This window comes from Micromonospora sp. NPDC003241 (genome assembly GCF_053589795.1).
Window position 1 is genome coordinate 1 of record NZ_JBSFSO010000037.1, and the last position, 57076, is coordinate 57076.

The 57076-nt window shown below is 69.4% G+C and carries 51 protein-coding genes, 1 tRNA gene and 3 pseudogenes (1 of these 55 cut by a window edge); 32 read left to right on the forward strand and 23 right to left on the reverse strand.

Going from position 1 to position 57076, the window contains the following annotated elements; translation table 11 throughout:
* Positions 1-93 (reverse strand): annotated as a pseudogene (locus ACWDVW_RS24295) (trehalase-like domain-containing protein); the annotation flags it as partial.
* A 264-nt stretch (positions 94-357) separates the two neighbouring features.
* Here ACWDVW_RS24295 and ACWDVW_RS24300 point away from each other — a divergent pair.
* Entirely contained in the window at positions 358-696 is a 339-nt protein-coding gene (locus tag ACWDVW_RS24300) for a CHAT domain-containing protein (RefSeq protein ID WP_449953053.1), read from the forward strand.
* A 534-nt stretch (positions 697-1230) separates the two neighbouring features.
* Here ACWDVW_RS24300 and ACWDVW_RS24305 read toward each other — a convergent pair.
* Both ACWDVW_RS24305 and ACWDVW_RS24310 read right to left on the reverse strand, forming a co-directional pair.
* A complete protein-coding gene (locus ACWDVW_RS24305) occupies positions 1231-3045 on the reverse strand; it encodes a VanW family protein (RefSeq protein ID WP_449952902.1) in 1815 nt (604 codons plus the stop codon).
* A gap of 98 nt (positions 3046-3143) precedes the next feature.
* Entirely contained in the window at positions 3144-4439 is a 1296-nt protein-coding gene (locus ACWDVW_RS24310; protein ID WP_449952905.1) for a polysaccharide biosynthesis protein, read from the reverse strand.
* Positions 4440-4597: 158 nt separating this feature from the next.
* Here ACWDVW_RS24310 and ACWDVW_RS24315 point away from each other — a divergent pair, with 158 nt between their 5' ends.
* Positions 4598-5353 (forward strand): FkbM family methyltransferase, encoded by a 756-nt coding sequence (locus tag ACWDVW_RS24315; RefSeq protein ID WP_449952908.1) that lies wholly within the window; start codon positions 4598-4600, stop codon positions 5351-5353.
* 27 nt (positions 5354-5380) lie between these two features.
* On the opposite strand, the gene ACWDVW_RS24320 is transcribed toward ACWDVW_RS24315, so the two are convergent.
* Positions 5381-7297 (reverse strand): hypothetical protein, encoded by a 1917-nt coding sequence (locus ACWDVW_RS24320; protein WP_449952911.1) that lies wholly within the window; start codon positions 7295-7297, stop codon positions 5381-5383.
* Positions 7298-7435: 138 nt separating this feature from the next.
* On the opposite strand from ACWDVW_RS24320, the gene ACWDVW_RS24325 reads away from it, so the two are divergent.
* Both ACWDVW_RS24325 and ACWDVW_RS24330 read left to right on the forward strand, forming a co-directional pair.
* Entirely contained in the window at positions 7436-9154 is a 1719-nt protein-coding gene (locus ACWDVW_RS24325) for a hypothetical protein (RefSeq protein WP_449952914.1), read from the forward strand.
* On the forward strand, positions 9151-9312 hold the full coding sequence (locus ACWDVW_RS24330) for a hypothetical protein (RefSeq protein ID WP_161594961.1): 162 nt from the start codon (positions 9151-9153) through the stop codon (positions 9310-9312). Before ACWDVW_RS24325 ends, ACWDVW_RS24330 begins: the two co-directional genes overlap by 4 nt.
* 60 nt (positions 9313-9372) lie before the next feature.
* Here the strand turns inward: ACWDVW_RS24330 and ACWDVW_RS24335 are convergent, their stop codons facing one another.
* A complete protein-coding gene (locus ACWDVW_RS24335; protein ID WP_449952917.1) occupies positions 9373-10533 on the reverse strand; it encodes a glycosyltransferase family 4 protein in 1161 nt (386 codons plus the stop codon).
* 246 nt (positions 10534-10779) lie between these two features.
* Here ACWDVW_RS24335 and ACWDVW_RS24340 point away from each other — a divergent pair, with 246 nt between their 5' ends.
* The 4 genes from ACWDVW_RS24340 (at position 10780) to ACWDVW_RS24355 (ending at position 18696) form a co-directional block, all read left to right on the forward strand.
* Positions 10780-12447 carry a substrate-binding and VWA domain-containing protein gene (locus ACWDVW_RS24340; protein ID WP_449952920.1) on the forward strand — a complete coding sequence of 556 codons (1668 nt, stop codon included), beginning with the start codon at positions 10780-10782 and terminating at the stop codon, positions 12445-12447.
* A gap of 5 nt (positions 12448-12452) precedes the next feature.
* On the forward strand, positions 12453-16673 hold the full coding sequence (locus tag ACWDVW_RS24345; RefSeq protein WP_449953055.1) for an alpha-(1->3)-arabinofuranosyltransferase domain-containing protein: 4221 nt from the start codon (positions 12453-12455) through the stop codon (positions 16671-16673).
* Positions 16670-17491 carry a class I SAM-dependent methyltransferase gene (locus tag ACWDVW_RS24350; RefSeq protein WP_449952923.1) on the forward strand — a complete coding sequence of 274 codons (822 nt, stop codon included), beginning with the start codon at positions 16670-16672 and terminating at the stop codon, positions 17489-17491. The genes ACWDVW_RS24345 and ACWDVW_RS24350 overlap by 4 nt, the downstream gene beginning before the upstream one ends.
* 65 nt (positions 17492-17556) lie before the next feature.
* Entirely contained in the window at positions 17557-18696 is a 1140-nt protein-coding gene (locus ACWDVW_RS24355; RefSeq protein ID WP_449952926.1) for a DUF3068 domain-containing protein, read from the forward strand.
* Positions 18697-18754: 58 nt separating this feature from the next.
* On the opposite strand, the gene ACWDVW_RS24360 is transcribed toward ACWDVW_RS24355, so the two are convergent.
* From ACWDVW_RS24360 to ACWDVW_RS24375, 4 genes are all read right to left on the reverse strand, one after another.
* Positions 18755-20425, reverse strand: a complete 1671-nt coding sequence (locus ACWDVW_RS24360; protein ID WP_449952928.1) for a DUF885 domain-containing protein — start codon at positions 20423-20425, stop codon at positions 18755-18757.
* A 63-nt stretch (positions 20426-20488) separates the two neighbouring features.
* Positions 20489-21553 carry a PHP domain-containing protein gene (locus ACWDVW_RS24365; RefSeq protein WP_449952931.1) on the reverse strand — a complete coding sequence of 355 codons (1065 nt, stop codon included), beginning with the start codon at positions 21551-21553 and terminating at the stop codon, positions 20489-20491.
* A 150-nt stretch (positions 21554-21703) separates the two neighbouring features.
* Positions 21704-24619 (reverse strand): glycosyl hydrolase, encoded by a 2916-nt coding sequence (locus ACWDVW_RS24370; protein ID WP_449952934.1) that lies wholly within the window; start codon positions 24617-24619, stop codon positions 21704-21706.
* 169 nt (positions 24620-24788) lie between these two features.
* The gene (locus ACWDVW_RS24375; protein ID WP_449952937.1) at positions 24789-25547 is read right to left on the reverse strand and encodes a M23 family metallopeptidase; all 759 of its coding nucleotides are present in this window, start codon (positions 25545-25547) and stop codon (positions 24789-24791) included.
* Positions 25548-25614: 67 nt separating this feature from the next.
* Between ACWDVW_RS24375 and ACWDVW_RS24380 the strand changes: the two genes are divergently transcribed.
* The 3 genes from ACWDVW_RS24380 (at position 25615) to ACWDVW_RS24390 (ending at position 27672) form a co-directional block, all read left to right on the forward strand.
* Positions 25615-25956, forward strand: coding sequence for a hypothetical protein (locus tag ACWDVW_RS24380; RefSeq protein WP_449952940.1), 342 nt, complete (start codon positions 25615-25617; stop codon positions 25954-25956).
* Between the two features lie 431 nt (positions 25957-26387).
* On the forward strand, positions 26388-26918 hold the full coding sequence (locus tag ACWDVW_RS24385) for a tRNA adenosine deaminase-associated protein (protein ID WP_449952943.1): 531 nt from the start codon (positions 26388-26390) through the stop codon (positions 26916-26918).
* A gap of 181 nt (positions 26919-27099) precedes the next feature.
* Positions 27100-27672: a nucleoside deaminase gene (locus ACWDVW_RS24390; protein WP_449953058.1), complete on the forward strand. Its 573-nt coding sequence runs from the start codon at positions 27100-27102 to the stop codon at positions 27670-27672.
* 127 nt (positions 27673-27799) lie between these two features.
* On the opposite strand, the gene ACWDVW_RS24395 is transcribed toward ACWDVW_RS24390, so the two are convergent.
* The 3 genes from ACWDVW_RS24395 to deoD all read right to left on the reverse strand — a co-directional run bounded on the left by ACWDVW_RS24395 (position 27800) and on the right by deoD (position 29820).
* Entirely contained in the window at positions 27800-28261 is a 462-nt protein-coding gene (locus ACWDVW_RS24395; protein WP_449952946.1) for an acyl-CoA thioesterase, read from the reverse strand.
* Positions 28261-28896: a TetR/AcrR family transcriptional regulator gene (locus ACWDVW_RS24400; protein ID WP_449952949.1), complete on the reverse strand. Its 636-nt coding sequence runs from the start codon at positions 28894-28896 to the stop codon at positions 28261-28263. Before ACWDVW_RS24400 ends, ACWDVW_RS24395 begins: the two co-directional genes overlap by 1 nt.
* 216 nt (positions 28897-29112) lie before the next feature.
* Positions 29113-29820: a purine-nucleoside phosphorylase gene (deoD, locus tag ACWDVW_RS24405; protein WP_449952952.1), complete on the reverse strand. Its 708-nt coding sequence runs from the start codon at positions 29818-29820 to the stop codon at positions 29113-29115.
* Positions 29821-29895: 75 nt separating this feature from the next.
* Here deoD and ACWDVW_RS24410 point away from each other — a divergent pair.
* Positions 29896-29982 (forward strand) — tRNA-Ser (locus tag ACWDVW_RS24410).
* 62 nt (positions 29983-30044) lie between these two features.
* On the opposite strand, the gene ACWDVW_RS24415 is transcribed toward ACWDVW_RS24410, so the two are convergent.
* From ACWDVW_RS24415 to ACWDVW_RS24445, 7 genes are all read right to left on the reverse strand, one after another.
* A complete protein-coding gene (locus ACWDVW_RS24415) occupies positions 30045-32174 on the reverse strand; it encodes a hypothetical protein (RefSeq protein WP_449952955.1) in 2130 nt (709 codons plus the stop codon).
* Positions 32175-32800: 626 nt separating this feature from the next.
* The gene (locus tag ACWDVW_RS24420) at positions 32801-33295 is read right to left on the reverse strand and encodes a hypothetical protein (RefSeq protein WP_350698790.1); all 495 of its coding nucleotides are present in this window, start codon (positions 33293-33295) and stop codon (positions 32801-32803) included.
* Positions 33296-33369: 74 nt separating this feature from the next.
* Positions 33370-33927, reverse strand: a complete 558-nt coding sequence (locus ACWDVW_RS24425; protein WP_449952958.1) for a hypothetical protein — start codon at positions 33925-33927, stop codon at positions 33370-33372.
* Positions 33928-34117: 190 nt separating this feature from the next.
* Positions 34118-35005, reverse strand: coding sequence for a hypothetical protein (locus ACWDVW_RS24430; protein ID WP_449952960.1), 888 nt, complete (start codon positions 35003-35005; stop codon positions 34118-34120).
* A gap of 230 nt (positions 35006-35235) precedes the next feature.
* Positions 35236-35577 (reverse strand): PadR family transcriptional regulator, encoded by a 342-nt coding sequence (locus ACWDVW_RS24435; RefSeq protein WP_449952963.1) that lies wholly within the window; start codon positions 35575-35577, stop codon positions 35236-35238.
* A 33-nt stretch (positions 35578-35610) separates the two neighbouring features.
* Positions 35611-35958, reverse strand: a complete 348-nt coding sequence (locus tag ACWDVW_RS24440) for a hypothetical protein (RefSeq protein WP_449952966.1) — start codon at positions 35956-35958, stop codon at positions 35611-35613.
* 289 nt (positions 35959-36247) lie between these two features.
* Positions 36248-36406, reverse strand: coding sequence for a hypothetical protein (locus ACWDVW_RS24445; protein WP_449952968.1), 159 nt, complete (start codon positions 36404-36406; stop codon positions 36248-36250).
* Between the two features lie 135 nt (positions 36407-36541).
* Between ACWDVW_RS24445 and ACWDVW_RS24450 the strand changes: the two genes are divergently transcribed.
* From ACWDVW_RS24450 to ACWDVW_RS24460, 3 genes are all read left to right on the forward strand, one after another.
* The gene (locus ACWDVW_RS24450; RefSeq protein ID WP_449952971.1) at positions 36542-37297 is read left to right on the forward strand and encodes a helix-turn-helix domain-containing protein; all 756 of its coding nucleotides are present in this window, start codon (positions 36542-36544) and stop codon (positions 37295-37297) included.
* Between the two features lie 463 nt (positions 37298-37760).
* The gene (locus tag ACWDVW_RS24455) at positions 37761-38606 is read left to right on the forward strand and encodes a HamA C-terminal domain-containing protein (protein WP_449952974.1); all 846 of its coding nucleotides are present in this window, start codon (positions 37761-37763) and stop codon (positions 38604-38606) included.
* A complete protein-coding gene (locus tag ACWDVW_RS24460) occupies positions 38591-40744 on the forward strand; it encodes a DEAD/DEAH box helicase (RefSeq protein WP_449952977.1) in 2154 nt (717 codons plus the stop codon). Before ACWDVW_RS24455 ends, ACWDVW_RS24460 begins: the two co-directional genes overlap by 16 nt.
* Positions 40745-40787: 43 nt before the next feature.
* Here ACWDVW_RS24460 and ACWDVW_RS24465 read toward each other — a convergent pair.
* Positions 40788-41299: pseudogene (locus ACWDVW_RS24465) on the reverse strand (cysteine hydrolase).
* Positions 41300-42518: 1219 nt separating this feature from the next.
* Between ACWDVW_RS24465 and ACWDVW_RS24470 the strand changes: the two are divergent.
* Together ACWDVW_RS24470 and ACWDVW_RS24475 are read left to right on the forward strand one after the other, a co-directional pair.
* The gene (locus ACWDVW_RS24470; protein WP_449952980.1) at positions 42519-42947 is read left to right on the forward strand and encodes a hypothetical protein; all 429 of its coding nucleotides are present in this window, start codon (positions 42519-42521) and stop codon (positions 42945-42947) included.
* A gap of 359 nt (positions 42948-43306) precedes the next feature.
* A complete protein-coding gene (locus tag ACWDVW_RS24475) occupies positions 43307-43732 on the forward strand; it encodes a hypothetical protein (protein ID WP_449952982.1) in 426 nt (141 codons plus the stop codon).
* Here ACWDVW_RS24475 and ACWDVW_RS24480 read toward each other — a convergent pair.
* Positions 43704-44156 (reverse strand): HIT family protein, encoded by a 453-nt coding sequence (locus ACWDVW_RS24480; protein WP_449952985.1) that lies wholly within the window; start codon positions 44154-44156, stop codon positions 43704-43706. The two genes, ACWDVW_RS24475 and ACWDVW_RS24480, sit on opposite strands and share 29 nt — an antisense overlap.
* A 124-nt stretch (positions 44157-44280) precedes the next feature.
* Here ACWDVW_RS24480 and ACWDVW_RS24485 point away from each other — a divergent pair, with 124 nt between their 5' ends.
* Complete coding sequence (locus ACWDVW_RS24485) at positions 44281-44796, forward strand: TIR domain-containing protein (protein WP_449952988.1); 516 nt, start codon at positions 44281-44283, stop codon at positions 44794-44796.
* 62 nt (positions 44797-44858) lie between these two features.
* Here the strand turns inward: ACWDVW_RS24485 and ACWDVW_RS24490 are convergent, their stop codons facing one another.
* Both ACWDVW_RS24490 and ACWDVW_RS24495 read right to left on the reverse strand, forming a co-directional pair.
* Positions 44859-45413, reverse strand: a complete 555-nt coding sequence (locus ACWDVW_RS24490; protein WP_449952991.1) for a cysteine hydrolase — start codon at positions 45411-45413, stop codon at positions 44859-44861.
* 4 nt (positions 45414-45417) lie between these two features.
* Entirely contained in the window at positions 45418-46584 is a 1167-nt protein-coding gene (locus ACWDVW_RS24495; protein WP_449952994.1) for a hypothetical protein, read from the reverse strand.
* A gap of 733 nt (positions 46585-47317) precedes the next feature.
* Between ACWDVW_RS24495 and ACWDVW_RS24500 the strand changes: the two genes are divergently transcribed.
* The 14 genes and pseudogenes from ACWDVW_RS24500 to ACWDVW_RS24565 all read left to right on the forward strand — a co-directional run.
* Positions 47318-47566, forward strand: a complete 249-nt coding sequence (locus tag ACWDVW_RS24500; RefSeq protein WP_449952996.1) for a DUF6284 family protein — start codon at positions 47318-47320, stop codon at positions 47564-47566.
* Entirely contained in the window at positions 47566-47940 is a 375-nt protein-coding gene (locus ACWDVW_RS24505) for an RRQRL motif-containing zinc-binding protein (RefSeq protein WP_449952999.1), read from the forward strand. The genes ACWDVW_RS24500 and ACWDVW_RS24505 overlap by 1 nt, the downstream gene beginning before the upstream one ends.
* A complete protein-coding gene (locus ACWDVW_RS24510) occupies positions 47937-48803 on the forward strand; it encodes an ABC transporter permease (protein ID WP_449953002.1) in 867 nt (288 codons plus the stop codon). The genes ACWDVW_RS24505 and ACWDVW_RS24510 overlap by 4 nt, the downstream gene beginning before the upstream one ends.
* A gap of 1 nt (position 48804) precedes the next feature.
* Positions 48805-48975, forward strand: coding sequence for a hypothetical protein (locus ACWDVW_RS24515; RefSeq protein ID WP_449953005.1), 171 nt, complete (start codon positions 48805-48807; stop codon positions 48973-48975).
* 93 nt (positions 48976-49068) lie between these two features.
* Positions 49069-49537 (forward strand): annotated as a pseudogene (locus tag ACWDVW_RS24520) (transcriptional regulator).
* Between the two features lie 97 nt (positions 49538-49634).
* A complete protein-coding gene (locus tag ACWDVW_RS24525; protein WP_449953008.1) occupies positions 49635-49817 on the forward strand; it encodes a hypothetical protein in 183 nt (60 codons plus the stop codon).
* 107 nt (positions 49818-49924) lie between these two features.
* Positions 49925-52138, forward strand: coding sequence for a cell division protein FtsK (locus ACWDVW_RS24530; RefSeq protein ID WP_449953010.1), 2214 nt, complete (start codon positions 49925-49927; stop codon positions 52136-52138).
* A 142-nt stretch (positions 52139-52280) separates the two neighbouring features.
* Positions 52281-52529 (forward strand): hypothetical protein, encoded by a 249-nt coding sequence (locus ACWDVW_RS24535; RefSeq protein ID WP_449953013.1) that lies wholly within the window; start codon positions 52281-52283, stop codon positions 52527-52529.
* Complete coding sequence (locus tag ACWDVW_RS24540) at positions 52526-52822, forward strand: hypothetical protein (protein ID WP_449953016.1); 297 nt, start codon at positions 52526-52528, stop codon at positions 52820-52822. Before ACWDVW_RS24535 ends, ACWDVW_RS24540 begins: the two co-directional genes overlap by 4 nt.
* Before the next feature lie 182 nt (positions 52823-53004).
* The gene (locus ACWDVW_RS24545; protein ID WP_449953019.1) at positions 53005-53907 is read left to right on the forward strand and encodes a bifunctional DNA primase/polymerase; all 903 of its coding nucleotides are present in this window, start codon (positions 53005-53007) and stop codon (positions 53905-53907) included.
* The gene (locus ACWDVW_RS24550) at positions 53904-55505 is read left to right on the forward strand and encodes a YfjI family protein (protein WP_449953022.1); all 1602 of its coding nucleotides are present in this window, start codon (positions 53904-53906) and stop codon (positions 55503-55505) included. The genes ACWDVW_RS24545 and ACWDVW_RS24550 overlap by 4 nt, the downstream gene beginning before the upstream one ends.
* 379 nt (positions 55506-55884) lie before the next feature.
* Positions 55885-56049 (forward strand): hypothetical protein, encoded by a 165-nt coding sequence (locus tag ACWDVW_RS24555; RefSeq protein WP_449953024.1) that lies wholly within the window; start codon positions 55885-55887, stop codon positions 56047-56049.
* Positions 56046-56255 (forward strand): helix-turn-helix domain-containing protein, encoded by a 210-nt coding sequence (locus tag ACWDVW_RS24560; RefSeq protein ID WP_449953027.1) that lies wholly within the window; start codon positions 56046-56048, stop codon positions 56253-56255. The genes ACWDVW_RS24555 and ACWDVW_RS24560 overlap by 4 nt, the downstream gene beginning before the upstream one ends.
* 17 nt (positions 56256-56272) lie before the next feature.
* Positions 56273-57076, forward strand: the 5' portion of a protein-coding gene (locus ACWDVW_RS24565; RefSeq protein ID WP_449953030.1) for a tyrosine-type recombinase/integrase. 462 nt of this gene lie beyond the right edge of the window; only the first 804 of its 1266 coding nucleotides appear in the window; it begins with the start codon at positions 56273-56275; its stop codon lies beyond the right edge, outside the window.

The window sequence follows — 57076 nt, forward strand, 5'->3', positions numbered from 1 at the left end:
CAGCGGGATGCCGCCGCGTTCCGGGGCGACGCTGAAGTGACCGGCCGGGCTGCCGCCGACCAGGTCGGCGAAGATCGCCGCCGAGTCGGGCTTGGCCGCCGCACCGACACCGACCGCGAATGGCTGTCCACGGTGCTGCGGGCGGGCGCGAGCCGACTCGTCTACGTCGGCCACGTCACCGCGCCGCCGCCGGAATCCGGGGAGAGCGAGCACGCCGAACTCCACCTGAGCTGCACCGCCGCGGCCCGCGGCCTGGCGACCCCGACCCGCACCCATCGTCCGCTGTCGGCCAAGGACCTGCTGCTCGGCACGCACACCATCGACCCCGTGCCGACGGCCGGCCGCGAACTGTGGCCGATGCCGAGCCGGGTCGCCCTCATCGCCTGCGAAAGCGGTGGTGACCTGCGCTTCACCGAGGCGCTCGGGCTCACCACCGCCGCGCTGTCGGCCGGGGCGGAACTGGTCACCGCGACCCGCTGGCCGCTCCCCACCGACCACGCCTTCCACACCCTCACCAGCGCGACGGGCCATCCTCTACAGGCCGCCATCTGCGCCGTTGACACGGCCCACGATTCGTCCACACCCATCCCCACGCTGCTGACCTGGCAGCGCGCACAGCTGGCCGCGTGGCGCGCCGACCCGGCCCCCGAGAATGCCCCGCTGCTGTGGGCGGCCTTCGCCACCGTGACGGACTGAGCGCCTACTCGGGCAGGCCGAGCCCCGCGGCGAGCACCGGCCACGACCGGTGGAACGCGTCGCGCCAGTACCTAAACGCATTCGGGCTCCTTTAGCGCGGCCCAGCGGGGCCGTCGCGAGTCGCGACACCGCCGTAGACAAGGCAATGCCGTAGACAAGGCGATAGAGAGTGGCTGGCTCACCCTCGCTGGGTGAAGGAGAGCCGCTGCGCGGCCCGACCCCTGCCCCAGCCGGCCTGGATGGGAGCGACAAGGGGCGCTGCGGCATCACAGCCCTCAGATTGGTCCAGGCCCCTGGACGACGGTCGTGCCCGGAAGGGTTCCGCTCGGGACTCGACGGTATGTCGCGCCCGGGATCGGCATGACCCGCCACACCCCCGGCCTGCGCCGCTGTCGGCCGGGTGCGGTACGGAGCGGGGTGTTAATAGGGGTCCCCTGCTATGCACGAGGCGTTAGCAGGGGACCCTTCCTTACACGGAAGGCCCCGCCGGGGTGGGGCCGGCGGGGCCGTGTTGGAGCTGGTGGAGGACGGACGTCAGGCGCCGGGCTCCTTGGCGCAGATGAAGCGCGGCTCGGCGCTATACGTCCAGGTGAACTTCTCCCGCTTGACCACCTTGCCGTCCTTCTTGATAACCCGGAAGGCATCCTGGGTGAAGCCCTGGCTGCCGCTGGCGGGGATACAGGTCGGGCCCGGCTCCAGATAGACCGTCTTGGACGACGTGATGTTGCGTCGCGGGCTGTACTCGGTCTTGACGCTGTCCCAGATCTTCGTGCTCCAGATCGACACGGTGATCGAGCTGCCCGTGTACGAGGTGTCGATCAGGACGCCGTGGTCGGTGTTGTTGCGGAACTTGAAGTCGAGGTTGGGCCAGAAGATGGTCGACTCGATGACCGACGGGTAGCGGCTGAAGTAGTACGAGTGCGGCTTGTGCTCGACGTCTTCGAGTCCGGCGTAGTACGTGGCGTTGAACAGCGTGGTGGTGAACTGCGAGGTGCCGCCGCCGACGCCCGGCACCAGCTTGCCGTCCATGATGACTGGCGCGTCGCGGTAGCCCTGGGCGTAGCCGCGCTCACCGGTGTGCCCGTTGAGCGAGAACGTCTCGCCGGGCAGCACCACGGTGCCGTCCACCTTCTTGGCGATCGTCACGATGTTCTGGCTGCGCGCCGACGAGAGGCCGCCGGTGAAGTTGGTGGTGAAGGAGGAGACCTTCTCCTTGATGCCGAGGCCACCCAGCTTCTCCGCGGTGAGCTTCGGCTTCTTCTCCGTCAGCTTCGCGGTGATCGTACGGTCGTCGGTGCGGGGCAGCACGGCCAACAGCTCGTCGCCCAGGCCGTCGGTGTCCACCTGCTGGCCGGCGCGCCCCTCGACCACCTTCGGCTTGCCGCCGGAAATGGTCATCGTGGCGTCCTTGGGTGCCACCTCGACCTCGTTCAGGCGGTTCCCCAGGGCGTCCCGCAGCCGCTTCATGTCGATGCTGGCAGTGAGCTTGCCCGTCTTGTCGGCCTTGAAGCGGAGGCCCTTCGCGATGGCCGCTGCCGGGATGTTCACCGAACCCCGGTCCGTGGTCAGCTTCACCGGTGCGGCGACCGCCGGCTCGGCCAGCTCGCGCACCAGACGGTCCACCTCCTCGGCGGAGGTGGCCGGGTGGTTCTCCACCAGCGGCACCGTCACCGGCTGGCCGCTCAACCAGCCCGCCTTGACCACGTCGGCGGAGTGCTCCGGGTCGACGGCGAGGCTGGGCTTGGGGTGACGCACCTTCGGCTTCGTGCCGGTGAACGTGATCGCCGGCATGGTCATCTTGCGGCCCTGGTCGCCGACGAGCTTCTCCAGCTCGGCCTCCAGCTTCGCCACGTCGACGGAGACCACCGGTTCGACCTGCCGCGAGCCGACCAGCCGGTCCACCGCGTGCGCGTCGGTGGACGCCGCAGCAGCCACCGTGGCGTCCACGTCGACGGTGAGCCCGACCTCGGCCGGGTTGATCTCGGCAGTCCGCTCGCCGATGCGTACCTGGAGCGGGGCGGCGAGTTCGGCGGCGCGACGGTCGAGCTGTGCCCGCAACTCACGTGCCGCGTCGGTCCGGCTCCTCCCGCCGAGCTCGGTGCCCATCACGCTGGTGCCTCGGGGCACGTCACCGGCGTACGCCCAGACGGTGACCGCGCCCACCGAGGCGAGCACGGCTGTGGCCACCCCGGAGGCGAGGAGCAGGCGGAACCGGCGCGGCCGGGCCGGTGTACCCGGCGGGGCGGCGCTCGCCTCGGGCTCCGACCGATCGTTCGGCCAGTTGACCGCGGTCACTTCCACGGTGGGCCGATCGTCGGCGGGGGGTTTCTTCTCGCCGTACAACGTCACAGCTACCTCTTCGGGGAACTACCGCAGGGGGATGGGACCCACCCGGAAGACAACTACGGTAACCAACGGTGCGGCCGGCGGGGAGTCCGAGTGACCCGTCAGTCGTCCGGAGAGCCCGTCCGGCAGGTCGGAACGGCCCTCACGGTCACTCCTGGTGACCGTTCATTCGTCGGCGGGTCAGCGGCGCTGCGACGGAAGACCAACCAGCCCATCACCAGCGCGGTGCCGGCAGCGGTGGCCAGGGCACAGGACAACACGCCGGTGACGGTGCGCGGCGCGATCAGGGTGGCCGCCACCGCCAGCACGGCCGACGCCACCCACAGCGGTAGGGCCGGCCACCGGGCGGCGGTCGCCACCCGATCGTTGACGAGCATGAACACCACCGCGTAGAGGGCGCCGGTGGCGGCGAACAGCGGCGCGGACCCGGCGAGATGTCGGTAGTCGGTGCCGCCGACGAGCTGGAACGCCATTTCCCCGCCGACGGCGGCCGCCGCGACCAGGACCGCGCCGCAGGCCAGGATCAGCCCCAACGCCACCACACGGGCCCGACGGTCGCCCTGGGCCAGCCGGGGCAGCACCAGCAGGGTGACCACCTGAGGTGCCCACAGCGCGCCCTTGGTGAGGACCGCGCCGACCGCGTACGCGCCGGAGTCGGCCGCCGGCAGCAGTTGGCGGGCGAGAAGCAGATCGGCGTACGAGATGGTGAGCATCGCCAGCGTCGCCACGCACGCGGTCGTCACCTGGCGTCCACCGAGTGGCCGGGACGCGGCGACGCCTGCGGGAGCCGGCGGGGGCGTCACGCCGACGGACGGTGCCGCGAGGCGGGCCAGGATCGGGAGGGCGAGCAGGCCGGTGAGCGTACCCAGCAGCAGGCAGGTCACCGGTCCCCGACCTGTCAGGAGGCCGACGACCAGTCCGCCGTAGCGGCCGGCGGCCAGCACGGTCATCGCGGCGGCGAGCCGCAGGAACCGCTGGTCCCCCTGGAGTTCGCCGAGCCAGCGGCCGCTGAGCACGGTGGCGAACGTGGTCGCCGCGAGCAGCAGTGCCAGGGCCACCGGCAGCCGCAGGGCCACGGAGAGCACGGGTGTGGCCGCGAGGGTGGCCGTCGCGGTGAACGCGGCGGTGCGCAGAGCCAGTCCGGCCTCGCCACCGCTCTGGCGACGGGCCCGGTGCGCCGCGACCGCGATCTGCAGACCGAAGCCGGGGACCGCGGCGATCGCCGCCAAGGCGAGGACCGTGGCCAGTGCGCCCAGGTCGGCCGCGCTCAGTCGGCGGGCGCCCAGCACGGGTACGACGTACGCCAGCGCGTTGGTCGCCAGGGTGGCGACGGTGACGGCGGCACCGGCCGCGCCGAACCGTACCCTCGCGGCGTCCTTGCCCCTGGTCCGTGTCATGCCACTCCGCGTCGTGCCGGCGGCCGGCGGACCCGCTCGGGTCCGGCCCCGGGCGGATTCGAGTCGGGAGATGGCCCGACCGGCAAGACCCTACCGGCCGGTAGATGTCTCCGACAGCCCCTGCCTGAACGGTCGGTGAGCGTCTAGTGTGCTGCCCCATGGCATCGACGAAGCGGTCACCGGCAGCGACCTCCGGTGTGGCGGCGATCCTCCCGCAGCGGTTGCTCGCCGGGGCTATCCGCCGGGTCTATCCCCGGGTGGAGCCGGAGCTGGCGCGGCTGACCGACTTCGTGCCGGCCGGTGGCACCGCCGTCGACGTGGGCGCCTGGTACGGGCCGTGGACGGCGCGACTCGTACGGCGTGCCGACCGGGTGGTCGCGGTGGAGCCGACCGTCGCCCTGGCCGGTCAGCTCCGGGCGGCGTTCCCGACCGTGGAGGTGGTCGAGGCTGCCGTCTCCGATCACGAGGGCACCGCGACGCTCTATCTCCCCGAGGGCGGGGCGATCGTCGGCACCTCGTCGTTGGAGGACGAGACGCAGGGCCACCCGGTGTCCGTCCGGCGGATCACGCTCGACTCGCTCGGCCTCACCGACGTGCGGTTCGTCAAGCTCGACATCGAGGGCCACGAACTGCCGGCGCTGCGGGGCGCGGCGGAGACCGTCCGGCGTGACCGTCCGGTGCTGCTGATCGAGGTGGAGGAGCGGATCCAGCCGGTCGAGCCGCTGCTGGACCTGCTGACCGGCTGGGGGTACCGGGGCTACGTGCTGCCCCACCGGCAGTGGATTCCGCTTGCCGACTTCGACCTCGGCGGGCACCAGCGGGAGTCCATCGCGCGGGTCGACCAGAGCTTCGCCCGTCGGGTGCTCTGGCCGCGCCCGCGCTACGTCAACTCGGTGCTGTTCCGTCCCGAGTGAGGGTCCGCCGGACGAGAAGTCGACGGGCTACCCCTCCGGCTTGGGGGCCGGATCGCCGATCGCGATCTCGTTGGTGCAGAGCGTCAGGTCGGTGCCGGTCACGGTCAGCTCCACGCTGTCCCCGCCGCCCACGATCCGGAAGAAGCGCTGGTTCAGCCCCTTCCTGATCGGGAAGACCGCCTCACCGCTGCCCAGTCGCAGCGTGGCCGTGCCGTCGGCCGAGCTGAGGTAGCCGACGCGTACCACCCAGTGCCAGGAGAAGCGCGGCTCGTTCAGCGGTATCCGGATCGTCTCGCCGCCGGCCACCAGGTGACCGCAGCCCTCCCGGGGGCCGGGCTGGATCGTGCTGCCCACGACCGTGGCCACCTTGACCCGGCCCAGTCCGTCGAGCACCGACGGGTGCTCGGCCTCGTCGACGTAGGTGGGACGGGCGCCGAGTGCGTGGAAGAACCGGGACTGGAGGTTGTACGGCTCCGAGAGGCGCGGTACGACGTTGTCCGGGACCGGGGAGTCGAAGAAGACGGTGTCGGGTGGTGCACTGGCCAACTCGATCCGCACCGTGTCGATGTACGACCGCCCGGACTTCGCCGCCCACTCGTCGCCGTACCGGGACGTGGTCCAGGCGGTGCCGAGGCAGACGGCTACCAGGACCAGGGCGAGCGTGATGGCCACCGGCTCCCGGTAGCGCTCCGGCAGCGGGCCGGACAGACCTGATGGCGGCGATCCGGGCGACGCCGGGTCCGGCGTGGCCGGTTCAGTGTCGGGCGGTGCGGTGGCGGCCGGTGCGGTGGCCGGCGGCCGGGCCAGCCCGACCACGGCGACTCCGAGGCAGATCGCGGCGACCACGACCACGTCGCTGACGTATCGGGGCACCCCGCCCGCCACGCCGCTGAAGGCCGACCCGAGCCGGGTGGCGGCCAGCATCGCGGCCACCATGATCAGGTACGCGACGAGCAGCAGCCAGGCCCGTCCGGCGCGCGGACGACGGCGGACCGTCACCACGACCAGGGCGACGACGATCACCCAGCTCGCCCAGGTGCCGAACTCCGGCGGCGCGGTGACCGGGGCGCCGTCGCCGGCACCGAGCCACTGCCACGGCCCGCCCACCAGGCCCGGCACCACGGTCGAGTTGAGCATCTGGGTCAGGAACGAGAAGACCTCGTCGGGGGAGTCCGGCCGGCGCAGGGAGGACTCCGACCGGGTCAGGTACGCGGCCATGAAGACGAGCGAGAGCACCGTCAGCAGCAACCATGACGGCCACCAGCGACGGATCGTGGTCCAGACGGTGCGCAGCGGGCCACCGTCGGCGTAGAGGGCGGCGGTCAGCAGGAAGACCAGCGCCACGACCAGGATCGCCTTCTCGAAGAAGAAGAGCCCGAACAGGACGGAGAGCGCCAGGGCCACCAGGTGCCGGGGCCGTCGGGTCCGTACGTAGTCGACCTGCGCGCGGATCGCGAGCACCATGGCGATCTGCATCGGCAGCATGTTGACGCCGACCGCCCACCAGGACGTCGCCTCCAACGTCAACGGGCTGAACAGCAGCAGGCCGAGCGGGAGGAGGATCAGCCACGACGGCTGGAGCAGGCGGCGCAGCAACTGGAGGAAGACGACGCCGAGGATCGCCTGACCGAGCGCCATGAGCAGCACGTATGGCCAGTAGTCCAGGCCGACGTACTCGGTGACCAGCCAGATGATCAGTCGCCCGCCGGGCATGAGGTGGTTGTTGTAGAGCGCGAGCAGGTGCGCGACGGTCAGATCGGACTCCGCGGCCTGGGTGATGAGCACGTAGTCGTCGGCCGCCAGGAAGCCGCGGAACGCCACGTGGGTTCGCCAGAGCACGCTGAGCGTGATCATGGCCAGCGCGGTCGCCCGGATCGGATCGCCGTTCCACCACCCGGCCGTCCGGCCAGGCGCCGCCGTCACGTCCGCCCCCGTCGATGTCATGGCGGGAAGATTGCCACACCGGGTACGTCGCCCCCATCAGGCCATCGGATGGTTCGAGCGCCGTAGCCGCAACGGCCCGCGTACAGTGGCCGCCACCAGCGTGGCCGATGCCGCGCCCGGCTGTGATGGGGTCGACGGATGCGGGAACGGCTGGTGCCGCACGCGGTGGCGGCCTCCGTGGTGGCGGTGGTGCTCGCGCCGCTCGCCCTCCCCGGCTACGTGTTGCGGTACGACATGGTGTTCGTGCCTCGGCAGACGTCGAGTTGGGAGCTGATCGCTCCGGCCACCGCGCTGCCCCGGGCCGTCCCGCAGGACGCGGTGGTGGCGCTGGCGAGTCAGCTGGTCCCGGGATGGGTGCTGCAACGGCTGGTCCTGGTGGCGATCCTCTATCTGGCCGCGCTGGGTGCCGCGCGGCTCGTCCCGACCGAGCGGGTGGCGGTACGGACGGTGGCCGCACTCGGGTACGCCTGGACCCCGTTCCTGGCCGAGCGGTTGCTGATCGGACAGTGGGGGCTGCTGGTCGCGTACGCGGTGCTGCCGTGGCTGTTGCGGGCGGCGATCGGGGTGCGGGCGGGTGAGCGGTACGCCCTGCATCGCCTGCTGCTGTGCGTGGCGGCCTCGGCGATCACGCCGACCGGTGGGCTGCTCGCGCTGGTCGTGTCGGCGGTGTTGCTGGTGGGGCGGTATCCGGGGGCGATCCGGGCGGCGTCGACCGGACTGGGTGTGGCGGTGCTGCTGAACGCGCCGTGGCTGGTCGCGGGGGTGGCCGGGGCGGGCGACGCGCGCTCCGATCCGGCCGGGGTCGCCGCCTTCGCCGCGCGGGGCGAGAACTGGGCCGGCCCGTGGGCGGCGCTGGCCGGCACGGGCGGTATCTGGAGCGCCGATGCGACTCCGGCGTCCCGGGCGAGTTGGCTGGTGCCGCTGGCCACGGTGCTGGTGCTGGCGGTCGCCGGGTACGGCGTACCCCTGCTGCGTCGTCGGTGGGCCACCCCGATCGTCGCGCGTCTCGGTGTGCTGGCCGTCGGGTCGTGGCTGGTCGCGGCGCTGGGCGTGCTGCCCGGCGGGGCGGCGCTGCTGCGGTGGGCGGTGGCCGAGGTGCCCGGCGCCGGTCTGGTCCGGGACGGGCAGAAGCTGCTGGTGCCGTACGTCCTGGCGTTGGCCCTCGCCGTGGCGTTGGGGGCGGAGCGGGCCGCCGGGCGCCTGACCGCCCGGTTCGATGCTGCCACCGGACGGGTGTTCCTGGTCGGTGCGGCGTTGCTGCCGGTGGCGGTCCTGCCCGACCTGGCGTTCGGTGCTGCCGGTCGGCTTCGCCCGGTGAGTTGGCCGGCCGACTGGACGACGGTGAGCCGGTTGGTCGCCGAGCGTCCGGGTGAGGTCGTCTCGTTGCCGTTCCAGCAGTACCAGATCTATGCCTGGAACGACGGTCAGGTGGTGATCGATCCGGCGCCCCGCTATCTCGGTGTGCCGGTGCTGATCGACGACACACTGCGGGTGGGCCCCACCTCGGTCGCCGGTGAGGACTCCCGGGCGGCGCGGCTGCGCGAGGTCCTGGCGGCCGGGCAGCCGGTGGCGTCGACCAACCCTCGTTGGGTGCTGGTGCAGCGGGCGGCCGGGCCGCCGCCGGACCCGGTCACGCTGAACGGCCTGCGCCAGCGGTACGCCGGGAGCGAGATCACCCTGTATGAGAATCCGATGTGGACTGCCCCGCCCGAACCGGCCCGGCCAGGGCCGGTCGGCCTGGCCCATCTGCTGGCCGCGACGGCGCTGCTGGCCGTCGGTCTTTCGGGCACTGCGCAATGGTGCTACCGCGTGGTAACGTCCCGGCACGCGAGTCCCGCGGAAGGAGAAGGTGGATGAAGAACCTGCCTGCGTTCATCGCCGTCGGGGTACTCGGAATCGTGCTCGGCATGCTCGGCAGCGTCGGTCTGACGAACGTGCTCAGTCCGTCCGCCAAGGAGGCCGCGAACTCCACGGTGAGCGAGCAGACCGAGGCTCCCCTCTACGGCACGCGCTGACCTGAGAACGTACGCCGGGGTGTCCGCGTCTGCGGACACCCCGTCACCGTGCCCGGCTTCTCAACCGGTGGCGGCGGTCGCCCGCGCCACCAGCCGCGCGAACCGCGCCCCGGTCGCGGCCCAGGTGAAGCGGGCGGCGTGCACCAGTGCGGCCTCGCCCATCGCCTTGCGCCGGACGTCGTCACCGAGGAGTTCGCGGACCACTGCGGCGAACTCCGCTTCGTCGTCGACGAGCAGGCCGGTCCGGGTGTCGACCATCGCCTCGGCGACGCCACCGGCGTAGCGGAACGCCACCGTCGGGGTGCCACGCGCCGCCGCCTCCACGATGGTCAGCCCCCACCCCTCCTTGAGCGAGGGGGCGAGGGCGAGCCAGGCCGAGCAGAGCAGCGCGTGCTTCTCCTCCTCGCTGACGAACCCGGCGAACCGCACCTGCTCGGTGATGCCGAGCAGGGCGCACAGCTCCCGCAGCGGCTCCTCCCACCAGCCCTGCCCGGCCACCACCAGTTCGAGTTCGGGCAGCTCCCGGGCGAGTTCGGCGACGGTCCGCAGGGCGATCTCCACCCGCTTGTGCGGGACCAGGCGGCCGAGCACCAGGAGCGAGGGGTGCGGCGTACGCGGCCACGCCGGGCCGATCACCGGCGGCGTGCCGTTGGGTACCACGTCGATCCGCTCCGCGGTCACGCCCAGCGTGGTCAGCTCGGCCCGGCTGGCCTCGGAGACGGTGACGTACCGGCAGCCCCGATAGAGCCGCACCGCCAACCAGGACTCGATCCACCAGCCCAGCCGGGCCATCCACGGGCCGAACACCACCGGCCACTGCTCCCGGTGCACGTGGTGCACCAGCGCGACGACCGGCCGTCCGGCGTAGAGCGGGGCGAAGAAGGGCACCCCGTTGCACACGTCGACGACGAGGTCCGGCCGACCCAGTCGGCGACGGCTCAGCGGCCCCAGCCCGAACCGGCCGGCGATGCAGGTCAGCGCCGCGCGAAGGTAGACCGTCATCCGGGTGCCCCGGCGCAGCACGCGGACCCCCGACTCGGTGGTGCCGGACGCGGCGGCGGCACCGTGCGCGGCGCAGAACAGAGTCACCCGGTGACCCACGGCGACCAGCTCGGCGGCGATGCGCTCGATGTAGACCTCCGACCCGCCACCTTCCGGGTTGGTGGTGTCGCGCCAGTTGAGGAACAGGACGTGGCGGGAGGGGGTGCCGTTGGTGTCCACGCTGCTCCTACTGATGAGTAACTGAGCACGATCGCGCCACCCTAGGACCGCCCGGCCCGAGTGCGCAATGGGCAGTTCCGGCCGTGACGGCCCATGACCGTCCATCGATCGGGGGTTTGCCGACGGACGCAAACCTTGGCAGGGTGTGCAGCGCAACCGCCCGCGATCGCCGAGTCCTTCGCTCGTGGTGGCGTTGTGACCTGCGTCGAAGGGTGGGCGCAGGGCTGACGAGGAGGTGAGGCCGCGATGGTGGCCGACCGTCCCGCGCCGACGCGGGCCCCGTTCCACCGCTCGCCGGTGGTGCTGCTCAGCGCCGCACTGGCGGTGGTGCTGACCGGTTGGGCGGCGGTGGCCTACGTGCGTGCCGACCGGGGCACACCGACCTGCGTCGACCAGGTCCGGCTGCGCGTGGTGGCCGCTCCGCTGATCGCTCCCGCGCTCGACCGGGTCGCGCGGGTGAGGGCCGGCAGCCAGCCGTGCGTCTCCGTCGAGGTACGCACCTCGGAGTCGGCCGTCGTCGCCCGCGACCTCGCCGACGGCGCGGAGGTGGCCGAGGTCTGGGTGCCCGAGTCGACCTTCTGGCTGCGCCGGGCGCGGGCGGCGGGTGCCTTCGAGGTCGCCGGACAGGGCACCTCCATCGCGAGCACTCCGGTTGTGCTCGCGGTGCACGATCGGCTCGCCCGCCGCTCGGGTTGGCCGGACGAGCGGCCCACCTGGGCGGCGTTGATCGGGTCCACGGCACGCGAGGTCCAGGTGGGTGTGCCGGACCCGGCGGTCGACCCGGCCGGGTCCGCCGCCCTGCTCGGCGTACGGGTGCTGGCCGACGAGAACCGGGACTCGGCCGCGACCACGACGGCCACCCTGCGTGCCCTCGCGAAGCGGACGTTCAGCCCGGAGTCGTCGGACGGCTCGCTCACCCCGGGCCGACGGCTGCCCGGTGGCGTCGACGCCGTCGTGGCGAGCGAACGGGCCGTCCGCGAGCACAACGCGTTGGCCGGCACCGACAAGCTGGTCGCGGCGTACCCGGAGATCGCCGTCCCCTGGCTCGACCTGCCGTACGTGGTGCTGCCCGCCACCCAGGGACGGGCGCGGGACGCCGCCGCCGGCTTCCTCACCGGTCTGCTCACCCCGACGGCACAGCAGGTGTTCACCGGCTACGGGTTCCGCACCGCAGCGGGTTTCCCGCCGGCGGTGCCGGACGACGGCCGGTTGCTGGGGGAGGAGCGGCGGCCGGTCCCGCTGCCCGCCGAGGAAACGGTCACCGAGGTGCTGACCGGCTGGAGCGGCGTGCAGCGCAGCGGCCGGATCCTCACCCTGCTGGACGTCTCCGGCTCGATGGCGGCGCAGGTGCCCGGTGAGGGCAGCCGGCTGGAGGCGACCGTCCGGGCCGCCGAGGAGGGGGCCGCGCTGCTGCTCGACAACAGCGAACTCGGCATCTGGACCTTCTCCACCAAGCTCGACGGCGACCGCGACTACCGGGAGATCCTGCCGGTGGGTCCGCTGGGTCCGCAGCGGCGACTGCTCGCCGAACGGTTGGCCGCCGTCCGGGTCGAGCCACAGGGCGGGACCGGACTGTACGACAGCACGCTGGCCGCGTACCGGGACGCCCGCCGCAACTGGACGCCCGGCCGGATCAACCTGGTGCTGGTGATGACCGACGGTCGCAACGAGGACGACGACAGCATCAGCCGGGCGGAGCTCCTCACGCAGCTGAGGCGGTTGCAGGAGCCGCGCCAACCGCTGCCGATCATCTTCATCGGACTCGGTGAGGACGTCGATCCCGCGGAGCTGAGGGCGATCGCGGAGGCGACCGGGGGACGGGTGTTCGTGACCAGGCAGCACGGCGGGATACGCCGCATCTTCTTCTCGGCCCTGGCCGACTTGGGCTGCCAGCCCCCGGAGTGCCGCAGGTGAGCCGGATGCTGTCGGTGCTGCGCCGCTCACCCGGCACCGCGCTGTCGATGCTGCTGCTCACGGTGATCGCCTTCGTGCAGCGGCCCGGCCAGGTCACCTTCGACACCAAGCTCGACCTCGCCGCCAACCCGATCCACTTCATGGCCCGCGCGTTGCACCTGTGGAATCCGGAGGCCACCTCGGGGGAACTGCAGAACCAGGCGTACGGCTACCTCTTCCCGATGGGACCGTTCTTCGCCGTCGGGCAACTGCTGTCGGTGCCACCGTGGATCACCCAGCGGCTGTGGACGGCGCTGCTGCTGGTCGCCGCGTTCTACGGGTTGCTGCGGCTGGCCCGCGCGTTGGGGATCGGCAGCGAACCGACCCGGTACGCGGCGGCACTCGGCTACGCGCTCGCCCCCCGCATCCTGACCGAGGTCGGGGCGCTCTCCTCGGAGACGCTCGCCGCCTCGATGCTGCCCTGGGTGCTGCTGCCGCTGGTCACCGTCCGCCGGATCGGCTCGCCACGGCGGGCCGCCGCCCTCTCCGCGCTGGCGGTGCTCGGGATGGGCGGGATCAACGCGGCCGTGGTGCTGCTGGCACTGCTCCTCCCCGGGATGTGGCTGCTCACCCGCCGCTTCGACGCCGCACATCGACGCCTGGTCGTCTGGTGGTGCGTCTGCGTGCTCGGGGTCTGCCTGTGGTGGATCGTGCCGCTGCTGCTGCTCGGCCAGTACAGCCTCCCCTTCCTCGACCACATCGAGTCGTCGACCACGACCACGGCGGTCGCCTCGCTGTTCCAGGCGGTGCGCGGCACCAACCAGTGGGTGGCGTACATCGTGCAGGGCGAACCCTGGTGGCCCGCCGGGTGGTTGCTGATCGACCATCCCGTGCTGATGACGCTCACCGCGGTGATGGCGCTGATCGGCCTGGCCGGGTTGGCCGGAAACCTGCTGCCCGAGCGACGGTTCCTGGTGGCCGGCTTCCTGGCCGGGCTGACCCTGCTCACCGTCGGCTACGTCGGCGCGCTCGACAGCCCGATCTCCGAGCAGGTGCGCGGCCTGCTGGACGGTCCGCTGGCACCGTTCCGGAACGTCCACAAACTCGACCCGGTGTTGCGGCTGCCGCTGATGCTCGGTTTCGCGCACGGGGTCGCCGCAGTGGCCACCCGACTGCACCACGCGCTGGCCCGGCGTCGGCCCGGGCTCCGGCTCCGGCCGCTGGTCTTCGTCCCGGTGCTGCTGCTCGTGCTCGGGGCCGCCGCGCCCGCCTGGCTGGGCCTGCTGCGGCCCGGTCCCGGCTGGTCCGACCTGCCATCGCACTGGCGTTCGGCGGCGACCTGGCTCGCCGACCGCGACGCGATGGCCCGGACCCTCGTGGTGCCGGGCACCAGCTTCGGGCAGTACCAGTGGGGACGTACGGTCGACGAGCCGTTGCAGGCGTTGGCCGGGGCGCCGTGGGCGGTACGCCACCAGGTCCCGCTCGGTTCGGCGGGCAACACCCGGATGATGGACACCGTCGAGGAGGCGCTGGCCAGCGGTCGAGGCTCGGCCGGGCTGGCCGACCTGCTCGCCCGCTCCGGTTTCCGGCACCTGTTGCTGCGCAACGACATCGACCGCCCCCAGGTCGACGCGCCACCGGTCGCGGTGCTGCGCCGGGCTCTCGCCGAGTCGCCGGGCATCGTCCGGGTGGCGAGCTTCGGCACCGCCGACGTGCTGGCCCCCACCTGGAGCAGCCCCGTCGACGATCCGGCCGGCACCCTGCCGGCGGTCGAGGTCTACGAGGTGCAGCGGCCGGTCTCCGCCGCCTCGGCGGTGCTCACCGCCGACGTGCCCACGGTCAGCGGCGGCCCCGAGTCGCTGCTGCCCCTGTTGGAGCAGCGGATGGTGGAACGGGACCGGCCGGTGGTGCTCGCCGGTGACCGGGAGCAGTATCCCGACGCCACCGGTGACTCCTGGATCGTCACGGACGGGTTGCGGCGCCGCGAGCGGGACATCGGCCGGGTGCGGGACAACCTCTCCCAGACGTTGGCCGCGAACGAGCAGGGGCGGCTTGGTCGGGTCGCCCTCGACCTGCTGCCCTTCGCCGCCGACCGGCACCAGACGACCGCCACCTACCAGGGCGTACGTGAGGTCAGCGCCTCCTCGGCGGTGAGTTTCGCGGACTCCTTCGGCCCGGCCGATCCGTCACGCCTGCCGTTCGCCGCCCTGGACGGTGATCCCGGCACCGCCTGGCACTCGGCACCGTTGGGCGGCCCGATCGGTCAGTGGCTCCAGGTGGACCTGGACACACCGCGTCCGGTGGACAACGTACGCCTCGCGTTCGTCAGCGACCTCGCGGTGGGGTGGCCGGTGACCCGGTTCCGCCTCACCACCGACCGGGGCTCGGTGGACCACGAGGTGGCCCAGACCCTCGGTGCCCACTCGTACTACACCCTCCCCGGCTCGACGAGTCGGGTGCGGGTGACGGTGTTGCAGGTGGCCGAGGGTCGGCTCGACGGTGGTGTGGGCATCCGGGAGATGACCATTCCGGACACCGAGCCGCGACGTGGTCTGCGTGCGCCGACCGACCTGCCGGACACGACGTCCGCGCCGGTCAGGTGGGCGTTCAGTCGGGGCACGACCCATCGGCCCGCGTGCCATCCGAGCCCGGCCGACGGCGCGGATCCGATGGCGGGCGACCGCGTGGTCCGCTGCGACCGGTTCCTGGCCAGGGCCGGTGAGGAGCCGTCCGGCCTGGACCGGGTGTTCCGGAACCCGACGGCGGGCACCTACCGGATCGAGTTGCGGGCCGTGCCCCGGCCGGGCGGCGAGTTCGAGGTGCCGGACAGCGCGCTGACCGCCACCTCCTCGTCCCAGCTCGGCGGCGACGCGACGGTGGCGGCGTACGCGGCGGTCGACGGTGACCCGGGCACGGCCTGGCTCGCCGGCACCGACGACCTGCGCCCCACCCTGCGGCTGGGTTGGGCGGGGCAGCGCCGGATCGACGAGGTGCGGCTGCGCGCCGCCGACCTGCCGGTGGGCTCGCTGCCGCGACGCGTCGAGATCCGCACCCCGGAGCGCGAGGTCACGGTGCCGGTCGACACGGACGGTGTGGTCCGCTTCCCGGCGGTCCGCACCGACCGGATCGAGATCGTCGTGCTGGAGACCGAACACCGCGTCGCGGACGAGCGCGTCAACGGCTGGCCCGCCACCGCCGGTATCGCCGAGGTGGAGATCCCGGCCCTCGCGGACCTGCTCACGCCGATCACCGCCGACGCCCGGGTGGTCGAGGGCTGCGGCGAGGGTCCGACCGTCGAGATGGACGGCTTCCGCTACCGCACCTCGGTGACCGCCAGCCTGGCCGACGTACGGGCCGGGCGGCCGGTGCCGGTGCGGATCTGCGGCGAGGACGGTGCGGTGCTGGACCTGCCCGCAGGCGGCCACCGGCTGGTGACCTCGCCGTCCGCCGGGTTCGTCGTGCAGGACGCGACGCTGCGGCCGGAGGGCGACGTGGCCGCCGCGCCACGGCACCGCGAGGTCGAGGTGGTCGACTGGGCGCCGACCGACCGCACGGTCCGGGTCGCGGCGGGCGAGCAGGCGCTGCTGGTGGTGCCGGAGAACGCGAACCCCGGCTGGACGGCCACGCTGGACGGTGAACGGCTGGCCCCCACCCGCGTCGACGGCTGGCAGCAGGCGTGGGTGCTGCCGGCCGGCTCCGGCGGAGAGGTCCGCCTCGTCTTCGCGCCCGACCAGCCGTACCGCGCCGGTCTGGGCGCGGGCGCGCTGACGGCGGCCGGGGTGCTGGTCCTGGCCGGATGGCCGGTACGCCGCCGGCCCGTGCCCGACGCCGACGTGCCGAACGGCGTACCCGCCGAGACGTCTGCGTGGGCGATCGGAGCGCTGCTGCTGGCGCTGCTCGTCGTCCTGGGCGGGGTGTTGCCGGTGGCCATCGTGCTGGCCGCGATGGTGCTGCGCCAACTGGCCCCGCGTGCCCTGCCGGTGGTGGTGCTGGGCGGATTGACCGTGGCCACGGCGGTCGCGGTGACCGGCCGGTTGCAGGGCCACGGACAGGACTGGGCCTACGGCACGTGGGTGCAGGCGGCGATGCTGGTCGCGATCGGCGCGGTGGTCGCCGCAGTGGTGCCGGTTCCCGGGGTGCGTGCCGCGCCACCCGTACCGGATGATGCGACGCCGGACACAGCGACCGTGTCGCCCGGCGTGAGCGATGTCGGCAGCGAGGGCGAGAACGGGACGGTGACACGGTGACTGCGCTGGACGACCGTACGCGGCGGGCGGCGATGCGCCGCTTCGCGACCCTGCGGCGCTCGGTGACCCTGTTCCGGGCCTTCCTGGTCGAGCAGACCGATCCCGACCACTTCTATGGACTGCTCGCCGCCGACTCGGTACGCCAGGTCTCCGGCTACACCGAGTTGGCCGGGCGGACGGTGCTCGACGTGGGAGGCGGACCGGGGTACTTCGCGACGGGTTTCCGTGCCGCCGGGGCGTGGTACGTCGGGTTGGACCCGGACGTGGGTGACTTCTCGGCCGGTGGCGAGACGGTGTCGGGGATGCTGCGGGGCAGCGGCACGGCGCTGCCGGTGCGGACCGGCAGCGTGGACGTGACGTTCTCGTCCAACGTGGTGGAACACGTCGCCGATCCCCCGTCGATGCTCGACGAGATGGTGCGGGTGACCAGACCGGGCGGGCTGATCTTCGTGTCGTACACGCCCTGGCTGTCGCCGTGGGGCGGGCACGAGACCGCGCCGTGGCACTGGCTCGGCGGGCATCGGGCGCGTCGCCGTTACGAGCGACGCCACGGGCGACCGCCGAAGAACCGCTTCCAGGAGACGCTCTTCCCGGTCTCCATCTCGGACACGCTGCGATGGGCGCGCGGTAACGGCGACGTCGACGTGGTCGACGCGTTGCCCCGCTACCACCCCTGGTGGGCGCGGTGGGTGATCCGGGTGCCGGGCCTTCGCGAGGTGGCGGCGTGGAACTTCGTGCTCGTCCTGCGACGGTCCGCCGGCAGACGATCCGACGAGGTGGCGAAATCGGGGCTGACCGGGGGTCGCGTTGCTATGTGACTTGGTAGTAACCTCGCGGCCACACTAATCGATGCCGACGAAAATTAGCTCCTCGGGGAGGAAACATGAAGCACCGCGCCGTGGGTGCTGTGCTGTTCGGCGGCGGCGTACTGCTCCTGGCGCTCGCCGCCGGGCTGGTGTTCGTCGTCAAGCCCGCGATGACCAAGCTGCCCTACGACCTGGACTCCTCGACGTCGGTCGCCGAGGCCAGGAACGCCACCTTCCTGCAGATCACCAACGGCGCGGCGGCCATCAACCAGGCCGACCTCAAGTCGACCATCCTGGTCACCCCCGAGCGGGACAAGACGGCGGCGCTCAGCGGCGACCTGGCCGGTGACACGGTGGTCTGGCGAGTCGGCCAGACCGTCGACCGGACCGACACCAAGGAGCTGGTCAGCGCGTACGGTGCCGAGTTGGCGTTGGACCGGGTCTCCGGTGCCGCCGTCGAGTGGAGCGAGGGCTACCTCGACGACAGCGGCACCCAGGAGAAGGTCCCCTACGCGGGGCAGATCTACAAGTTCCCGTTCAACTCCGCGCAGACGAACTACGAGGTCTTCGACCGGGATCTGCGGCAGACCCGGGTGGCCGAGTTCAAGGGCACCGAGGACATCGACGGGCTTGAGGCGTACCGGTACGAGCAGGTCATCACCGACGAGAAGCTGCCGCTGCCGGCGGACCGGGTCGGCCTGCTGCTCGGTGCGCTCGCCCCCGGGTCGACCTCTGGCGACGTCGTCTACAGCAACATCCGTACGGTCTGGGTCGACCCCGTGACCGGCTCCTACCTCAAGGTGCGCGAGCAGCAGAAGAAGGTGCTGGTGCCGAACACCGGCGCCCAGGTGACGCTGCTCGACGCCGACTTCGCCTACACCGACGAGACCGTGGCGGCCTCGGTGGAGCGGGCCAAGGAGAGCCGGGGCCAGCTCACCATCCTCGGCGTGTACGCGCCCCTCGGGCTCGCCGTACTCGGTGTGGCGTTGATCCTGGTCGGACTCCTGGTCTCCCGCGACCGGGGCCGGAGTGGCCCGACCGGTCGGCATGCCGCGACCTCGGCGCCGACCCGGGTCGACCAGCCGGCGGTCCGCGACGACGAGCGGCAGAGCGGCCCGTTGTCCGACGAGATCCCACCGGCGTCGACCAACTGGAAGTCCGAGGAGCCCACGGTGCCGGGGCAGCGCTCCGCGCGCAGCGAATCCGACAAGAACTGATCCCGGTAGGCCGGAACGAACACGGGACGAGGGGCGACCCTCGTCCCGTGTTCGCTGCTCAGAGTCGGTCCAGCGCCCGGCGCAGCGGGTCGAGCCCGAGAGCGCCCAGGTCGAGCGCCTGGCGGTGGAACTCCCGCAGGTCGAAGTCGGCGCCCTTGCGGACCTTGGCGTCCTCCCGGGCCTGGAGCCAGATCCGTTCGCCCACCTTGTACGAGGGCGCCTGCCCCGGCCAGCCCAGGTAGCGGTTGAGTTCGAAGCGCAGCATCTCGTCCGGCACCCGGCAGTGCGCCCGCAGGAACTCCCACCCCAGTTGCGGCGTCCAGCGCTCGCCGGGGTGGAAGTCGAACGGGTTGTCCGCAGGGATCTCCAGTTCGAGGTGCATGCCGATGTCGACGATCACCCGGGCGGCCCGGAACGCCTGGCCGTCCAACATGCCGAGCTTGTCGCCCGGGTCCGCCAGGTAGCCCAGCTCGTCCATCAGGTTCTCGGCGTACAGGGCCCAGCCCTCGCCGTGGCCGGAGACCCAGCAGAGCAGCCGCTGCCAGCGGTTGAGCAGCTCCGCGCGGACGGCGGTCTGCCCCACCTGGAGGTGATGGCCGGGCACCCCCTCGTGGTAGACCGTGGTCACCTCCCGCCAGGTGGAGAACTCGGTCAGGTCCTGCGGCACCGCCCACCACATCCGGCCCGGTCGGCTGAAGTCCTCGCTCGGACCGGTGTAGTAGATCGCGCCGTCACTGGTCGGCGCGATCATGCACTCGATGCGCCGGACCTGCTCAGGGATGTCGAAGTGGGTGCCGTTCAGGTCGCTGATCGCCTGCTCGGCCAGCCCCTGCATCCAGTCGCGGAACGCCTCCTTGCCCCGGATCGTGCGGGCCGGGTCGGCGTCCAGCTTGGCCACCGCCTCGTCGATCGTGGCACCCGGTCCGGCGATCTGCGCCGCCACCGTCCGCATCTCGGCCTCCAGGCGGGCCAGTTCCGCGAACCCCCAGGCGTACGTCTCGTCCAGGTCGACCCGGGCGCCGAGGAAGTACTGCGAGGCCAGCTCGTAGCGGTCCCGCCCGGCGGCCTGCTTCTCCCGGCCGTGCGGGGCCAGCTCGGCGCGGAGGAAGTGCCCGAACTCGGCGGTCGCGGCGGTGGCCGCCGCCGCACCCCGGCGCAACTCCGCGTCGAGGGCACCATCGGCACCCAGCCGTTCGACGAGCCCGTGGAAGACGTTGTCGCCGTCCGGGTCCACCCAGGTGTCGCACTGCTTGGCCACCTCGAGCAACTGCACCCGCGAGCTGACGTGTCCGGCGGCGGCCGCCTCGCGCAGCGTGGTCTTGTAGGACTCCAACGCACCGGCGAAGAGGTTCAGCCGGGCGGCGATGTCGGCCTGCGCCTGCTCGCCCTCCTGCGGCATCAGGTCGAAGACCATCCGGATCTCGTGCAGCCCGGAGGTGATGACGCTGACCTCGCTGCTCGTCTCGCCGCTGTCGTAGCGCGCGAGGTCCAGCCCGAGCCGCTCCTGCATCGCCTCCTGGGCGGTGCGTTCGGCCTCCGACTGCGGCTCGACGGCGTCGAGTTCGGCAAGGGTGCGCCGGCTCAGGTCGGCGCGGGCGGCGTACCCGTCGGGTGACAGGTCGTCGAGCTGGTCGTCGTGCCCGGAGATGCCGACCATGGTCGCGCCGGCCGGACTCAGCTCCGCCCAGTCGGCGACGTACCGGTTTGCGAGGTCATCGATTCGTCCCACGCAGCGAACCCTACGTGACCCGTACGTCTGTGATGTCGGCCCTGCTCGCCGTGTCCGATTGGCTCAGCCGTGGGTCCAGGCGATCAGGTCGTCCGCCGACCAACCGTTGACCACCCGATCGACGGGTACGCCGCAGCGGGCCGCCCGCTCGCAGCCGAAACGCTGCCAGTCGAGCTGCCCCGGCGCGTGCGCGTCGGTGTTGATCGCGAACAGGCAGCCGGCCTCCAGGGCCCGCCGGATCAACCGCTTCGGTGGATCCTGCCGCTCCGGCCGAGAGTTGATCTCCACTGCGGTGCGGTGCTCCACGCAGGCGGCGAAGACGGCATCGGCGTCGAAGTCGCTCTCCGCCCGGGTACGGGCCCGATGCCCCCGGTCACCGGGTCCGGTCACCCCCGCGGGACGCGACGACACCATGCGCCCGGTGCAGTGGCCGAGGATGTCCAGGTGCGGGTTGGCCACGGCGGCCACCATCCGTCGGGTCATCTTCGCCCGGTCGTCGTTGAGGCCGCTGTGCACCGAGCCGACCACCACGTCCAGCCGGGCCAGCAACTCCTCCTCCTGGTCGAGCGAGCCGTCGGCGAGGATGTCGACCTCGATGCCGGTGAGGATCCGGAAGCCCTCCGGCAGCGCCTCGTTGAGCTGCGCCACGTGGTCGAGCTGGCGGCGCAGCCGATCCGCGGTCAGTCCCCGGGCCACCTTCAACCGGGGCGAATGGTCGGTCAACACCAGGTACTCGTGACCCAGCTCGACCGCCGCCAGCGCCATCTCCTCGATCGGCGACCCGCCGTCGGACCAGTCCGAGTGGGTGTGGCAGTCACCGCGCAGCGCGCTGCGCAACGCGGCGGCCTCGGCGTCCAGGTCGGTGCCCTCGGTGGCGACCAGCCGACGCAGGTAGACCGGTTCCTCACCGGCCAGTGACTCGGTGACGCACCGGGCGGTGACGTCGCCGACCCCGGCCAGCTCGGTGAGCGTGCCACTGCGGGCCCGCTCGGCCAGCTCGGCGGGGGGCAGCGCGGCCAGTGCGGTCGCCGCCGACCGGAAGGCCCGGACCCGGTAGGTGGCCTCGTTGGCACGCTCCAGCAGGAACGCGATCCGGCGCAGGTCGGCAACAGCGTCACGGGCGCTCATGTCGGCACTCCGCTGCGCTGCGTGCCGCCATGAGGCACCTGTGCGCTGAGCCGATGATTCGCTCGCTGGCGCTCGCTCATGTGGTGAAACTACGCGTCCGCGCCGCCGGTCGGGGTGTGACCGGCGGCGCGGAGTGCGGGTGTCAGTGGATCAGGAGTACGGCAGGCGTACCACCGAGCGGTTACCGACGCCCAGCGTGCTGGGGTTGTTGCCGATCGCGGACCAGACCTCCACCCGGACCGTGCCGCCGCGCAGGTTGCCGAGGCTGCCGGTGCTGGAGTGCAGTCCGGCCGCCTGGGTGTAGGTCTCCCAGCCGGGCACCGGGTCGGTGGCGAAGTAGCGGTACGTCTCCACCCGTTCCCAGCTTCCGTTGCCGGTCAGGTCGTACGAGACGCGTACCTGCACCCCGTTGCCGACCGCGTTGCCGGCGTCGAGGAAGAGGTCGAACGCGGTCTGTCCGCCGGTGTGGTTGAGGGTGAGCCCGGTCGCGGTGAACACCGCCGGGTTGGTCGGCGTGCCGTCCCGGTTGGTGCCGCCGGCACTGGCCACGGTCGTGGTCCCGGCGGTGCCGGCCGCCGCCAGTCCGCCACCGGCGAGCAGGTAGCGGGTCGGCTGACCCGAGCCCGGCGGGTTCGTCGGGGTCGGCGTAGGCGTCGGGGTGGGCGTGGGGGTGGGGGTCGGCGTCGGGGTGGGCGTCGGGGTCGGCGTCACGCCTCCGCCGCCGCTGCCGCCGGTCCAGGTGTGCGCGCCACTGGTGGCGGTACGTCCGGCGGCCACCGTGAGCTGCGTACCGTCGGAGAACCGTACGGTCAGCGGGGTGGCGGAGATGTTGCTGGCCACGTAGGTGCGGGCGCCGTTGCGGTTGAAGACGGCGGCCAGCGGGTGGTCGGCGGTGATCCCGGTGTCGACCCGGCCCAGCCCGGCGAGGTTGCGGATCCAGTGGAAGGTGTGTGCCCGGCTCTCGCCCTCCTCCGGTGTGTAACCGGGGTTGGCGCGCAGTTTCGCCAGCGCCGAGTCGGCGTCGCCGAGGGCGAGGAACTGCCAGTGGATGTCCTGCCACACGGTGGGTTCGCCGCCGTTGTTGCGGACCAGTTCCTGGTACTTGATGGAGTTGTAGTTCGGGTGGTAGCCCAGGTACAGGTGGCCGCCGGTGATCGGCAGCAGGTTGATGCCCTGGATCATCTCCGGCTCGGCGCTGAACCAGGTGGCGTACGCTCCGCCGTCGCCCCAGACCATGCCCACGTTCGAGTGCCCGAACCCGGCCGGGAAGTTCTCGTCGTTGACGTCGAACCAGTACTCGTGGATCGCCGCCGCCTGCGTGGTGTAGATGAAGATGCCGGCGTCCCGGACCGCGGTGTTGCCGGTGGCCTGCCCCCACTGGATCAGGGCGTTGGCGAAGTTCATTCCCTCGGACGACGACTCCTGGTTGTTGCCGCTGGCGAACGAGCCGTGCCCGGAGGCCCAGTCGTGCCCGGCGTAGATGTCGAAGTCACGCAGGTACGGGAAGCGGGTGTCGTTCCGGTCGTAGTTGTTGGCGTCCCGGATCAGCAGGTCGATCATGCCGCCGTACTGGTCCTGCCGGGCCCAGGACGGGTCGAACTTGGCCAGCGTCGCGGCGGCGGCGATGTAGTAGCCGTAGTGGAAGTGGTGGTCGTTGAGCTCCTGGTCGGAGCCGTACGAGGCGGGGTAACCGATCAGGGTGCCCCACCGCTGGTCGTAGTAGAAGAGGCGCTCGGTCTCGCCGGGTGAGGCGGTGAGCCAGTCGTTGAGCGTGGACCGGATGGCGTTCAGCGCCGACGTCCGGGTCTCGGTGTCGCCGACCAGGTCGGCGATCTCGGCGATCCGGGAGGCGCGGCCGAGGCCCTTGCCGGTCCAGTAGGTGTCGCCGCCGCGCTGGTCCATCGGGTTGCTCCGGACCGCCGCGAGGTGCTGCCGCAGCGTGGTCAGGTCGGCACCGGCGCCGGTGGCGACCGCCGGCAGCTCGGGCAGTACGCCGTGGAAGCGCATCGAGGTGCGGAACTCGCCGACACCGGTGAGCACCTTCATCCGGCCGCGCGCCGACGGGTAGGTCGGTGCGATCGGGGTGGCGCCGGTCAGCGACTTCCACTGGTGCGGGTAGAGGCTGACCACGGTCCGCGTCTCGGTGCCCTCGCGCGGGGTGGTGGTGAAGGTGTAGCGGGTCTCCACCCGGCTGGTCGACTGGTTGTACGTGTAACCGACCCGGGTGCCGGTGACGTGGGCGTGCGCGTACTGGCCGTAGGTGGTGGCGAGTTGGGCGCGGGCCGTGGCGTCGGTGGTGGCCGGGAGCAGGGCGACCGAGAAATAGCCGCGTCCGGCGAGGTTGGAGCTGATCCGGGTACCGCTCACGGTCCAGGTGGCGCCGGACGGCGCGTACGCGACGTAGTCGTGGCCCCGGACGCTGAAGCTGATCCGGCCGGCGCTGTTGGAGAAGACCGTGAAGCCGCCGCCGTTCGCGTTGATCACCGCGTCGCCGCCGGTGGTGCGGAAGTACGCGAACGGCAGGCCGTGCCCGATGGTGGCGCGCAGGGTGCGGGTGCCGTCGCTCCAGTACGGGGTGACCGTCCAGTCCGTCCAGTCGGCGACCCGGACGAGCGGTGCGGCGAGGCCGGCCACGCCGACCCGGATGTCCTCGACGTAGGGGTACTTGTACTCGCCGACGCCGGTCGCGGTGCCGCTGATGGCGGCCACCGACTCGGCGGAGAAGCCGAGCCCGTCGGTGACCGGCCGGTAGGACGCCGGGTGGGCGTGCAGCGGCTCGCTGAACGAACAGTTGAGCCGCTTCCACAGCAGCGAGGACCACCAGTCGTTGGTGGGGATCGGTCCCGGCGGCGCGTCGGCGGTGGCGAACTGCCGAGGGTTGGTGGTCATGTCGCCGCAGCCGCTGGGCAGCGGGCCGACGGGGGTGGTGGTGTAGCTGCCGGCGCCGACGGGCGCCGCCTGCGCGGGGGAGGTGGCGGTGACGGCCAGCCCGCCGAGGACGAGGGCTGCGGCGGCGGTGGCGGCCAGCAGCCGATGACGGGTACGGCGTGGGACGGGAGGTCGCATCTTTCCTCCATGGCGCGCCGGTCGACGGCGCGTTTCGTCGTCGTTTGGGGGGTTGGTTCCGTGAGAGAGCGCTCTCTCCGGTGTTACGCGACGGTAGTTCACCAGCACGACCTGCGTCAATGTGTCGGACTTATGAAATGCGGATGACGCCGGACCGGACGTCTCCGGCTCAGCGCGCCGGCGGTCGCTCCGGGCAGCCGTTCTTGCGGTGCCACGCCGCCACCTTCGCCGCCGGCTCGCGGCTGCCGCCCTCGCGCCACGAGTCGAGGTACGGCGCCGGCCAGATCACGCCCCGGCGGATCCACCAGCCGTCCTCGCCCAGGCACGGCGGGGAGATGCCGAAGTGCAGGTGGCAGACGTTGTTGGCGTTCCCGGTCCGGCCCACGGTGCCGAGCTGCTGCCCGGCGCGTACCCGTACGCCCGGCGCGATGTCGTCGGCGACCTCGGTCAGGTGCGAGCCGTAGTAACGCACACCGTCGTCACCGAGCACCGACACCGACAGGCCACCGTTGTACGGCCCCTGCGGCCCCTGCTTGTCGTACCGGTCCCGGCGGCTGACCTCGCCGATCGTGCCGTCGGTGACCGCCACGACGGGTTCGCCGCAGTCGGCGAAGATGTCGGTGCCCGGGTACGCCGAGTGGGTCGGGTGGTAGGCGACCTTCGTCGCGCGTACCGGGAAGACGTGCCGGAGCCCGGCGCGGGTCGGACTCGCGGTCACCGCCGGCTGGTCCGCGGTGTCCGGCGTCGCGCCGGTCGGTGCCGGCGCATCCGGCGGCGGTGCCGCCTCGCCGGTGATCGGCGGCGCGGGCGAGCCGGTCGGCGGCACCACGCGCGGGGGAGGGGGCGTCCCGCAGCCGGTGGCGGCGAGCATCGGCACGAGCAGCAGCGCGGCGTACGCGCGACGGCGCCCGATCGTCAGCGAGACCATCCGGCCATCCTGACAGGTATCGCCTACGGTGGGTGGACGACGTCCACGCGTGGGAGGAGTGGCAGGGATGATGCCGTACAGCCCCTCGGGCCTCTTCCCGTCCGGGCGTCCGCCGCGCCCCACCTATCGCGAGCCGCACCCGGTCAGCGGCGCCGGTGTCGTGTCGGGAGCGGTCGGCGCGCTCGCCTGGCTGGGCCTGTTCGCCCTGCTCGGACGCAGCCTCGCCGGGTACGCCTGGTGGACCCTGCTCGCCGGTGGCGTGGCCTGGCTCGCCGCCCTGGTGCTGGTCCGCTTCGGCGACCGGGGAACTGCCGCCGGCATCGCGATCGTCACCGCCGGAGGCTGGAGCATCGCCACCGTCGCGGTGGTCACCCGCTGGGTGGCCAGCGGCGACTGGCCGCTCTGGTAGCGCGGACGCCGGACCCGGCGCGCCGGTGTCGAGCAGCGGCGACGGCCGCCACCGGCGGTGACTGCGCTGCGTTGTTGTGCAGGCACCGAAACCCGTCTTGACTCGGCCGCCGTGACTCGGCACGCTCCCGGTATGGCCTGGACCACTCCGCGGCTCGATCCGGATCGCAGCCGTCGCCGCATGCAGCTCCTGGCGCAGTTGGCGGACGCCCGCTCGGTGCGCGAACGCGAGCGGCCACAGCGGGCACGCACCGAGCGGCTCCGCCAGCTGATCGCCACCCGCCGTCGCCTGACCGGCTGACCCGGCGTCCGTCGCTTTCCCCAGGAATGACCGGCCCTTCGGGGCGTTGACCGGTCGCCTGCCGACCCGACCGGCTAACGTGCACGCGTAACGGGTCGGCGTGTGCTGTGCCGAGGCTACTTGGGGGAACCGTGTCGTACTTCGCTGCGGCCGTCGTGCGCGAGAAGGGCGGCTGGACGGCCGCCGAGCTGAGTCTGCGGGGGGCCGCCGACGTCGACGAGGTGGCCGAGCGTCTCCGTGACCTCGCCCCCGACGCGGACCTGTCGCTGTTGTTCGTCGAGGCGGACGACACCTACCTGGTCATCCTCCGCCTGGACGAGGGCGAGGACCTGCGGGTCTTCGGTTCCGACTCGGCGTACGCCGAGGAGTCCCGGCTGGGCGGCCTGCTGGTCGGCGACCTCAAGACGTCGGTCACCGGGCTGGACGACACCGAGGAGGTACGCCCGGCGGCGACCAGCGGTGGCGACGACGACGAGCAACCCGCCGTGGACCCGGAGGCGGACCCGGTCGGCGAGGCGGACCTCCTCACCGACCTGGGCATCCCCGCGCAGCGGCTGCTCGCGCTCTGCGCCCACGAGGGCATGATGCCGGCCGACGTCACCGCCGAGGTGTGCCAGGTGCTCGGCTGCGTGGACGACGTCGAGGAGTTGCGTGAGGTCTGAGCCCGTCGAGGGTGCGCCGGGGTTCGGCGGCGGTGGACCGGTCGACGCGACCGACCCGGCACTGGAGACGGTCCGGCCCGGCCAACCCACTCCCGGCGCGGTCGGCCGGGTGGGGCCGGGAGCGCACGAGGCGCTCGCCGACCTGACCGGCACCGGCCGGCGACAGCGGCACGAACTCTGGATGCGTCGGGCGCTGGAGGTCGCGGTGACCGCTTCCGCCGTTCCGGCTGCCGGCGTCGCACCCTCTCCGGCCGACGCCGATGCGGCCGTACCGGTCGAGGCCGATGCGGCGGCACCGGTCGAGGCCGATGCGGCGGCACCGGTCGAGGCCGATGCGGCGGCACCGGTCGAGGCCGATGCGGCGGCACCGGTCGACGACGTGCCGGTGGGCGCGGTGCTCTACGGGCCCGACGGCGCCGAGCTGGCGATCGGCCGCAACGAGCGGGAGCTGACCGGTGACCCGACCGCGCACGCCGAGGTGCTGGCGCTGCGCCGGGCCGCCCAGCGGCTGGGCCGGTGGCGGCTGGACGGCTGCACGCTGGTGGTGACCCTGGAGCCCTGCACCATGTGCGCGGGCGCGTTGGTGCTGGCCCGGGTCTCGACCGTGGTCTTCGGCGCGTGGGAGCCGAAGACCGGGGCCGCCGGCTCGCTCTGGGACGTGCTGCGCGACCGCCGGCTCAACCACCGCCCCGAGGTCTACGGCGGCGTGCTGGAGGCGGAGAACGCCGCCGTCCTGCGCGCCTTCTTCCGCTGACGCCACCGCGTATCGCGGTCCGGTGGTGCGCTGCGTGTCGCGGCCGGGGTGTGCGCTGCCGCGTGTCGCGGTCCGTCGTGCGCTGCGTGTCGCCGCTGATCGCCGTCGGGCGGTGTCGTCCGAGGCGTCAGGCCGGGGTCGGGCGGAGCAGCGTGTCAGCCACCGCCCGGGCCGCCTCCGTCCACGGTGTCGGGCGCATGGTCGCCGGGTCCAACCGGACGATGACCCGCCGCCCCTGGGCGTACGTGGTGTCGTCGTCCAGGGAGTGGAACCGGAAGGCGTACACGGCGCTGCTGGTGCCGAAGTGCTCCAGCCAGAAGTGCACGGCGATCGGGCCGGTGCCGGTGACCGGCGCGCGGTAGGTGATGCTGAACTCGCGGACCGCGTGGAACACGTCCGGCGTGGTGGCCTGGCCGGCGCGGTAGGCCACCCCCCGATCCGACCAGTACGCGGTGATCGCCCGCTCCAGCAGCAACGCGTACCGGGCGTTGTGCAGCAGACCGAGCGCGTCGAGGTCGTCGAAGTGCACCATGGGCTGCCCGACGTGGCCGTACGTGACGGCGGACTGGTCGGCGAGGGCGTGTGTCATCAGGGGCCTTCCGGTAGCAGGGTGGGATCGGGGCACAGCGCCCGCAGACGGGCCAGTACGCCCCGACGGGCGTGTCGATAGGTGGTGTCCGGGTCGAGCAGCCGCGAGCGCATCGCCGCCGCGATCCCGTACGCGTCGATCTCGTACGCCAGCAACGCGACGTCCAGGTCGGCGGGGAGTTCGCCCAGCTCGACGGCCTCCCGCACGAGCCGCTCCAGAAACTCCGTCCAGGCGGCGAAGACCTCGGCGAGGCGATCCCGGACCGCTCCGGGCCGGGCGTTGAACTCGAACTCGGTGGTGGCGAAGAAGCAGCCGCCGGGCAGCACCCGCGCGGTGTAGAAGTCGATCCGCGCCTCGTGCAGCGCCCGGATACGACGTACGCCCCGGGGTGCGCGCAGGGCCGGCGCGACGATCCGTTCCTGCCACTGCGTGACCGCCCGGTCGATGGTGGCGAGTTGCAGGGCCTCCTTGGACCGCCAGTGCGCGAAGAGGCCGGACTTGCTCACGCCGAGGGAGTCGGCGAGGTGCCCGAGGGAGAGGCCGTCGAGCCCGTTGGCGGAGGCCAGGCTGACGGCGGCGTCCAGCACTGCGGTGCGGGTGCGCTCACCACGGGCGAGCCGGCCGTCGACGGTCATACGGCGACCCTACTAAAGAAGACCGACCGGTCGTATTTATTTACGTGGTGACCATCGTCACCAGCCCTGACGTGCCGCGTCCCGCCACCGCGAGGCGGTGACGGGACGGTCGATGCGGCTGCCGCAGTGGCGGCGCTGTCGGCGGTGGTGCTGACGGCAGCGTTGCCGGGTGCGGCGGCGTTGGATGCGGCGGCGCTGGGTGTGGCGGCGCGGTGTTCAGGCGATGATCGTGTCCAGCGCGATCTCGACCATCTGGCTGAACGTCTGCTCACGCTCCTGCGAGGTGGTCTTCTCGCCGGTCTTGATGTGGTCGCTGACCGTCAACAGCGTCAACGCCCGCGCCTTGTACCGTGCGGCGATCGTGTACAGCGCAGCCGACTCCATCTCCACCGCCAGGACGCCGTACTGCGCCAGGCTGTCGTAGAGGTCCGGCCGGTCGGTGTAGAAGGCGTCCGCTGCCAGGATCGGCCCCACCCGCATCGCCACGCCGCGCCGCTCGGCCACCTCCACCGAGGTACGCAGCAGCCCGAAGTCGGCCACCGGGGCGTAGTCGATCAACCCGTCGAACCGCATCCGGTTCATGTTCGAGTCGGTCGACGACCCGATCGCCGCGATCACGTCACGCAGCTTCAGGTCCTCGGTGAGGGCACCGCAGGAGCCGACCCGGATCAGCGACTTCACGCCGTACTCGTTGACCAGCTCGTGCGCATAGATCGAGGCCGACGGCATGCCCATCCCCGAGCCCTGCACGGAAACCTCGACACCGTTCCAGCGCCCGGTGAAGCCCAACATCCCCCGAACCGTCGAGTAGCAGGTCGCGCCCTCGAGGTAGGTCTCCGCGATCCACTTGGCCCGCAGGGGGTCACCCGGCATCAGGACCCGCTCGGCGATCTCGCCCGGCTTCGCGCCGATGTGCGTACTCATGGCAGAGATCCTGCCAGGCCCGCCTGCCCGGGACCGGTTCGGCGTCGGAACCGACAGTCCTGTACCCTCGTCGGCGGTGGCGTGTCCGAGTGGCCTAAGGAGCACGCCTCGAAAGCGTGTGAGGGTTTACGCCCTCCGCGGGTTCAAATCCCGCCGCCACCGCTCGTGAACAGCGAGAACGCCCGGCACGATCCCTGCGGATCGGCCGGGCGTTCTCGTCTTCGTCAGGCGTTCGGGTCTCGGCGGGTGAGCTGATAGGTGGCGTCGACGCCGTCGGCCTCCAGGAACACCGTCAGGGAGCCTTGCGGCAGAGTGCAGGTGATGGTCCGCTCGACGGACTGCGGGCTCGGGCCGCAGTACCGCAAGCCGGTGTCGCTGAATATCGACAGGCTCGCGTCACCGCTGCCGGAGGTTCGCCGCCAGGTGAAGCTCTCGCGAGCGGCGTGTTGGTCCGCCGGCACCGTGAAGCAGGCGACGAATCGGTCCGTGCTGGTGTCGACCGTGACGCCGGTCTCGCCGCTGGGCAGCTCCGGACAGGCCGGCGGCCCGTCCACACGACTGAACGCCACCGCGTACGCGCCGGTGGGCGCGCCGTCCGGGCTGACCAGCAGGGCGTGGAAGGGGGCAGTGCCGGTCAGCTCGCAGCTGTACTGGTACAGCGAGTTGTAGTCGCAGACGTACGCGCCGGTGGCGTCGACGACGGTGATCGACGGTCGGGCTGCGCCGGTTGCGTCCCCCGGTGCCCAGCGGACGATCCTGGCTCCGGCCGGGCTCGGCAACTGGACGCAGTCGACCTGGCCCGGCGCGTCGAAGCTGCTCCGGAACGGGCTGGCGTGCCCGGTGTCGGAGACCGGCGCGCAGTTCGTCGGTGTGATCGGCAGGAGACTCACGCGGTACGGGTGTTCGACCACCCGGCCGACCTCCGGGCCGTGGAGAACCAGGGTGTATCTCCCGGCAGTGGGAAACTCGCACCGTTCCGAGCAGAGCCGCAGCCCGGCGGTGTCGTAGACCGTGGCGTACTGTCGGGTGTTCTCCGTGTCGACCGCGCGGATGTTGTAGATGCCGGCGGCCGGGATGTCCAACACTCGGCAGCGGATGGCGCTGAGCGCGTCCCCGGGCGGGCTCCCGTAGCTGTCCGGGGTGACCGCCGGGCAGCCGCTGGCGTCGTCCAGCCGTCGGATCTGCATCCGGTACGTCAGCTCGGTGTCCTCCGGATCCCAGGTCGACAGGTAGGACAGGACCCGGTACGTGCCGGTGGCGGGCAACACGCATCCGTCCTCCTCGGACGGCTCGGTGCACAGCACGGTGCCCTGGTGGTCGACGAGCCAGGCGGCGAGTTCGTTCCAGCGATCCGGAGCGCGGTAGACGATGACGCGGTCACCGGCCTCCCCGGTGAACGGCTGGCAGTCGGTCTGCACCGGCGAGGTCTGCCGCACCACCATCGCGGGCTGGTCCCAGGCGGTACCCGTCGCCGGGGCGCAACCGTCGGTGCCACTCAGCGAGGTCACGGCCACCTGGTAGGTGGTCGGCGTCCAGTTCTGGTTGCGCGCGAACAGGGTGTACGTGTCGGCCTGCGGAAGGACGCAGGAGCGGCCGTGCGTGTACTGGTCGCAGACCTGTTGCCCGTCGACGTCGTAAATCCGCCAGTACAGATACTGCCCGGCGTACCCGTCGAAACGGACCGTGACCGCCCCGGACCCGGTGACGGCGTGGCAGCCGACACCGTCGTTTGCGGGTACGGTTCCGCCGCCCACCGCCGTACCCGGGTCACCGAAGCGGGCCACCGGCAGGTCGGGACATCCGACGGCGCGCGAGATGCGCGGCATCCGAAGGGTGTACGCCGCCTCGCTGCCGTACGTCTCCTCCAGGAACAACCGGTACGGACCCGGTCCGGTGAGGGTGCACTCCGTGACGTACCGGACGTGGCAGCCCGCGTGCTGGTGTGCCGCGTCGCGGATGGTGCCCTGCACGTCGGCGGAGCCACTCGGGTCGGCCAGGTGCAGGACGGTGCCGGTCGGTTGGTGGAAGGTGAAGCAGCGAGCCGCCAGGCCGGCCGGGAGAGTTCCGCTGACGCCGGGTGAGGCGAAGGAGAAGAACGACTCCGGCAGCTTCTTGCAGGCAGAGGGCGCCTTGGTCGACTCGAAGGACAGCCGGTAGCTGCCGGTGCCCGAGCCGTGGTAGAGGTAGACGGTCGCGGTGTACCGCCCCGCCGGGCCGAGCTGACACTCGCTGGAGTAGCTGCTCAGGAAGCACACCTGGGTGCCGGCGGAGTCGGCCACTCGGGCCTGGAGGCCCGCCCCTCCCAGGTCGGTGAGCCGGCCGATCAACACGTCGGAGTCGACGCGCGAGGTCACCGTGAAGCGGTGATGCTGTTCATCGGTGATGGTGGCGCACGAGGCGACCTTGCCGAGGGCGAGCGGGCCCCCGCAGCCGCTGGTGGCGGCCTTCGTCGGTGTGGAAGCCTCCGAGCTGGCCGGTCGAGGCGTGGTGGGCGGCGCGGCCGGTCGATCAGCCGACCCGGCCGTGGGAGCGGTCGAGGTGACCGGGCTCGCTGCTGAGGCTGGCCCGCCAGCTTCGGCCAGGCTTGTCGCTGAGGCTGGTCTGCCGGTGTCGTCGGCGGGAACGGATGCGCTGATGGCGGGCGAGGGATCCGCGACGGCGGGTCCTGCGACGAGGACGGCTACCGCGACGATCAGGCTGGCGATGGTGCTGCGTAGGAGAACGGCTCGATTCGGATCAAGGGCAGGCAGAATGCCTTTCACGTCCTACTCCCCGTGGTGATGCGCGTGCTGCGCGTGTGGCCAGATGCTTCCACGCCTGTCGATCACTCGGCAAGAGGACTCTTCTGCAGCGGGGCGGACGATCCGCACGTCAGAGCCACAGCGGACTCTTCAATGAGTCGCCAGCAGCAATCTGCCGACTCTGAGGTCTTGGTGCGGACGCGCCCCTCGGAGGGCGGATTCGTACCAAGATCTCGTCGTCAGCAGGGGCCGTGGCCCTCGACGAAGAGGCGGTGCGCCCAGTCCGCGTACCCGGCGATGATCTTTTGGACCGTGTGGCCGTCGTGCAGGAACAGGTAGGCGCGGTCGCCGTCGCGGGCGAGCAGGCCGTCGAAGCGGTGCGTTCCCGGCGGTGCGTGCAGCGCGCGTACCTCGGGATAACTGGTCCTGACCTCGGCGATCGGTGACCCGGCCGCGATCCCCTCGGGGGTGCGGACCGGGTCGCCGGCCCAGAGCAGGACCAGCCGGTCGTCGATGAAGACCGGGCTGATCATGTCGTGTCCGGCCAGCGTCGGACCGCAGGCGTCGACGTCGGTGCGGAGTATGCCGCGCCGGGCCAGATCGTCCTCCGTGTCGCCGAAGTCGACATCGGACAGTCCGTCGAGGTCGACGACGCTGGCCGCGGCGACCGGCTCGCGGACGGCGATGGTGTCCGGTGGCATGGGTCCGCTGCCCGAGATCGCAGCAGCAAGCAGCAGTGTGGCGATGAAGCCGAATTGTCGCAATTTCATGGAATCCCCCAGTCCCCAACGTGACGGGAGCGAAGAGGTTATTGCCGCGCCTCCCATTCGTCGGCCAATTCGTCCCAGTAGTCGGCGCTCAGCCCGCGCCGGCCGTGCGTGAGCCAGCCCTCGGTGCTCCGCTCCACGTGCAGTCCCAGCTCGGCGAAGGGGTCGAGCCAGCGGCCCGGCTCCGCGCCAAGCTCGGTCAACGCGGCGTTGATCGGCCACTCTGGACGCGGCCCGTCGAACGCCGCATCGAAGCGCGGCCCCCAGGACAGGGCGCCGCCCAACCAGACCGCCGCGGCCTGGCACCCGACCCCACCGGCGAACTCCGCCTCGACGTACGCCACCGGCCCCAGCCGCGACCAGCGGTTGAGCACCTCGACCAGCGTGGGGGAGAGCACCAGCGCGAACGGTTCCGCCGCGCTCGGCTCGTCGGCCGCATAGTCGGGTGGGCTGCCGGTCAACTCCGCCACCAACTGCGGCGTCACCGGCAGCAGGGCGAAGTCCTGCCGCAACTCGCCGAGCACCGCATGGTCCAGGTCCCGGGTCTCCTCGCGCAGCAGGTCGGCGTCCGCCACGATCGCGCTGAGCTGGTAGCTCACCGAGCGTCCACAGCCTGTGGATAGAACATGTGTACGACGGTGGTCGGGCGTGCTCGCCGTCGTCGGGCAGCGCTCGGCTCCATCCGGTCAGTATCGCGGTAACGGCGACTTCCGGCTGCCGTCGTCGGCCGGTCGTACCGCCAGAGGCCGCCCGTTCCGGGGCGGCCCCTGCCCCCGTTGCGGTACGTCCTCAGCCGGCCAGGGCGGGCTGCTGCGGTGGCTGTTCGCCGGGCCGGGCAACGAAGATCGCGGCAGAGGCGACCGCGAGCCCGGCTACCGCCAGCCCGAGGATCAGCCAGGGCGGACCGAACGGGTAGTACTCACCCGGCGTGAAGGCGCTGTGCACGGTCATGACTGGAAAGGAATCGGCATCGCCGTCCCGGAAGACCCGCATGACGTTGCCATACAGCGCGCCCGCCGGCAGAGCCAGCACCAGCAGCGCAGCAGACCAGAGCCCTGCGGCGCTCCAGCGCCGTCCGGGCGACGCCGCCACCATCCGGTACGCGACGGAAGCCGCGACCAGCCAGCCGACAAGCAGCCCGAGGCCCGTCCCGCCCACGATCATCGGCAGGAACGCAGCGGTACGCGCTGGTGCGGCCTGGACCGAGACGAGGCTTCCGTCTGTCGTGTAACCGTTAACGTGGATGATCAGGCCGTTCGATTGGGCGCTGAACCGCGCGCCGCGTACCGAGGTCTCGGTGAAGGTTCCGTCGTCCTCGGCGCTGAGATGCTTCCCGTTCAGCGGTGTCAGCGAGGAGACCGACCAGCCGTCGGCGGCGAACCGCTGTCGGGCTTGATCGGGGTTCCAGGTGCTGGCGGAGAGCGTGACGGTTCCGGGACTGTCGGCACGCCAGGGCATTGGTCGAGGCTGGAGGACGAACGTGGTGCTCCCGGCCGTGTCGGTCTGCCATGGCGTCGCCACGCGCGACTGAAGCGAATCGTCGCTCGTCCCGGTGGCTTGTGCGGTGAGCCGGTTCATCTCGGTGACGTCGGGCAGGTCGGCGAACGTCTGCGCGCCCAGCCACGAGCCGGCGGCGGCACCGAAGGCTCCCATGGTCAACGCGGTGAGGGCCGCCACGACGGCCAGGAGTGGACGACCGGCGGGCAGCCGGAACCGCAACCGCAGACCGCTGGCGATCAGGTGCACCGCGTCCCCGGCCCGAGGATGGCGCTGCCCCGGTGCCGCCATCTCCAACAGCGTGGTCACCAGCTCGGTGCCGTGCCGACGCCGGTGCCGTCACGGATAGGCGAGCAGCAGCCTCCGGTAGCTGCGCTCCAAACTGTGGTCGGCCTCCGGCCACACGGTGGTCACGCGGGCACCGTCCCTAAGCCCGATGCCCCGCCGAAGCGCTTGCCGAGCTGGCTCTCCGCTGCGGTGGCGTGGCGGCGTAACCGCGCGATCTGCTCCTGAAGGGCGGCGGCGCCGGTGTCGCTGAGCCGGTAGTAGCGGCGCAGCCGACCCTCGACTGCCTCCTCCCGGTCGACGACGAGCAGGCCCTGCTCGGTCAGCCGGTCGAGAGCCCCGTAGAGCGTGCCCGGCCGGAGCTTGACCTCACCGGCGGAGAGTGCCTCGACGGCCCGGATGACGCCGTAGCCGTGCAACGGCTGCGCGGCCAGGGCGGTGAGGATCAGAAATGTGGGCTCCTGCATGGCGGCCAATATTACGGTCACCGTTATATGTCGTCAACCGTTCATGCTCCGCCCGCTCGTTGGCGCTGCGGTCTGGCTCGGCGGTGCTCTTCGACTCGGGGGCCGGGTGTCGCTGCTGGGTCGAGGAGGCTTCGGCTGCACGGTGACGGTCACCCATGCGCCGTCATCGGCCACGCGGATACCTCTCCACCGGACGAAGACCTCTCGCCGCGCGGTCGCGACACCCCGACGGTCGAGCGCGTAGCCGGAGAGCCACACCCATCCGTCGAAGGTGGTGAACGGAAGGACGGCGCTGAGCCGCAGGGTCAGCGGGCGGTGGGCGAACTGCGGCGACGCCCCACCGTCGAGCAGCAGGACCTGGCCAGTGCGCAGCGCGGTCACCGGAGTCCACCAGCCCGTCCGCGAGCGCCCGACCGGTCGACGCGGGCTGCGCCGTCCAGAGCGCCGAGGTACGTCGCCAACGCCGCCACGTCACCCTCGTGGTACTCAGCAAGGCGAGTCAGGGCGGGCGAGCAGGGCCAGGGAGTGTCCGGCGTCGGGCAGGTGTCGCAGGTCCACTGCGGTCGCCGTGGCATGTGCTGCCCGCCCAGACGGGTGGGCAACTCCGCGATGGCGTGAATCGCCCGTACGACCACACTCGCTCTGGCCGTCAGTACGTCTATCGGCCCGATCATCGGGACTGGTCACCGAGGTCGAGCAGCCGTTGGCGAGCTGCTTCTGCCTCCCGGTCCTGAATCGCCTGGCCGGTGCCGGGCGGCACCCGGCCGCTCGGCGCAAGAAACGGAACGCGACGCACCAACATCCGGCGCAACCACCAGAAGACCGTCACGACTCTCCGCCTCCCTGCCGTTGCCATCTCCTGGCACTCTGACGCCTCAACGTCGCCATACGCGACGACGGATAGAGCGACATAACAGGCACAAAGGTGACGACATTTTGGCGACATAGCGCTATCGTGAGCGGCATGACTGCCGCCCCCAACACCGCGCTGCGGGCCGTGCGTGCCGGTATGCGAATGAGTCAGGACGACTTCGCACGAGCCCTGCAAGCCGCCGGCCATCGCGCCGGGGAGCCGAACGACGCCAACAAGCGGCTCGTCCAGCGGTGGGAGTCAGGCGCGATCGCCGCACCCCGGCCGGTCTACGTCCGGGCTTTGGAGGTGGTCACCGGTCTGCCGATCGAACTGCTCGGGTTCGGGGCGGTGGCCGACGGCGAGGCCGCCGAGGACGGGGACGGTGGCCACGACCTCACCTCGCCGATGTCCCGTCTGGCGACCCCGACGCCCGCACCTCGGGCGGCCACCGCCCACGGGTCCTTTGCGGGTGTGTGGCTCAGTCGCTACCAGTACCACTCCAGCAGCCGGGACGAGTCCTTCGCCGGCCAGCACTTCGTGGTCGTGCTGCAACACGGCGACCGGCTGACCGTACGTAGCCTGCCCGGCTCGGCCGCGTCGTCGCTGGCACTCGACCTCACCGTGGACGGCAGTGTCGTCACCGGCACGTGGGTAGAGCAGACCGACCCCACCGGCTATTACCGGGGCGCCCGCTATCACGGGGCGATCCAGTTGTTGGCGGAGCCGACGGGGCGCCGGATGGCGGGAAAATGGGTCGGGTTCGGCAAGGACATGGACGTCAACACCGGTCCATGGGAGCTGGTGTTCCAGGACGCGTCGACGTCGAAGGCAACCCTCGACCGGTACAACGCTCGCCCGGAGGTCTGAATCCGGGCGGTGCGTGCCGTGCCGGGTTGTCGCCGGTTGAGCCGTACCTGTCGGGGTGGGCTGAGCGGCGCGGAACGGCAGGAACGAATCAGGGCCGGTCCCTGTATGGGCCGGCCATGTCGTTCGTGCTGCTCAGGTGAGCGGAGGATACGAGATTCGAACTCGTGAGGGTGTAAACCCAACACGCTTTCCAAGTCTGTCGTGCCGCGTCCGCCTGGGCACATGACCGCCCTACGTAGCGACGTCTCCTCGCCGAGAGACCTAACCGGATGACGGGGAACGTGGCTGAACGAGACGACAACTGAGACGGCCGACCGTACCCTCCGCCTAAAAGTTGGAGCCACTAACCGCAATCAACGCGAGGCAGTGTCAGGTATCCGACAGGTGGGAAGCGCTTCAGTTATATCACCGGCACGCTGGGTCAAGTTCTGGGTAGGCGTGCAGCACGTGGGGAGCGGAGCGCATGGTCAGACCTGTTCTGGAGGTACGAGTTGACTTCATGGACCGGGACCCGTCGCTGCACACCTTCTGTCCAGGGTATGAACTCGGTCGGTGGCGAGCGACGGAGCTGGCTGAGGACGTGTTTGAGCGACACCTGGCCACCTTCGCTCTTCCTTACTCGGAATATATCGAGATAAACCACGAGACGGCCGCACGGAGCCTGCGCCGAGCCGCTAGGTCAATTTATGCCACCGAGAAGTACTCGAAGCGTGGCGAGTTCGGTGAGCTGATACTCCATTCGATTATCCGGGACACGTTCAACTCGGTTCCCGCAATCAGCAAAATATACTTTAAGGATGGCCCGAACGAGACCGTCAAAGGCTTCGATGCGGTCCATGTCGTAGAGATAGATGACGAACTGGAGCTGTGGCTCGGCGAAGTCAAGTTTTACGAGAAGCTAGACCGAGCCATCCGTGACGTGACGGACGAACTTCATGAGCATCTAAAATCGGATTACTTGAGGCGTGAGTTCAGCGCGATTACAAACAAGCTGGATCCAATGTGGGAGCACGCCGAAAGAGTAGCGAGGGTTCTAGATGAAAATACGAGTCTCGATGAAGTCTTCGATGCTGTCACAATACCTGTACTTCTAACGTACGACAGTAGTGCGGTGGGCGCTAATAAAAGACTATGTGATGAGTACGTAAGTGCACTCAAAGAAGAGGCATCCAGGGCTTGGGATTCTTTTCACAGTAAATGTGACGATGCCTGGGGCGTTCGCCTCCGTCTAATTCTTCTGCCGATGCTCAAGAAGACGTCTTTGGTGGAGGAATTTCAAGAGAGGTTGCTCGCATGGCAACGTCGCTGAGCCTCGCTGACGCAAAGCAGGCATTGCGGTCTCAAGAGCATCTGAATGGCAACGCCTTCGCTATCTTGGGCACAATCGCTCGGGCGGCATCCTACCCCGACCAAGCAGACGAGTCCCGCGACCTCTTGGTACGTATGCTCGATCGGAGGGACGATCTCAATCCCTCGTATCTTCCCCTACTGGAGGCCCTCGTTGTCCGGCTGGGTCTCTACCCCTACGTTCGGGATCCAAATCTCCTGCCAACTAGCGACCAGCTCGCCTTTGAATATCACCGGCCGGAACCGTTAGAGGAAGAAGGACTCTTTGTCTTCCATGCCATGCAACGGGTCGTTTTCGACAGGCTTATGGGTGGCCAAAGCGTCGTTCTTTCCGCGCCGACATCATTCGGAAAGTCGGCGATTACCGATGCCCTTGTAGCGAGCGAGAAGTGGGCAAATATTGCCATTGTTGTTCCGACTCTTGCTTTGATAGATGAGACCCGGCGTAGGTTGTCGAGATTCTCGGGCTCATACAAGATTGTTACCTATCCAAGTCAACGATTTGGGCGCAAGACGCTGATGGTTATGACGCAAGAACGGCTATTGGAGGTAGAGGATCTTCCTCCAATCGGCCTCTTCGTTATTGATGAGTTCTACAAGTTGGACCCTGTTGGAGACGCTGACAGGTCAACCCTACTGAACATAGCCTGGGACCGTCTCCGAAGAACTGGCGCACAGTATTACTTGACTGGCCCCAACGTTGATAACCTTCACGAAGCGCTGCCATCCGAGCTTCACGAGAACTTAATTGTTACGGACTTTCGGACCGTAGCTGTAGATGAAGAGCAAGTCAGAACAGGTGATGAGAGAGAAAGACTAGCCGAGGTTTGCGCCCGACTTGACCCTCCTACTCTCATCTACTGCAAGTCTCCCAAGCGGGTTAGGCAGGTGGGCCGGTGGCTGCTGGAAGATGGTTTAGGCCAAGATTCTCCAGAGTTGGCGGCGGCCTCGCACTGGGTCGGTGACAACTACGATCCCGAATGGATATTAGCGCAGTGCCTGAAGGCGGGAATCGGCTTGCACCACGGCCGGGTTCCGCGAGCATTGCAGCACCACCTGGTCCGTCAGTTCAACGGCGGGTATCTCAAGTATCTGGTGTGCACCTCCACCCTTATCGAGGGGGTTAACACCGCCGCGCAGAACGTCATCATAATGGACGGCAAGCTCAGCACCAAGAAGCTGGACTACTTTACGTTCAGTAATATTCGTGGTCGGGCGGGCCGTATGTTCAAGCATTTCGTCGGGCGGGTGTGTGTATTTAATAGTCCGCCGACGATCTCGCAAACTACTGTAGACATACCAATCTCTTCGCAGTCTTCGCGAGCGTCGACCGCTGCTCTGGTTCAGTTGCCGACTGACGAGCTGTCGGTTGAGTCCTACGAGCGGATGCGGCATATCTACGAGCAGGACTTATTGAGCATCGAGGTAATCCGCGCTAACAAGGGAATGGACCCTGACAGGCAGTTAGAGCTTGCTGAGGAAATAGCATCGAATCCGGGCTCATACAGCAACTTGCTTTCATGGACTGGCATCCCGCGCTGGGAAGATCTCAAAGTGATTTCCGAGCTCATTATGAAGTATCTAGTCGAGCCGGGGCAGCGCGGAAGAGTTACAGCGCTTTCGCTCGCCACGCGCTTAAACACAGCTCGGCGGAATCCGGGCGATATTGCAGCTATGGTTGAAGCACAGCTTCGGTTCTCGGAGGATCGCGATGAAGCCGTTGAGGATGTTCTTTTTTTCCTCCGCAACTGGGTTGGGCATACGGCGCCGAGGGCGATTGGTGCATTAGATCGCATTCAGCGAGAGGTTCTCCGGCGGTTCGGATTGCCGACGGGAAACTACCGCTTCTATATCGCTCAGCTTGAGGCGCAGTTCCTTCCGCAGTGCTTTATTAATCTTGAGGAGTATGGCCTCCCGACGCAAGTGGCGCAAAAGCTTAGGGTTCTAGGCCTGCGGGGTGGCGAGTTGGATGACCTCTTGATCCGGCTGCGGGTAGTCGCAGCCAACCCCGCCCTCCTGGAGATTCTTGAACCATTTGAACAGGAAATGTTTAGTGAGGTGGTCGCGGGGCTCGGGCCGCAAACGGCGCAGGAGTTTTAGAAAGCTGCGGCGTGATTTATTCGAGAGTGTTTCCCTTTAACTCTTACTCGGATAGCAGGAGATGGTCGGGGATATCCGTCAGACTTATTAACTGGCGGGGGTCGATGAACCGTCGCGCGACTAGGAGTCCCGCCTCGTGCGCCTCATTGCCTGCGTGGCTCGCCGAGGCGTCCGAGATCAGCCACGGCGTGAAGTTGTGCTCGAAGGCGTCCACGGCCCCCTTCAAGACGCAGCTTTCGTTAGCAATGCCGCAGAAGTAGAATTCGTCCCACTCATGCTGCTTGAAAAGCGCAACGCCCTCCGAGGTGAACGGGCTGTAGATCCTCTTGTCAAGCGTTACGCCCTGGTTCAGGTATGGAAGCAACTCGGGCACGAAGTCAACCTCGGGAGAAGACTGGAGCCGTTGCCAGCCAAAAGAGCGCTCGAAGGGACTGCCGGGATAGTTGATGTACCGAGTGAAGAGTGTATCGCCGCCGGCTGCCTGCCACCGGTGCACAAGGTCGGCAACGACAGAACGATGTGCGCTGACTGCTCGCGTACGAAGCCTTTTTGCATATCGGTCACGACAAGTCTCGGTGGGCTACGCCTCCTGGTCCGGAGTCGTGTATCACCCGATCTAAGCCGAGCGTTCCCTGACCGAAGCCGAGATGATCGCCTGCTGGTGCCCGCCGGCCTCGGGCGGTGGCCGCGTGAGCGCCGCCCGTCTGCACCTGGTCACCAACCAGCAGGACGCGACCCGCCGGGCAGTCGCCGGGCGGGCCGCTGTGGGATGTTCCAGTGCCCTTGACCGGGCCGACTGCGGCGCCGCCACCGTTCCCGGTCGACGTGTTCCCGCGATGGTTGGGCGACATGGGGCATCATGGGCTGGTCTAACTCCGCGATGGTCGTCCGCTACCAGCACATGACCGATCAGGTGCGTCGGGACATTGCTCAGCAGCTCGGCGATCTTATCTGGAAGTCGCGCGAGTAGTGCTTATAGAAAGTCGATGGCGGGCAGCTAGCTGCCCGCCATCGACTTGCGGCACTTACACTAGAAGAGGTGAATCTCTCTGGTTTCTCCGTCAGGGCTAACCACCCTAAGCGATTCGCCGGCATCAAGCATCCGCTGCACCCAAGCATATAGTTGCACTGCTCGGTTGATCGTGTCCGTCTTGCTGTCACCGGTTGATTCGCTTGCTTGCTCCAGCGCCGCAACTGTCCTTGGAAGCAAGTTCACGGTTACCTTGGTCAGCGAACCTCCATGTCCGCGAGCCGTCGGCGGTGCAGGTGGTGCGAGACTGCCTTCTGGCCGGGATTGATCGCGCTGTGGGCCGTGATGTTCTTGGAATGGAGCAACGGCGGTCGCGGATGGCATTGCCTCTCCCCTTCGTGATCCTCGCTCCGGGTGGCTGTTGCCGCAGCCGCCCGAAGGGCGAGGCCTCTACTGCGAGGCTGCTGGTCTGTGTTGGTCTCAGTGCTGATGGCCGGCCGCTGCAACGGACGGCCATTCCGGGTGCGTCTACCTTGCCTGACGCGTACCCGCAAAGGCAACCCTGAAACCATATGATGTATGGCTCATGCTCCTAGGGGAACGAGCGCCAGCCGGTGAGGTTACGTTCCGAAGTGCGAACCGGACAGGGGGTAGGAGTGGGGGACGTTCGGGCCCATGCTACGTTCTCCGTCCAACGCTTAGCGGTATAACGACCAGCTTTAGGAGGTACAGAAGCTGGCCGTCGTGGTGAGTGTAAGTCCCGCAAGTGCCCCTTGTGTACCTTTTGAGCAGAAGGACAGGTGCATGCCGAGGAAAGACAACGGCAGGTCGGCCCAGACGGAGGTCGACTTCACCGTCACCGAGCCGCAGCCCGACCCGTCGGATGAGCGTCGTGCTCGCCTCCGGATTCACCAGCGGGGAGTTGAGTGGGAAGGGCGCGATCTTTCGGCGAGCGCGGTCACGGGCGTGATCGGTCTCTGTTTGATGGCCGCGATCGCCGGAGGGACTGTGGCGGCCTCGCAGTTCATGGCCGACGGGGGAGGCGTCATGCTTCTGGGCGGAGGGATTCTCGCCGTGCTGATCGGCGTGGTCACGGTGATCCTTGTGGTCGCTCAGCGAGACCGTCGACCCTCGCAGAGCGGTCAGCGCCAGGGTCAACGAAACGCGCGGCGTGGCCGCGCCGACAACCGCAAGGGCGTCGCTGGTAGGCGGACATCGCGTCGCCGCCGGTGACTGAGACGACATCGACCGCAGAAGACGACTCAGGGCCGGTCCCGTGGGGGCCGGCCCTGTCGTTTTTCCAGCTCAAGCGAGCGGAGGATACGAGATTCGAACTCGTGAGGGTGTAAACCCAACACGCTTTCCAAGTCTGTCGTCCAACGTTCGCCCACAGTCGCTGAGGTCTGCGGCCACGGCAGCCAGTATCGGACGACCGCTCCGGACCTGAGCCGAACCCTGGCGAACGAGACGAAGACTGAGACGAGGCAGACGGGCGGGCGCAGGAGCCCCAACGGGTTCTCCGGCCACTGCTCGCGCTGGTGCAGGCCGATGCTCATCTGGATCTTACGAAAACGATTCGTTACGATGCCGCAGTGAGCGAGAAGGGGTTTAGTCCAGACAAAGTTAAACATCTAGAGATGATTCAAGCGATTATAACTAGGCTCGGAACCAACTCCTTCTTGATTAAGGGATGGACTCTAGCTATTGGGTCGGCATTCTTTGTGGTTGCGACGAATCGACTGAGCTGGAAGATTGTTGCGGTAGCCTTCGCTCCGATAGTGATTTTCTGGATGCTCGATGCATTCTACCTTCGACAAGAGCGGCTTTTTCGTCGTCTATACGACGACGTGCGTCGACCACAGTCCAGGGTGGAGCCATTTTCAATGGACTGTAGCCGCTACTGGAATGATGTGTCGCTGGCGAACGCCTTCTTTTCTATGACGCTTCGCTATTTTTATGGGGTCTTGTTTGTCATCAACTTTGCCTTCTTTATGGGTGCCTTGATTCGTATTTCCTGACTGAGTCTCTGATAACTCCTGCCACCCCTTCCGTGGCCGAGTCGCTCCAGGGTTCGCTTGGTGGCCAGATGTCTCCGATGTGATCTCCTGTCCAGCGTGGAACCAGATGCAGGTGTAGGTGGAAGACCGTTTGAGTGGCGGCAGCCCCTGCTGAACTAATTAGATTCATTCCATCTGGAGAAAGTGCTCTTTTGATCGCATTTGCGACCCGTGTCGTTGCCTCTATTAGAGGGGCTCCGGCGCTGGCGTCGAGTTCGTAGATGTCTACGATGTGTCTTTTAGGAATGATTAATGCGTGGCCCACGGCGGCGGGACGCAATGGAATGAATGCGACCGAATCGTCGTCTTCGAAAACTATTTCGGCTGGAGATCTGCCGGCAGCGATTTCGCAGAAATCGCAGTCGGGCATGGGTGCTCGTGGCATGACCTTCCAATCATCAGTGCTTGAGGGATGGGTTCATGTCGGATTGGCGACAGACTGTTGCCGGATGCGAACTAGGGTGCGGGCTGCCTGGTAGCCTCCAGTGCCTACTTGATTGGGAGGGTTTGTGGCTAGGAAAGTATTCTACAGCTTTCATTACAAGCAGGATTCGCACCGTGTTTCTCAAGTCCGCAACATCGGTACGGTCGAGAAGACCACGCCGTTGCTTACTGGGAACCAGTGGGAAGAAATCAAGCGTAAGGGAGATGTTGCTGTTCAGAACTGGATTGACGGCCAGATTTCCGGCAAATCCTGCACAGTGGTGCTGATCGGCCAGTACACCGCGAACCGCCGATGGGTGAACTACGAGATTGAAAAGTCTTGGTTCGACGGGAAAGCTGTCCTGGGCGTGTACATTCATCGGCTCAAGGATCTTGGAGGGCGAGAATCCCTGCAAGGCGGTAATCCTTTCGAGAATTTCACGCTGAACTCTCGCTCGCTGTCCGGTATCGTGAAAGCTTATAACCCGACTGGCTTGGATAGTCGAGCTGTTTACGCGACGATAGGCGACAACCTCGCCACCTGGGTGGAGGAGGCGATCGCTATTAAGTCGAAAAACCCGGGAGCACTTAGGCGCAGGTGAGACCGACGTCCCAAGAGGGTCGCGTGGTGGTTGTACGACACCACGCGGCCCTTACTTCTTGACTACTGCTGATTATCGTCAAGAAGCGCTGGTGGTATCTCAGCCTGTGTAATCAACTGGCTGGCACCGATGAATCGACGGGCAACAAGCAGCCCTGCGTTGTGTGCCTCGGCCCCAGCATGGCTGGCGGATGCGTCGACGATCAACCACGGTGTCAAGTTGCGTTCGAATGCATCCACCGCACCCTTAAGAACGCAGCTTTCGGTGGCAATCCCGCAGAAGTACAGATCCGTCCAGCCGCGATCTGCAATTAGCTTGGCGCCCTGCTCTGTGAATGGACTGTAGATAATTTTGTCAAGAATGGTTCCGCTTCTTAAGAATGGTTCAAGCTGGGGAATGATGTCTATCTCGGGCGATGATTGAAGTTTCCGCCAGTCGAAGAACCGCTCAAAAGGGCTATTAGGATAATTCAAGTAACGAGTAAAGAGGGTGTCCGCGCCGGCTCTTTGCCATCGGCGAACCAGATCGACAACGACAGGGACGATGTGCGCCGACTGCTCTCTCACGAAGCCGTTCTGCATGTCGGTCACGACAAGTGCAGGGCGACCAGATGTCATTTTCTTAACCTCGATCCGTATCGCGGAGAGTCTCGATGGCTTGGTCTAGGGCTGGCATTAGGTCACACGTCCGCAGGATTGCTCGGCGCATTGCCTGGTGTTGTCCGGTCTCCCGCAGGCGGGAAACAGTAAGTCGGGACCGTACTCCCCGAAGATAGCGCCACCCGTGCTCCGGCGGTACCTGCGGATCTCTTCCCAGTTCCACTTGACGGGCGATCGCGTCGCTGTACGCCCACATGGATTGAATCGCAAGTTCGCAAGCGATCATTTCGGACTCGGTCAGAGAGCGGTCGGCTGATATTGGGTGGTACACGACTCCAGACCATGAGGCGTAGCCCGCCGATATTCCACGTACGCCGAATGATTCGATGCCGACATGATCGTACGCCTCAGACAACAACGACTGCTCAACCAGCTCGGCATGTGCCAGATGTTCGTCGTCCATAGGTCTGCCACGGTGAAGCAGAACCTTTGGCGTCGACATGATGCGCAGGGCGGCATCTAAGAGTTCAGCCGGCCACGCTGGCTCAGTAACCCATTGGGCGCCCAGGACGTATACCGCCGACTCGTCCTCGGCCGGCGCAATGGGTGCAAGGTAGTCGGTGGCCCATTTGATGTTGTCGCCATACGACACCTCCCGCCATGCGGCCAGTGCCGCAATCGTGGACATCTGGACATGCTCGACAAGGTGGAAAATTGCCGACCCGCATGGCCAGACGTACAGGGTGCAGTCGCCTTCCGGATGCTCGACAGGGGCTGAGTAGCAGGTATGCCATTCTCCCCTGGCTTGGGCACAGGCCGCGCTATCCCGCAACCGGGCTGCCCCCTCAGCGCCGACGAACGCCGTCACGAACTTGTGGGATCGCGCTGTGAAGTGCGGCCGGTCCACGGCGCTGCCGGTCAGTTCGCCGAAAAGGTCGTGTGGCTTTGCGTCGTACGCAAGGCAGTAGAGCTGTCGGTAAATCGGGTCAGTGACCGCCACACGCCCGGTCTCGTGGCGGTACATCGCCTTCTCGATGGCCTCGACCGTGGGTGTCTCGCGGATGCCGCCTTGCTGGCCGATGCGGTGCAGCTCGCGCGCGGCGCGCTTGCGCGACTCCCAGCCGACCGCCTTGCGGCGGTTGACCAGCACCAGATTGGGCTTGAACTGCCGTGGGACCTCAATGGACATGGGCCGTGTCCTTCGTGTCCGTGTGTAGGACCTGCCCGGATCGCCGCCCGGCGGGCAGTCTCATTGGCAGGCGAGCAAGGTGCCGCCGCAGACGGGAGCCGAGGAAGGGAGGCACCAGATGATCCGACTTAGCCGGTGGTGCCTCGACGCGGCCTCTCGGCCTGCCACTTCCGGATGGTCTCGGGCTGCCACGCCGGGGACCGGCCGAATACCCGGTCAGGCGCGGGAGCTTGCCCGCGTGAGACGTATGAAGCCCAGGTTGCGCGACTGATCGGGACACCTACCGAAGCCAGGTAGGTGCGTACATGGTCCGTCGTCCACCAGTCGGCGGGCAGGTCAGCATCGGTCATCAGTACAAGCCTACGCGGTACAGGTGCTTGCGCGAATACAACGTGAAGTTGTAGCGTCACGAATACAACGCCACGTTGTACCGGCCGGATGGCTCGGGGAACGACGGCACACGTTGCCGCACGCCCATGAGACGCCGGATCAGGTCGTTCATTGAGAACTCCATAGCGACAGGAATGAGCACGCGAGACGCCGCCGAGCGGCATCCCTGCCTTGAACCACCTGGTGGTCGACGCCGGTAGGTCCCGGCCGAGCAGGGCGAGCGGAGCGGATACCGCGTGCTGCACAACCTCGGGACTGAGCCGCGACGACTACCGACCCGGTTGCCGTCGCTGGCTCAGATCCGAGGGTTCCCCCGCTGTTTCGACCTGTACCGGAGGTTCCCGTGAGGAAACGTCTCGCACTCGTCAACACTGAGCCGACCGCCGCCGACCTGGCCGCGATCGACACTGAGTGGCCGCTAATCGCCGCCGAACTGGACGTACTCGACGCCGAAATCACCCTGATCAACGCCGAGAACCACGGCGGCCCGACCGCCCTGGACTGGCGTCGGCTGCGCCGGGCCGAGTCCCGCGTGACGCGGGCCGCCGCCGAGGTGGCCGCCCGCACGACCGGCCCGGATCGCGCGGCCTGATGTCCCGCATCCGCGCCGCGTTCCACGACCCGGACGGGACCCGCTACGGCATCCCTACCTTCTGGTGGAAGGGTGCCCCGCCGGGTTACGCGACCCGTCGTCAACTGCGTGCCGCTGGTCTGCGGCCTGGTGGTCAGCCGGTGGCCGCGCAGATCCTCTGGCGCGGTGTCGGTGGCAACCGGGTGGCGTACCTGTACCGGGTGGAGTTGGCCCGGCCGAAGCGCACCGCCACCCCCGCCCAGATGCGCGCCATCGCCGCCGCTCTGACCGCCCGCCGTACCTGCCGCGTGTGCGGTGTGGTCCGGCCGTACTGCATTCCGCGCTCACTCGGTGAGTGCGTCGACTGCGCTTACCCGATGGAGGAAGCCGCATGACCGCCCCCACGATCAACGGCACCAAGTATCCGCAACCCGTCGACGCCCTACTGCCCGCCGCCCGTGCCCTGCCCCTGCCGGACGGGCAGGAGTTCCCGTCGCGGAACCGGTTGATGCGGGAGTTCCACATCGGTGCGCCGAAGGCCGACGAGGTGTTGGCCCGCCTCAAGTCCGAGCACGACCAGCAGACCCGCACCCAGCAGTTGCGGTCCGCGATGGCGGTGCGGGGTGGACTGCTCACCCCGCAGACCGACACCCCCGCCCCGGTGTTCGACTACGCCGAGCCGATCGGCCCGAACCCGCCCCCGGCGCCGACCGTGCCCGAGCACACGCCGCCGACCACCGACCCGACGCCCATCCCGGCGCCCGTGCGGGACGCCGAGGTGACGACGGTCGGACACCCGGACACGCCCACCCCACCCCCGCCGGTCAAACCGGGCAAGCCGGTGGCTGCGTGGCCGGTGATCCTGCTGGCGCTGCCCGCGTTCGTCGCGGTGTGGTCCGGGTGGGTCGGACTCGGCGGACTCACCGGGTTCGGGGTGGTGCACCCGCTGCCGGGCATCTGGGACAGCCTGGCCATCAACACCGCGATCACCCTGCCCGTCGGCGTCGAAACCTACGGCGCGTACGCCCTGTACGTGTGGCTGTCCGGACGGGTACCGCCCCGCGCACTGCGGTTCGCGAAGTGGTCGGCGCTCGGGTCACTGCTCGTCGGCGCGCTCGGTCAGGTGGCCTACCACCTGCTGGTCGCCGCCGGAATCACCGTCGCCCCCTGGTGGATCACCACCGCCGTGTCCGTCCTACCCGTCGCCGTACTCGGCATGGGCGCCGCCCTGGCCCACCTCGTGAGGGAGGGCCACTGACATGAGCAGCGACTTTCAGGCGTTCCGCCGATCCGGGCGCACCGGTAAGACCCGATCGGTGAGCGAGCCGGGTACCGCCGAGCAGGCACGCCACGCGGCCGACGCGAAGCGGCAGAAGCTGCGGCAGGGCTCGTCGGACACCTTCGAGGTGCGCAAGCCCCGCACGAAGTAGCCCCGCCCGGCGGCACAGCCCAACGGCCTAGGAACCAGTGCTGTGCCGCCGGCCCACCCCTGTCAGCCGTATCGACCTCGGGAGTTGCCTTTCATGTTCGCAGACTCCACGGGTTCCCGCGCGGCCGTGTTCGCGGCCGTGTTCGTCGCTCTCTACGTCGCCCATCAGGTGGGTGACCACTGGGTTCAGACCCAGCATCAGGCCGACTGCAAGGGCCAGCCCGGCTGGCCGGGACGCCTCGCCTGTGCCGCGCACGTGGCCACCTACACCGGCACCGGCCTGCTGGCGTTGGTGTTCCTGATCGCCGGTACCGGCCTACGCCTCGACCCGTGGGGCGTGGCGGTGGGACTCGGTATCTCGGCCGTGACGCACTACATCGCCGATCGGCGCACCCCACTGCGGCGCATCGCTGACCACCTCGTCGCGGGCCGCTTCTACCTCCTCGGCACCCCCCGACCCGGCCGCGACGACAACCCCAGCTTGGGCACGGGCGCGTACGCCCTCGACCAGTCGTGGCACGTCGGGTGGCTGTTCGTCGCCGCCCCTGTTCTGCGCGGCCTGACCACTCCCATCGGGCACCCCCCACACCCGCCGTGGTGGGTGCCCGTGTGGGAGCGGTCAAACCCGCCGACCGCCGCCATTGGGAAGGGAGGCCCGACGTGGGCCGCAAGTACCTGTTCAGCGAAGACGCCAACGGCCGGTCCCGGGAGATCAAGGTCGACCCCAAGCACCTCGACCGGCAGATCCGCGACGAGCGGGCCGCCGGTCGCACGCCGACCGTGCTCGACGAGGACGAGCGCATCCGATTCGGACTGCTCTCCCGGCAGCACGAGGGCCGGTGATCGCCGGCCACCCGCTGACCCTCTACCCGGCGGCACAGCACCTGGCCTGGAAAACCGTGCTGTGCCGCCGGTCCTCATCCCCTGACAGGTTGGAGGAAGACCTCATCATGACTGCCCCTGACGAGGGTTTCGACTGGCAGGCCGCCGAGACGGACCTGACCAACACTCCCGGCCCGGGTGCTGAGGTGGTGGACCTGGACGCGGCGCGGTCGCGTCGGGTCCCGCCGCCCCGCACCCCCACCGACACCACCGACGACACCGACGACGACGGGCCGGAGGATGCCGAGACGGTCGACGCCGGTCCCGATCGGGTCGGTGGACTGGTGGACATGGCCGACGACATTCCGGCCGACGTGGCGGGCCGCCAGCAGCAACGCCGTCCGATCCTCGCCGACTGGGCGCGGTCCGGCCGCGCGCTGCGCGCCGCCGTCAAGCACCAGAGCAAAGATGCCGGGTACGTGACCGCCTACCACGGCGTCCGACTGCCGAAATACGCGGTCAAAGCCCTCGCGTGGGCGCCGATTGGTGCGGTCCGCAGCATCGGCAACGCCGTGCGGTGGGCCGCCGCCGAGGAAGGGAACTGGCATCTGCGGCAGGCCGCCGCGTCGCGGGGTGACGCCGACACGTGGTTGAAGCTGGACGCCCGACGGCAGCGTCAGTCGGTGTGGCGGTGGTGGGTCCTCGCGGCCGGAACCGCAGGCACCGGAACCGGCGTCATCGTCCTGGCGGCTGGTCCGTCGTGGTGGTCGGCGGTAGCCGGCGCGGTCGTGGTGCCGTGGCTGGCGACCCGTGGTCGCCCGGCCGACAGGCCGTTGACGGATCGGGTGTCGGAGGGCACCCGCTACCGCAAGCTGACCGCCGAGTTGGTGCGTCGGGCGCTGACCTCGTTGCAGATGGCCGCGATCAACTCGGCGGTGGCCAAGGACCCCAAGGCCATCACCTTCCCGGTCGACATTCACCGGGACGGCCCCGGTCACCTCGCCGTGGTGGACCTGCCCTACGGCGTCGAAGCGGCCGAGGTCGTCGCCCGTCGGGGACGCCTCGCCTCGGCGATGCGTCTGCCGTTGGATCAGGTGTGGCCCGAACCCGCCCCCGGCCACACCGGACGCCTCGCCCTATGGGTCGGCTACGAACCCGCCTCACAGATGAAGCAACCCGCGTGGCCGCTGCTGTCCGGCACGGCGCGGGTCGACGTGTTCAAGCCCTTCGCGTTCGCCACGACGCCGCGTCTGGACACGGTGGCGGTGGATCTGATGTTCCGCAACTTCCTGTTCGGCGGACAGCCCGGATCGGGCAAAACGTTCGCGTTGCGGGACCTCGTGTTGGCCGCAGCCCTCGACCCCCGGACGGAGATTCGCGGCTACGAGTTGAAGGGGGTGGGGGACTTCGCCGTGTTGGAGCCGGTGATGGCCGAGTACGGCAACGGCTTCGACGACGACACCCTCGCCCGCTGCTTCGGGTTCATCGAGTGGCTGTACGAGGAATGCCGCCGCCGCTCCAAGCGCATCGAGCACTACGCGAGGCTCGGGAAGGCCCCCGAGAACAAGGTGACGCCCGAACTGGCGTCGCTCAAGGGGTCCGGGCTTCATCCGCTGGTGGCGTGGTTCGATGAGTTGCAAGAGCTGATGACCAGCAAGTACGGCAAGGATGCCGGGGAGTTGTTGGAGAAGGTCATCAAGCTGGGCCGGGCGCTCGGGGTGATCATCCTGATCGGGACGCAGATCCCGGACAAGGAGAGTCTGCCGACCGGTATCACCCGCAACGTCAACTCCCGGTTCTGCCTGTCGGTGGCCGATCAGACCGCGAACGACATGATCCTGGGCACCTCGGCCTACAAGCAGGGATTACGCGCCACCGTGTTCCAGCCGGTCATCGAAGCCGGGTGGGGCATCCTGCGCGGGTTCGGGTCGAAGGCGTCGGCGGTCCGGTCGTTCTACGTCGACACCACCGCCGCCGCCCGCATCGTCACCCGCGCCATGGCACTGCGGCAGAGCGCCGGGACGCTGCCCGTGCCGGACGAGCAGACCCGGCAGGTGGCCCCGGTGGCCGATGTCCTCGGCGACCTCGCGCAGGTGTGGCCGGGGGATGAGAAGTCGGCGTGGAACGAGACGCTGTGCGGGCTGCTCGCCGAACTGCGACCCGACGTCTACGGGGGGTGGGAGGCCGCGCAGCTCACCACCGCACTCAAGCCGCATCCGTTGATCAAGGTTGCCGACAGGGGTCGGCGCATCGACGGCAAGTCGGTGACGCGGCGCGGGATCAAGCACACCGATCTGTTGGCTGCGATTGCTGAGCGTGACCGGAAGCGGTCCGCCGACTAACCGGTCCGGAGGGTGCTAGCGCTAGCAGCACTGGCCGCTAGCGCTAGCACCCCCGCTAGCACCGAAACCGAATCATGAGCTGCCCTCTAGCGGATAGCAGCTCACAGCCTCACACACCCCAAAACCCGGCCGGGAGGCTGTCATGGACCCCCTGCTCACCGCCGCTATCACCCTGGCCACCATCCCCGCCCTGGTCACCCTCGGTTACGGCCTCGTCTGTTGGGTCGCCCCGTTCAAAACCTGCAAGCGGTGTGCCGGGACCGGGCAGACGACGACCCGGTTCCTGCGTCGGCCGCGTGCCTGCCGACGCTGCGACCGGGGCATGAGGCTGCGCACCGGACGCCGCCTCTACAACACCTTTCACCGACTGCGCAGCGAGGCGCGCCGGTGAACCGGCGGGCCGCCGGTCACACCGACTGGTGCGGCCGGGACCACCGCTGCAACCTCGGCGAACACCGCTCCGACGAAATCGTCATCGACATCGCCGGACGGGCGCGGGCCGTGCTCGTGCGGGTGCGAACGACTGCCGGACGCGACCACGCCGAGATCCGAGTCCGCGTGGCGCTCGCCCCGGCCCAGGTGGCGGCCCGCCGTCAGTTGGTCGGGCTGCTCGGTGACCTGCGGCAGGCCGTCACTCGTGCGGCGATCGCGGGTCGGCCTCGGCCAGGTCGGGCCGGGCCGTGAACGGCGGGCGGTGCGGTCATTGGATCGGCACCGCTGGCCGCTACTGCCACACCACCGACCGGCTGCGGCCCTACCTGCAAGGGCTGCGCTGTCCTGCCCACACACCCGCCGCTCTGGCCGGGCGGCCCGAGGTTCCGTCAACGCCTATCCACGCTCCGACCATCCCGCAAGGGAGTCTCACCATGACCCATGACCTGCTTACCGCAGCGCTCGGCCATGCCGAACGCGGCTGGCACGTCTTCCCGCTACGTCCCGACGACAAGCGACCCGCGTTCCCCGATCACCCCGCCGACCGGTGCGCCGGTCGTGACCCGCGCTGCCGTGCCGGGCATGTCGGGTGGGAGGCGCGGGCTACCACCGACCCGGACCGTATCCGCCGCGCCTGGACCGTCCGGCCGTACGGCATCGGCATCGCGTGCGGCCCGTCCCGTCTGGTCGTGGTCGACCTGGACACGCCGAAGGAGCCCGAGACGGGCGGGCGGGACGGCCTGGCGGTGCTCGCCGAGCTGGCCGACGCGCACGGCGCGACCATCGATCCGACGTACACCGTGACCACCGGTCGGGGCGGTACGCACCTGTACTACCTGCACCCGACCGGCGGGCCGCAGTTGCGGAACACAGCCGGCACGCTCGGGCCGATGGTCGACACCCGCGCCGCCGGTGGCTACGTCGTGGCCGCAGGTTCCACCGTCGCCAGCCGCCCCTACACGGTGGCGCTGGACTGCGACCCCGGCCCGCTGCCCGCGTGGCTGGCCGACCTACTCGCCCCCGCGCCGTTGCCGCCGCAGCGACCGGTGGTGGTCGACCTGCCCACCGACCGGGCCAGCGCGTACGTGCGTGCCGCCATCAGCCGGGAAGTCGACCGGGTGACCAGTGCCGCCGCCGGGGAGCGAAACCGCACCCTCTACGTGGCCGCCGTGGCGCTCGGGCAGTTGGTAGCCGGTGGCGCGCTCGCCGAAGACGACGCTCACAGCGTGCTGGAACAGGCGGGGGTGACGGCCGGGTTGCGCACCACCGAGGCGTACCGCACCATCCGATCCGGCCTCACCGCCGGTGCCCGCCGGCCTCGGGCGGTGGCCGCATGAGCGCCGCCCGTCTGCACCTGGTCACCAACCACCCGGACACCACCGCCGGGCAGTCGCCGGGCGGGCCGCTGTGGGATGTTCCAGTGCCCTTGACCGGGCCGACTGCGGCGCCCCCACCGTTCCCGGTCGACGTGTTCCCGCGATGGTTGGGCGACATGGTGACCGGCGTGGCCCAGTTCACCGCCACCGACCCGGCCATGGCCGGCACCCTCGCCATGGCCGTGCTCTCCGCGTGCGCGGGCGGCCGGCTGGAAGTCGAACCCGTGGCCGGGTGGCGGGAACCGGTCAACATCTTCGCCGCCGTCATCGCCGGCCCCGGCGAACGCAAGAGCCCGGTGCATCGGGCGATGACCGCACCACTGTTCGCCGCACAGACCACGCTCGCCGACGCGGCCCGACCTCGGATCGCCGAGGCCGCCGCGCTGCGAGACATCGCCGACCGGCACGCCGAGCAAGCCAAGACGGCAGCGGCGAAGGCCAGCGACCCGCACAAACGCGACGAAGCAGCGGCCGAGGCGGTCGCCGCCGCCATCGCCGCTGAGGCCATCACCGTCCCTGGCCTGCCGAAACTGATCGTGGACGACGCCACCCCCGAAGCGCTGATCGGGTTGATGGCCGCCAACGGCGGACGCATGGCGATCATCAGCGATGAAGGCGGGATCTTCGACACCCTCGCCGGCCGCTACTCCGGCGCACCCAACCTCGACCCGTACTTGAAAGGTCACGCGGGACAGCCGATGAGCAACGAACGGCAGACCCGCGAAGGCGCATCCGTCGAGAAACCAGCGCTCACCGTGTGCGTGATGGCGCAACCGACCGTGCTACGCAAGTTCGGCGGAAACGCCGACCTCGCCGGACGCGGCCTACCCGCCCGGTTCCTGTTCGCCCTACCCCGATCCCTCGCGGGATGGCGGCCGGTGGACACGCCCCCGGTGCCCGAGCAGGTGACCGCCGGCTACCGCCACCAGGTACACGACCTGGCCGCCACCCTCGCCGAATGGACCGACCCGGCCGTGGTCACCCTCACCGACGACGCCAGCCGCGTACGGCGGGCCGCCGCCGAGCAGGTCGAGACCGAGCTACGGCCCGGCGGAAGCCTGTACGAGATGCGGGAATGGGGTAACAAGCTCTCCGGTGCCACGCTGCGCCTGGCCGGGCTGTTGCACGTCGCGCACCACCCGGCGGACGGATGGCGCCGGCCGATCGACGCCGACCGCATGGCCGACGCCGTACGCCTCGCCGAGTTCTTCGCCGCGCACTACCGGACCGCGCTCACCACCATCGGCAGCGACACGGCGGTGGAGAACGCCCGATACGTGCTCGGCGTCCTCACCGGCAAGAGCATGGCCACCTTCACCCGCCGGGAGCTACACCGCCGAGTGTCCCGCCGGCTACCGAAGTCCGACGACGTGTCAGCGGTGCTCGCCGAACTGGCCGCGCTCGGATGGGTCCGCACCGGGCCGGACGGACGCTACGAACTCCACCCCCGCGCCACCGCCGAGCAGGAGCCCGGAAGCGTTGACACGCTGACACCCGACCCCGACAGCGACGTTTCCGCAGGTCAGGATGCCAGCGAGGATGTCAACGGGCCGCGTTGACAGCCGTTGACAGCCGTTGACAGGCGTTGACAACCCACCACCGGCCCGCCCGGTGTCAACGGGTGTCAACGCCTGTCAACGGGCACCGTTGACACCCACACACCCGGCACCACCTGCGGAAACGCCCCCATGTCGGCCGATTGTCAACGTGTCAACGCTTCCCGGCCCCACCACCGGACGCCACCGGCCACCCGACCGGCTCGCCCGTGGCCGGAAACGGCCGGTTGAGAGCGACTGAGAGCGCCACGCCCTACGCCCAACACCGGGACACCCGAGATCTTGCCTCTACGGCGCTCTCAGCGGGCCGTTCCATGCCCTTCTGTGGCGATGCCTCCCTGTTCCTCCACAAGTGACCGCCACCGACCGGAAGGCCCTCACCGTGCGAATCAGGCTGCACGGCACACCCGCTGAAACAACCGCAGCACTCGACGCCCTCGCCCACGTGCTGCACATCCGCCACGCCTCCCGGCCCTACCCAGACCGCCGCCCCCTGTTCCAGCGCATCTACCTCGACGCCACCCCGAGGGAGGACACCCCCCGATGAGCACCCCCGACAACCGCATGGTTTTGACCATCGAGCAAGCCGCAGAGCGACTCGGTATCGGCCGCACCACGATGTACGCCCTGATCAAGACGGGCCAGATTCGCACCGTCACCATCGGCCGACTGCGCCGAGTCCCCACCTTCTGCCTTGACGAGTACGTACAGAGCCTTCTGTCCAGCCCGACGCAACTCGACCAAGCCGCCTGACGAAAGGAGCCCGACGAATGGGAAGAAAGCCGAACGGCGCATCCAGCATCTACAAGGGCGGTGACGGCTACTGGCACGGCCGGGTAACGGTCGGCGTCAAGGACGATGGCAGGCCCGACCGGCGGCACGTTCAGGCGAGGACCGAGGCCGAGGTAATCCGCAAGGTTCGTGCCCTGGAACGGGAGCGCGACAACGGAACGGTTCGGAAGCCGGGCAGCCGCTGGACGGTCGAGAAGTGGCTTACGCACTGGGTCGAGAACATCGCCGGCCCGGTGGTGCGGACGAACACCCTCGACGGCTACCGGGTCGCCGTTCGTCGGCACCTGATTCCCGGTGTCGGTGCCCACCGCCTTGACCGCCTGGAGCCCGAACACCTGGAACGGCTCTACGTCCGGATGATGGCCAACGGCAGCGCGGCTGGCACCGCCCACCAGGCGCACCGAACCATACGCACGGCACTCGGCGAGGCGGTCCGTCGTGGGCACCTCGCCCGGAACCCTGCCGCGCTGGCCAAGCCGCCCCGCCTGCCGGATTCCGAGGTGCAGCCGTACTCCGTCCCGGAGGTACAGGCGATCCTGCGCGCGGCATCGTCACGGCGGAACAGCGCGCGATGGGCGGTGGCGCTGGCGCTCGGTCTGCGCCAGGGCGAAGCGCTCGGCCTGAAATGGTCGGACGTGGATTTGGACAACGGATCGTTGACCGTCCGCCGGGCACTGCTTCGGCCGAAATGGCGGCACGGGTGCGACAGGAAGTGCGAACAGAAGTTGCCCGGTCAATGCCCCGAGCGGGTGAACGAGCGCCCGGTTGCGGCTGACACGAAA

Coding starts and splice junctions, on each gene's coding strand:
- ACWDVW_RS24310 (WP_449952905.1), bottom strand. CDS start 4,439: ATGACACGGACCAGGGGCAAGGACGCCGCGAGGGTACGGTTCGGCGCG.
- ACWDVW_RS24505 (WP_449952999.1), top strand. CDS start 47,566: ATGTCCCGCATCCGCGCCGCGTTCCACGACCCGGACGGGACCCGCTAC.
- ACWDVW_RS24470 (WP_449952980.1), top strand. CDS start 42,519: ATGCCGAGGAAAGACAACGGCAGGTCGGCCCAGACGGAGGTCGACTTC.
- ACWDVW_RS24325 (WP_449952914.1), top strand. CDS start 7,436: ATGCGGGAACGGCTGGTGCCGCACGCGGTGGCGGCCTCCGTGGTGGCG.
- ACWDVW_RS24380 (WP_449952940.1), top strand. CDS start 25,615: ATGATGCCGTACAGCCCCTCGGGCCTCTTCCCGTCCGGGCGTCCGCCG.
- ACWDVW_RS24450 (WP_449952971.1), top strand. CDS start 36,542: ATGACTGCCGCCCCCAACACCGCGCTGCGGGCCGTGCGTGCCGGTATG.
- ACWDVW_RS24315 (WP_449952908.1), top strand. CDS start 4,598: ATGGCATCGACGAAGCGGTCACCGGCAGCGACCTCCGGTGTGGCGGCG.
- ACWDVW_RS24435 (WP_449952963.1), bottom strand. CDS start 35,577: ATGCAGGAGCCCACATTTCTGATCCTCACCGCCCTGGCCGCGCAGCCG.
- ACWDVW_RS24460 (WP_449952977.1), top strand. CDS start 38,591: ATGGCAACGTCGCTGAGCCTCGCTGACGCAAAGCAGGCATTGCGGTCT.
- ACWDVW_RS24400 (WP_449952949.1), bottom strand. CDS start 28,896: ATGACCGTCGACGGCCGGCTCGCCCGTGGTGAGCGCACCCGCACCGCA.
- ACWDVW_RS24340 (WP_449952920.1), top strand. CDS start 10,780: ATGGTGGCCGACCGTCCCGCGCCGACGCGGGCCCCGTTCCACCGCTCG.
- ACWDVW_RS24550 (WP_449953022.1), top strand. CDS start 53,904: ATGAGCGCCGCCCGTCTGCACCTGGTCACCAACCACCCGGACACCACC.
- ACWDVW_RS24535 (WP_449953013.1), top strand. CDS start 52,281: ATGGACCCCCTGCTCACCGCCGCTATCACCCTGGCCACCATCCCCGCC.
- ACWDVW_RS24495 (WP_449952994.1), bottom strand. CDS start 46,584: ATGTCCATTGAGGTCCCACGGCAGTTCAAGCCCAATCTGGTGCTGGTC.
- ACWDVW_RS24365 (WP_449952931.1), bottom strand. CDS start 21,553: ATGAGCGCCCGTGACGCTGTTGCCGACCTGCGCCGGATCGCGTTCCTG.
- ACWDVW_RS24395 (WP_449952946.1), bottom strand. CDS start 28,261: ATGACACACGCCCTCGCCGACCAGTCCGCCGTCACGTACGGCCACGTC.
- ACWDVW_RS24455 (WP_449952974.1), top strand. CDS start 37,761: ATGGTCAGACCTGTTCTGGAGGTACGAGTTGACTTCATGGACCGGGAC.
- ACWDVW_RS24480 (WP_449952985.1), bottom strand. CDS start 44,156: ATGCCACGAGCACCCATGCCCGACTGCGATTTCTGCGAAATCGCTGCC.
- ACWDVW_RS24355 (WP_449952926.1), top strand. CDS start 17,557: ATGAAGCACCGCGCCGTGGGTGCTGTGCTGTTCGGCGGCGGCGTACTG.
- ACWDVW_RS24370 (WP_449952934.1), bottom strand. CDS start 24,619: ATGCGACCTCCCGTCCCACGCCGTACCCGTCATCGGCTGCTGGCCGCC.
- ACWDVW_RS24345 (WP_449953055.1), top strand. CDS start 12,453: ATGCTGTCGGTGCTGCGCCGCTCACCCGGCACCGCGCTGTCGATGCTG.
- ACWDVW_RS24515 (WP_449953005.1), top strand. CDS start 48,805: ATGAGCAGCGACTTTCAGGCGTTCCGCCGATCCGGGCGCACCGGTAAG.
- ACWDVW_RS24330 (WP_161594961.1), top strand. CDS start 9,151: ATGAAGAACCTGCCTGCGTTCATCGCCGTCGGGGTACTCGGAATCGTG.
- ACWDVW_RS24375 (WP_449952937.1), bottom strand. CDS start 25,547: ATGGTCTCGCTGACGATCGGGCGCCGTCGCGCGTACGCCGCGCTGCTG.
- ACWDVW_RS24320 (WP_449952911.1), bottom strand. CDS start 7,297: ATGACATCGACGGGGGCGGACGTGACGGCGGCGCCTGGCCGGACGGCC.
- ACWDVW_RS24530 (WP_449953010.1), top strand. CDS start 49,925: ATGACTGCCCCTGACGAGGGTTTCGACTGGCAGGCCGCCGAGACGGAC.
- deoD (WP_449952952.1), bottom strand. CDS start 29,820: ATGAGTACGCACATCGGCGCGAAGCCGGGCGAGATCGCCGAGCGGGTC.
- ACWDVW_RS24510 (WP_449953002.1), top strand. CDS start 47,937: ATGACCGCCCCCACGATCAACGGCACCAAGTATCCGCAACCCGTCGAC.
- ACWDVW_RS24300 (WP_449953053.1), top strand. CDS start 358: ATGCCGAGCCGGGTCGCCCTCATCGCCTGCGAAAGCGGTGGTGACCTG.
- ACWDVW_RS24560 (WP_449953027.1), top strand. CDS start 56,046: ATGAGCACCCCCGACAACCGCATGGTTTTGACCATCGAGCAAGCCGCA.
- ACWDVW_RS24545 (WP_449953019.1), top strand. CDS start 53,005: ATGACCCATGACCTGCTTACCGCAGCGCTCGGCCATGCCGAACGCGGC.
- ACWDVW_RS24490 (WP_449952991.1), bottom strand. CDS start 45,413: ATGACATCTGGTCGCCCTGCACTTGTCGTGACCGACATGCAGAACGGC.
- ACWDVW_RS24390 (WP_449953058.1), top strand. CDS start 27,100: ATGCGTCGGGCGCTGGAGGTCGCGGTGACCGCTTCCGCCGTTCCGGCT.